The 56,369-nt window shown below is 66.8% G+C and carries 56 protein-coding genes, 1 tRNA gene and 1 pseudogene (2 of these 58 only partly in view); 44 read left to right on the plus strand and 14 right to left on the minus strand.

The genetic code is table 11. From position 1 onward, the window contains the following. The 3 genes in view from MJO54_RS16290 to prfB are tightly spaced (at most 4 nt apart) and all read right to left on the minus strand, a layout consistent with a single transcriptional unit that may run on beyond the window. Positions 1-180, minus strand: the 5' portion of a protein-coding gene (locus tag MJO54_RS16290; RefSeq protein WP_046284563.1) for an Rv3103c family proline-rich protein. 369 nt of this gene lie to the left of the window's left edge; the window shows 180 of its 549 coding nt (coding positions 1-180); the start codon lies at positions 178-180; the stop codon falls past the left edge of the window. Then, the gene (locus MJO54_RS16295; protein ID WP_046284562.1) at positions 177-1,079 is read right to left on the minus strand and encodes a mechanosensitive ion channel family protein; all 903 of its coding nucleotides are present in this window, start codon (positions 1,077-1,079) and stop codon (positions 177-179) included. Before MJO54_RS16295 ends, MJO54_RS16290 begins: the two co-directional genes overlap by 4 nt. Positions 1,080-1,083: 4 nt before the next feature. Continuing rightward, positions 1,084-2,199, minus strand: coding sequence for a peptide chain release factor 2 (gene prfB, locus MJO54_RS16300; RefSeq protein ID WP_046284561.1), 1,116 nt, complete (start codon positions 2,197-2,199; stop codon positions 1,084-1,086). Positions 2,200-2,296: 97 nt separating this feature from the next. Between prfB and MJO54_RS16305 the strand changes: the two are divergent. Then, positions 2,297-3,667: pseudogene (locus tag MJO54_RS16305) on the plus strand (FAD-dependent oxidoreductase); the annotation flags it as partial. A 96-nt stretch (positions 3,668-3,763) separates the two neighbouring features. On the opposite strand, the gene MJO54_RS16310 reads toward MJO54_RS16305, so the two are convergent. Continuing rightward, complete coding sequence (locus MJO54_RS16310; RefSeq protein WP_046284560.1) at positions 3,764-4,087, minus strand: hypothetical protein; 324 nt, start codon at positions 4,085-4,087, stop codon at positions 3,764-3,766. Positions 4,088-4,110: 23 nt separating this feature from the next. Between MJO54_RS16310 and hisN the strand changes: the two genes are divergently transcribed. From hisN to MJO54_RS16325, 3 genes are all read left to right on the plus strand, one after another. Then, positions 4,111-4,923 carry a histidinol-phosphatase gene (hisN, locus tag MJO54_RS16315; RefSeq protein WP_065152332.1) on the plus strand — a complete coding sequence of 271 codons (813 nt, stop codon included), beginning with the start codon at positions 4,111-4,113 and terminating at the stop codon, positions 4,921-4,923. A gap of 110 nt (positions 4,924-5,033) precedes the next feature. After that, on the plus strand, positions 5,034-6,437 hold the full coding sequence (locus tag MJO54_RS16320; protein ID WP_046284558.1) for an acyl-CoA dehydrogenase family protein: 1,404 nt from the start codon (positions 5,034-5,036) through the stop codon (positions 6,435-6,437). Positions 6,438-6,486: 49 nt separating this feature from the next. Then, positions 6,487-7,695, plus strand: a complete 1,209-nt coding sequence (locus MJO54_RS16325) for an acyl-CoA dehydrogenase family protein (RefSeq protein WP_046284557.1) — start codon at positions 6,487-6,489, stop codon at positions 7,693-7,695. Positions 7,696-7,768: 73 nt separating this feature from the next. Here the strand turns inward: MJO54_RS16325 and MJO54_RS16330 are convergent, their stop codons facing one another. Continuing rightward, positions 7,769-8,368 (minus strand): TetR/AcrR family transcriptional regulator, encoded by a 600-nt coding sequence (locus tag MJO54_RS16330; protein WP_064888125.1) that lies wholly within the window; start codon positions 8,366-8,368, stop codon positions 7,769-7,771. A 77-nt stretch (positions 8,369-8,445) separates the two neighbouring features. On the opposite strand from MJO54_RS16330, the gene MJO54_RS16335 reads away from it, so the two are divergent. The 25 genes from MJO54_RS16335 to MJO54_RS16455 all read left to right on the plus strand — a co-directional run bounded on the left by MJO54_RS16335 (position 8,446) and on the right by MJO54_RS16455 (position 33,836). Continuing rightward, positions 8,446-9,228, plus strand: a complete 783-nt coding sequence (locus MJO54_RS16335) for a crotonase/enoyl-CoA hydratase family protein (protein ID WP_065152333.1) — start codon at positions 8,446-8,448, stop codon at positions 9,226-9,228. Positions 9,229-9,320: 92 nt separating this feature from the next. Further along, the gene (locus tag MJO54_RS16340; RefSeq protein ID WP_065152334.1) at positions 9,321-10,415 is read left to right on the plus strand and encodes a homogentisate 1,2-dioxygenase; all 1,095 of its coding nucleotides are present in this window, start codon (positions 9,321-9,323) and stop codon (positions 10,413-10,415) included. Continuing rightward, positions 10,412-11,596, plus strand: a complete 1,185-nt coding sequence (locus MJO54_RS16345; protein ID WP_065152335.1) for an alpha/beta hydrolase family protein — start codon at positions 10,412-10,414, stop codon at positions 11,594-11,596. Before MJO54_RS16340 ends, MJO54_RS16345 begins: the two co-directional genes overlap by 4 nt. Then, positions 11,593-12,804, plus strand: coding sequence for a CaiB/BaiF CoA transferase family protein (locus tag MJO54_RS16350; RefSeq protein WP_240175182.1), 1,212 nt, complete (start codon positions 11,593-11,595; stop codon positions 12,802-12,804). The genes MJO54_RS16345 and MJO54_RS16350 overlap by 4 nt, the downstream gene beginning before the upstream one ends. Continuing rightward, a complete protein-coding gene (locus MJO54_RS16355; protein WP_064888073.1) occupies positions 12,801-13,706 on the plus strand; it encodes a hydroxymethylglutaryl-CoA lyase in 906 nt (301 codons plus the stop codon). Before MJO54_RS16350 ends, MJO54_RS16355 begins: the two co-directional genes overlap by 4 nt. Before the next feature lie 8 nt (positions 13,707-13,714). Next, the gene (locus tag MJO54_RS16360; protein WP_174549736.1) at positions 13,715-14,329 is read left to right on the plus strand and encodes a TetR/AcrR family transcriptional regulator; all 615 of its coding nucleotides are present in this window, start codon (positions 13,715-13,717) and stop codon (positions 14,327-14,329) included. 24 nt (positions 14,330-14,353) lie between these two features. Then, positions 14,354-15,595, plus strand: coding sequence for an acyl-CoA dehydrogenase family protein (locus MJO54_RS16365; protein WP_065152336.1), 1,242 nt, complete (start codon positions 14,354-14,356; stop codon positions 15,593-15,595). Further along, complete coding sequence (locus MJO54_RS16370) at positions 15,592-16,569, plus strand: phosphotransferase family protein (RefSeq protein WP_046284549.1); 978 nt, start codon at positions 15,592-15,594, stop codon at positions 16,567-16,569. The genes MJO54_RS16365 and MJO54_RS16370 overlap by 4 nt, the downstream gene beginning before the upstream one ends. Further along, positions 16,566-16,913, plus strand: a complete 348-nt coding sequence (locus MJO54_RS16375; RefSeq protein ID WP_046284548.1) for a DUF6285 domain-containing protein — start codon at positions 16,566-16,568, stop codon at positions 16,911-16,913. Before MJO54_RS16370 ends, MJO54_RS16375 begins: the two co-directional genes overlap by 4 nt. 87 nt (positions 16,914-17,000) lie before the next feature. Next, positions 17,001-17,405 carry an Rv3143 family two-component system response regulator gene (locus tag MJO54_RS16380; protein WP_064888129.1) on the plus strand — a complete coding sequence of 135 codons (405 nt, stop codon included), beginning with the start codon at positions 17,001-17,003 and terminating at the stop codon, positions 17,403-17,405. Between the two features lie 329 nt (positions 17,406-17,734). Continuing rightward, the gene (locus MJO54_RS16385) at positions 17,735-18,112 is read left to right on the plus strand and encodes an NADH-quinone oxidoreductase subunit A (RefSeq protein WP_024442467.1); all 378 of its coding nucleotides are present in this window, start codon (positions 17,735-17,737) and stop codon (positions 18,110-18,112) included. A gap of 22 nt (positions 18,113-18,134) precedes the next feature. After that, entirely contained in the window at positions 18,135-18,689 is a 555-nt protein-coding gene (locus MJO54_RS16390; RefSeq protein WP_024442466.1) for a NuoB/complex I 20 kDa subunit family protein, read from the plus strand. Continuing rightward, positions 18,686-19,381 (plus strand): NADH-quinone oxidoreductase subunit C, encoded by a 696-nt coding sequence (locus tag MJO54_RS16395; protein ID WP_064888082.1) that lies wholly within the window; start codon positions 18,686-18,688, stop codon positions 19,379-19,381. The genes MJO54_RS16390 and MJO54_RS16395 overlap by 4 nt, the downstream gene beginning before the upstream one ends. Next, a complete protein-coding gene (locus MJO54_RS16400) occupies positions 19,381-20,694 on the plus strand; it encodes an NADH-quinone oxidoreductase subunit D (protein ID WP_046284300.1) in 1,314 nt (437 codons plus the stop codon). Before MJO54_RS16395 ends, MJO54_RS16400 begins: the two co-directional genes overlap by 1 nt. 59 nt (positions 20,695-20,753) lie before the next feature. Then, on the plus strand, positions 20,754-21,533 hold the full coding sequence (nuoE, locus tag MJO54_RS16405; protein WP_046284305.1) for an NADH-quinone oxidoreductase subunit NuoE: 780 nt from the start codon (positions 20,754-20,756) through the stop codon (positions 21,531-21,533). Beyond that, complete coding sequence (gene nuoF / locus MJO54_RS16410) at positions 21,530-22,882, plus strand: NADH-quinone oxidoreductase subunit NuoF (protein WP_065152339.1); 1,353 nt, start codon at positions 21,530-21,532, stop codon at positions 22,880-22,882. Before nuoE ends, nuoF begins: the two co-directional genes overlap by 4 nt. Then, positions 22,879-25,278, plus strand: a complete 2,400-nt coding sequence (locus MJO54_RS16415) for an NADH-quinone oxidoreductase subunit G (protein WP_240175183.1) — start codon at positions 22,879-22,881, stop codon at positions 25,276-25,278. Before nuoF ends, MJO54_RS16415 begins: the two co-directional genes overlap by 4 nt. Beyond that, complete coding sequence (gene nuoH / locus MJO54_RS16420) at positions 25,275-26,513, plus strand: NADH-quinone oxidoreductase subunit NuoH (RefSeq protein WP_240175184.1); 1,239 nt, start codon at positions 25,275-25,277, stop codon at positions 26,511-26,513. Before MJO54_RS16415 ends, nuoH begins: the two co-directional genes overlap by 4 nt. Then, entirely contained in the window at positions 26,506-27,075 is a 570-nt protein-coding gene (gene nuoI / locus MJO54_RS16425) for an NADH-quinone oxidoreductase subunit NuoI (RefSeq protein ID WP_046284296.1), read from the plus strand. The genes nuoH and nuoI overlap by 8 nt, the downstream gene beginning before the upstream one ends. Beyond that, entirely contained in the window at positions 27,075-27,881 is an 807-nt protein-coding gene (locus tag MJO54_RS16430) for an NADH-quinone oxidoreductase subunit J (RefSeq protein ID WP_046284295.1), read from the plus strand. Before nuoI ends, MJO54_RS16430 begins: the two co-directional genes overlap by 1 nt. Continuing rightward, positions 27,878-28,177: an NADH-quinone oxidoreductase subunit NuoK gene (gene nuoK, locus MJO54_RS16435; RefSeq protein WP_024442457.1), complete on the plus strand. Its 300-nt coding sequence runs from the start codon at positions 27,878-27,880 to the stop codon at positions 28,175-28,177. The genes MJO54_RS16430 and nuoK overlap by 4 nt, the downstream gene beginning before the upstream one ends. A 15-nt stretch (positions 28,178-28,192) precedes the next feature. Beyond that, on the plus strand, positions 28,193-30,127 hold the full coding sequence (nuoL, locus tag MJO54_RS16440; RefSeq protein WP_240175185.1) for an NADH-quinone oxidoreductase subunit L: 1,935 nt from the start codon (positions 28,193-28,195) through the stop codon (positions 30,125-30,127). Then, complete coding sequence (locus MJO54_RS16445) at positions 30,124-31,704, plus strand: NADH-quinone oxidoreductase subunit M (RefSeq protein WP_240175186.1); 1,581 nt, start codon at positions 30,124-30,126, stop codon at positions 31,702-31,704. The genes nuoL and MJO54_RS16445 overlap by 4 nt, the downstream gene beginning before the upstream one ends. Positions 31,705-31,706: 2 nt before the next feature. Next, positions 31,707-33,308, plus strand: coding sequence for an NADH-quinone oxidoreductase subunit NuoN (gene nuoN / locus MJO54_RS16450; RefSeq protein ID WP_064888093.1), 1,602 nt, complete (start codon positions 31,707-31,709; stop codon positions 33,306-33,308). A gap of 39 nt (positions 33,309-33,347) precedes the next feature. Then, on the plus strand, positions 33,348-33,836 hold the full coding sequence (locus MJO54_RS16455) for a flavin reductase family protein (protein ID WP_064888095.1): 489 nt from the start codon (positions 33,348-33,350) through the stop codon (positions 33,834-33,836). Between the two features lie 20 nt (positions 33,837-33,856). Here MJO54_RS16455 and MJO54_RS16460 read toward each other — a convergent pair whose 3' ends face one another. The 3 genes from MJO54_RS16460 to MJO54_RS16470 are packed head-to-tail and all read right to left on the minus strand — an operon-like array spanning position 33,857 to position 36,154. Continuing rightward, a complete protein-coding gene (locus MJO54_RS16460; protein WP_064888097.1) occupies positions 33,857-34,855 on the minus strand; it encodes a Gfo/Idh/MocA family protein in 999 nt (332 codons plus the stop codon). Then, positions 34,852-35,547: a PIG-L deacetylase family protein gene (locus MJO54_RS16465; protein ID WP_240175187.1), complete on the minus strand. Its 696-nt coding sequence runs from the start codon at positions 35,545-35,547 to the stop codon at positions 34,852-34,854. The genes MJO54_RS16460 and MJO54_RS16465 overlap by 4 nt, the downstream gene beginning before the upstream one ends. A 4-nt stretch (positions 35,548-35,551) precedes the next feature. Then, a complete protein-coding gene (locus tag MJO54_RS16470) occupies positions 35,552-36,154 on the minus strand; it encodes a TetR/AcrR family transcriptional regulator (RefSeq protein WP_046284288.1) in 603 nt (200 codons plus the stop codon). Between the two features lie 45 nt (positions 36,155-36,199). On the opposite strand from MJO54_RS16470, the gene MJO54_RS16475 reads away from it, so the two are divergent. Both MJO54_RS16475 and MJO54_RS16480 read left to right on the plus strand, forming a co-directional pair. After that, positions 36,200-37,339 carry a phosphotransferase family protein gene (locus tag MJO54_RS16475; RefSeq protein ID WP_240175188.1) on the plus strand — a complete coding sequence of 380 codons (1,140 nt, stop codon included), beginning with the start codon at positions 36,200-36,202 and terminating at the stop codon, positions 37,337-37,339. Beyond that, on the plus strand, positions 37,339-38,454 hold the full coding sequence (locus MJO54_RS16480) for an Rv3169 family protein (protein WP_064888102.1): 1,116 nt from the start codon (positions 37,339-37,341) through the stop codon (positions 38,452-38,454). The genes MJO54_RS16475 and MJO54_RS16480 overlap by 1 nt, the downstream gene beginning before the upstream one ends. 2 nt (positions 38,455-38,456) lie before the next feature. Here MJO54_RS16480 and MJO54_RS16485 read toward each other — a convergent pair whose 3' ends face one another. After that, positions 38,457-39,455 (minus strand): TIGR03617 family F420-dependent LLM class oxidoreductase, encoded by a 999-nt coding sequence (locus MJO54_RS16485; RefSeq protein ID WP_240175189.1) that lies wholly within the window; start codon positions 39,453-39,455, stop codon positions 38,457-38,459. 15 nt (positions 39,456-39,470) lie between these two features. Beyond that, positions 39,471-40,457, minus strand: a complete 987-nt coding sequence (locus tag MJO54_RS16490; RefSeq protein ID WP_046284304.1) for an alpha/beta fold hydrolase — start codon at positions 40,455-40,457, stop codon at positions 39,471-39,473. 98 nt (positions 40,458-40,555) lie between these two features. Here MJO54_RS16490 and MJO54_RS16495 point away from each other — a divergent pair, with 98 nt between their 5' ends. The 4 genes from MJO54_RS16495 to MJO54_RS16510 all read left to right on the plus strand — a co-directional run bounded on the left by MJO54_RS16495 (position 40,556) and on the right by MJO54_RS16510 (position 43,285). Further along, positions 40,556-41,530 (plus strand): NADPH:quinone oxidoreductase family protein, encoded by a 975-nt coding sequence (locus MJO54_RS16495; protein WP_046284284.1) that lies wholly within the window; start codon positions 40,556-40,558, stop codon positions 41,528-41,530. A gap of 266 nt (positions 41,531-41,796) precedes the next feature. Beyond that, positions 41,797-42,018, plus strand: coding sequence for a type II toxin-antitoxin system Phd/YefM family antitoxin (locus MJO54_RS16500; RefSeq protein WP_046284283.1), 222 nt, complete (start codon positions 41,797-41,799; stop codon positions 42,016-42,018). Then, the gene (locus MJO54_RS16505; protein WP_046284282.1) at positions 42,009-42,410 is read left to right on the plus strand and encodes a type II toxin-antitoxin system VapC family toxin; all 402 of its coding nucleotides are present in this window, start codon (positions 42,009-42,011) and stop codon (positions 42,408-42,410) included. Before MJO54_RS16500 ends, MJO54_RS16505 begins: the two co-directional genes overlap by 10 nt. Before the next feature lie 53 nt (positions 42,411-42,463). Next, positions 42,464-43,285: a nuclear transport factor 2 family protein gene (locus MJO54_RS16510; protein ID WP_240175190.1), complete on the plus strand. Its 822-nt coding sequence runs from the start codon at positions 42,464-42,466 to the stop codon at positions 43,283-43,285. A 9-nt stretch (positions 43,286-43,294) separates the two neighbouring features. On the opposite strand, the gene MJO54_RS16515 is transcribed toward MJO54_RS16510, so the two are convergent. The 3 genes from MJO54_RS16515 to MJO54_RS16525 all read right to left on the minus strand — a co-directional run bounded on the left by MJO54_RS16515 (position 43,295) and on the right by MJO54_RS16525 (position 45,076). Next, positions 43,295-44,050, minus strand: a complete 756-nt coding sequence (locus MJO54_RS16515; protein WP_046284280.1) for a DUF1295 domain-containing protein — start codon at positions 44,048-44,050, stop codon at positions 43,295-43,297. Between the two features lie 74 nt (positions 44,051-44,124). Beyond that, a complete protein-coding gene (locus MJO54_RS16520) occupies positions 44,125-44,628 on the minus strand; it encodes an STM3941 family protein (protein ID WP_064888107.1) in 504 nt (167 codons plus the stop codon). A 70-nt stretch (positions 44,629-44,698) separates the two neighbouring features. Next, positions 44,699-45,076, minus strand: coding sequence for a MerR family transcriptional regulator (locus tag MJO54_RS16525; RefSeq protein WP_240175191.1), 378 nt, complete (start codon positions 45,074-45,076; stop codon positions 44,699-44,701). A 79-nt stretch (positions 45,077-45,155) separates the two neighbouring features. Between MJO54_RS16525 and lipP1 the strand changes: the two genes are divergently transcribed. From lipP1 to MJO54_RS16560, 7 genes are all read left to right on the plus strand, one after another. Next, positions 45,156-46,088 carry a LipP1 family hormone-sensitive lipase gene (lipP1, locus tag MJO54_RS16530; protein ID WP_240175192.1) on the plus strand — a complete coding sequence of 311 codons (933 nt, stop codon included), beginning with the start codon at positions 45,156-45,158 and terminating at the stop codon, positions 46,086-46,088. 98 nt (positions 46,089-46,186) lie between these two features. Further along, positions 46,187-48,013 (plus strand): flavin-containing monooxygenase, encoded by a 1,827-nt coding sequence (locus MJO54_RS16535; protein WP_240175193.1) that lies wholly within the window; start codon positions 46,187-46,189, stop codon positions 48,011-48,013. Beyond that, positions 48,010-48,597, plus strand: coding sequence for a TetR/AcrR family transcriptional regulator (locus tag MJO54_RS16540; protein ID WP_240175194.1), 588 nt, complete (start codon positions 48,010-48,012; stop codon positions 48,595-48,597). Before MJO54_RS16535 ends, MJO54_RS16540 begins: the two co-directional genes overlap by 4 nt. A gap of 88 nt (positions 48,598-48,685) precedes the next feature. Further along, the gene (locus tag MJO54_RS16545) at positions 48,686-50,110 is read left to right on the plus strand and encodes a TIGR00366 family protein (protein WP_234783287.1); all 1,425 of its coding nucleotides are present in this window, start codon (positions 48,686-48,688) and stop codon (positions 50,108-50,110) included. A 94-nt stretch (positions 50,111-50,204) separates the two neighbouring features. After that, on the plus strand, positions 50,205-51,005 hold the full coding sequence (locus tag MJO54_RS16550; RefSeq protein WP_064888119.1) for a maleylpyruvate isomerase family mycothiol-dependent enzyme: 801 nt from the start codon (positions 50,205-50,207) through the stop codon (positions 51,003-51,005). Next, positions 51,002-51,727: a mycothiol-dependent nitroreductase Rv2466c family protein gene (locus MJO54_RS16555; protein ID WP_064888121.1), complete on the plus strand. Its 726-nt coding sequence runs from the start codon at positions 51,002-51,004 to the stop codon at positions 51,725-51,727. The genes MJO54_RS16550 and MJO54_RS16555 overlap by 4 nt, the downstream gene beginning before the upstream one ends. A gap of 56 nt (positions 51,728-51,783) precedes the next feature. After that, positions 51,784-54,942, plus strand: a complete 3,159-nt coding sequence (locus MJO54_RS16560) for a bifunctional cytochrome P450/NADPH--P450 reductase (RefSeq protein ID WP_240175195.1) — start codon at positions 51,784-51,786, stop codon at positions 54,940-54,942. Positions 54,943-55,019: 77 nt separating this feature from the next. Here MJO54_RS16560 and MJO54_RS16565 read toward each other — a convergent pair. After that, positions 55,020-55,093: transfer RNA gene (locus MJO54_RS16565), tRNA-Met, on the minus strand. Positions 55,094-55,254: 161 nt separating this feature from the next. Between MJO54_RS16565 and MJO54_RS16570 the strand changes: the two genes are divergently transcribed. Continuing rightward, entirely contained in the window at positions 55,255-55,488 is a 234-nt protein-coding gene (locus MJO54_RS16570) for a hypothetical protein (protein ID WP_046285737.1), read from the plus strand. Positions 55,489-55,565: 77 nt separating this feature from the next. Next, on the plus strand, positions 55,566-56,369 hold the 5' portion of the coding sequence (locus MJO54_RS16575) for an oxygenase MpaB family protein (RefSeq protein WP_046285741.1). It continues 96 nt past the right edge of the window; the window shows 804 of its 900 coding nt (coding positions 1-804); its start codon is at positions 55,566-55,568; its stop codon lies off the right edge, out of view.

A 56,369-nucleotide genomic window follows, 5' to 3' on the forward strand; every position in this document is an offset into this window, starting at 1 on the left:
CGTCGGCTCCTGCCGGTAGGTGTCGTAGACCCACCACACCGCGATGAAGGCGATGATCAGCGCCACCGTCGAGGTGCGGACCCGGCCGCCGAACAGGTGCGCCGGCAGTTTCCATCGCTTGCCGTCTGCCGGCTCTGGCTTCGCCGGGGTGTCATCGGGCTTTCTGATGCTGAGTTTCACAGCGTCTCCACCGGCTTCACGTCGCCGGCGGTAACCACGCCGGCCGACGCCAGTGCCCGCACCACCTGGATGCGCAGTCGGCGTCCCACCTCGAATTGCTTGCCGGGCAGGGTGCGGGCCACCATCCGCAGGTTGACGACACCGAGCTCGATGCTCTCCACCCCCATGATCGACGGCTGGTCCAGCAGCAGATCCCGCAGCGGCGCGTCGGCCTCGCGGGCGTTCTCACACACCTGGTGCAGCACTTCGTTGACCCGTGTCAGGTCGGCGCTGGTGGGCACCGGGATGTCGACGACGGCGCGCGCCCAATCCTTGGACAGGTTCAGCGACCGGACGATGTTGCCGTTCGGCACGTTGTAGACCTCGCCGTTGGGGGTGCGCAGCTTCGTCACCCGCAGCGTGACCTCCTCGACGGTCCCGAGCGCTTCGGTCGGCGCGCCTGCCATCGACAGCTGCACCAGATCACCGAAGCCGTACTGCTTTTCGGTGATGATGAAGAACCCGCTCAGCAGGTCCTGCACCAGCTTCTGGGCGCCGAAACCGATCGCGCCACCGAGCACCGCGGCCGGCCCCACCAGCGAGCCGACCGGAATATCGAGGATGCTGGTGATCTGGACGGCGACCATCACGCACAGCAGCACCACCGAGACCCATGAGATGACCGAGGCGACGGCCTGGCGGTGCTTGGAGGCTTCCGAACGCACCAGCGCGTCACTGGCTTGGAAGCCGCGTTCCAGCCGCCGGGTGACGCGGCGTGCCGCCCAGGTGATGAACCGCGATGCCAGTGCCGCTCCGATCAGCAGCAGAACGATCCGCAAGCCCTTGGTGATGACCCACTCGCCGATCTGACCGCGCCACAAGTCATGCCAGCGCTGCCCCGGGGAGAAGGCCAAGACCATGCGCTCAGTCGCCTTCGGGCCTGTTGCGCCACCGGATTCCGGCCTCCAGGAATCCGTCGATGTCACCGTCGAGCACCGCGGCCGGGTTGCCGACTTCGTACTCGGTGCGCAGGTCCTTGACCATCTGGTACGGATGCAGCACGTAGGAGCGCATCTGGTTGCCCCACGAGCTGCCGCCGTCGCCCTTGAGCGCGTCCATCTCGGCTCGCTCCTCGGATCGCTTGCGTTCCATCAGCTTGGCCTGCAACACCCGCATCGCTGAAACCTTGTTCTGCAGCTGCGACTTTTCGTTCTGGCAGGTGACGACGATCCCGGTAGGAATGTGGGTGAGTCGCACCGCTGAGTCGGTGGTGTTCACCGACTGCCCGCCCGGCCCGCTCGAGCGGTACACGTCGACGCGGACATCGCCCTCGGGGATGTCGATGTGGTCGGTGGTCTCCACCACCGGCAGCACCTCGACCTCGGCGAACGACGTCTGCCGGCGCCCCTGGTTGTCGAACGGGCTGATCCGCACCAACCGGTGAGTGCCTTGCTCCACCGAGAGGGTGCCGTAGGCGAAGGGCGCGTGCACCGCGAACGTGGCGCTCTTGATCCCGGCCTCTTCGGCGTAGGAGGTGTCGAACACCTCGACGCCGTACTTGTGCTGCTCGGCCCAGCGGATGTACATCCGCATCAGCATCTCGGCCCAGTCCGCGGCGTCCACACCGCCCGCACCGGAGCGGATCGTGACCAGCGCCTCGCGCTCGTCGTACTCACCCGAGAGCAGGGTGCGGACTTCCATGGCGTCGATGTCCTCGCGCAGCTTGGCCAGTTCAGCGTCGGCATCGGCGACCGCTTCAGTCTGGCTGGCGCCGGTTTCTTCAGCCGCCAACTCGTAGAGCACCGGGAGGTCGTCGACGCGTTGGCGCAGCTCCTCTACCCGGCGCAGCTCGGCCTGGGCGTGTGACAGCTCGCTGGTGACCTTCTGGGCGCGCGTCTGGTCATCCCACAGATTCGGGTCGGACGCGTCGCGTTCGAGATCGGTGATACGGCTGCGCAGTCCGTCGACATCCAGCACCCGCTCCACCGTGGTCAAGGTGGTGTTGAGGGCGTCGATGTCGGGCTGGCGGTCTGGTTCCACGTTTATCGAGGTTACCGGCGGCCGTCGGCGAGCTACCTCTAGCATCGGGGTTACGCGGGTGCATGAACGACTTCCGACTCCGAAAGAAGGTTCGAGGATGCGGCCCTACCACGTCGCGATCGTCGGCTCCGGTCCCTCCGGCTACTTCGCGGCGGCATCGCTGCTCAAGCTGGCCGCCGGCGGTGAGGTCGACGTGCGCGTCGACATGCTGGAGATGCTGCCGACACCGTGGGGCCTGGTGCGCTCGGGAGTGGCGCCGGATCACCCGAAGATCAAGTCGATCAGTGCGCAGTTCGAGAAGACCGCCGCCGATCCTCGGTTCCGGTTCTACGGCAACGTCACCGTCGGCGAGCACGTCATGCCCGAGGAACTGGCCGAGCGCTACGACGCGGTGATCTACGCGATCGGCGCGCAGTCGAATCGGCAGTTGGGCATTCCCGGGGAGGACCTGCCCGGCAGCGTCGCCGCGGTGGACTTCGTCGGCTGGTACAACGCCCACCCGCACTTCACCGACCATGCACCGGATCTGACCTGCAAGCGCGCCATCGTGGTCGGCAACGGCAACGTGGCCCTGGATGTGGCCCGCATCCTGGTCAGTCAGCCCGATGAGCTGCGCCGCACCGACATCGCCGACCACGCGCTGGACCTGCTCGGCCCGCGCGGCATCGAGGAGGTGGTGATCATCGGTCGCCGCGGCCCGCTGCAGGCCACGTTCACCAGCCCCGAGCTACGCGAACTCGGGGATCTCAAGGGACTCGACGATGTCGACGTGGTGATCGACGCCGCTGAGTTCGCCGGCATCACCGACGAGGACATCGAGGCGGCCGCCAAACATCCCAAGCAGAACGTCAAGGTGCTGCGCACCTATGTCGGACGCGCTTTGCGCCCGGGCCATCGCCGGATTGTGTTCCGGTTCTGCACATCTCCGATCGAGATTCGCGGCGACGGCCGGGTCGAGGAAATCGTATTGGGACGCAACGAGCTGACGACCGATGAGAACGGTCGGGTCAGCGCCAACGACACCGGTGAGCGTGAGGTGCTGCCGGCCCAGTTGGTGGTGCGCTCGGTCGGGTATCGCGGCGTGCCGATGCCGGGCTTGCCGTTCGACGAACGCAGCTGCACCATTCCGCACACCGACGGCCGCATCGAAGGCACCAGCAATCAGTACGTGGTCGGATGGATCAAGCGTGGGCCATCCGGGGTGATCGGTTCCAACAAGAGCGATTCGCAGGCCACCGTCGACACCCTTGCCGCCGATCTGGCCGCCCGGGCAGCGCAAACCGGGCTTCCCGACGTCGACGACTACGAAGCGCAACTGCACCGGTGGTTGCTGTCTCGCCAACCGGAACTGGTCACCGCCGAGCACTGGCAGCTGATCGACGCCCATGAGCGCTCCACCGGTGAGCCGCACGGCCGGCCCCGGGTCAAGCTGGCCAACGTCGCCGAGATGCTGCGGATCGGGCATGGGCCAGGCACGAACGACTCCTGCCCTGACTGTGATGACGCGGGCCTGACGTCCTACCCGGTGCCGTTGCCGGAGTCGCAGTCGCACTGACCGGGATCGTCAGTCCCCTATCGGCCCGGTCAGATTCCAGTTGTCCGGATTGCGCGGTGAATACCGCACCGGCAGCAGGTCGCCCACGCTCGGCCATTTGCTGACGTCGACTGCGTAGCGCTGGTAGACCTCGTGCTCATCGACCGTGGGTCCATGCAGGACACCGGTGATGGTGACGTATTGCGCGCCGGTCGCCTCGGGCCGCGGGCTGACGCCGGTGACCAGCACGGTGCCGTCCTGGGCACCCGCACCCGGCCCCGAGCGCAGGAACCGCGGTGCGAGGAACACCGCCAGAACCGCCAGCAGCAACAGCAGTGCCCCAAACTCCCACATGCGGCCATGGTAGGACTTTCGCCATGGCGCAGATCAACGACAATCTCGACTCGCAGCTTCACCAAGACCTCACCCTGGCCCTGGGCCTGGCCGACCGGGCGGACGAAATCACCTTGGCGCGGTTCGGAGCGCTCGACCTGCGGGTCGACACCAAGCCCGACCTGACCCCGGTGACCGACGCCGACCAGGCGGTCGAAACCGCCCTGCGCGAGGTGCTGGTCGCCGAGCGTGCCGACGACCAGATCCTCGGTGAGGAATTCGGCGGCACCGCCACTTTCACTGGGCGCCAATGGATCATCGACCCGATCGACGGCACGAAGAACTTCGTGCGAGGGGTGCCGGTGTGGGCCACCCTGATCGCGTTGCTTTCCGACGGTGTGCCGATCCTCGGGGTGGTCAGCGCCCCGGCGTTGCACCGCCGCTGGTGGGCGACGCGCGGCCAGGGTGCGTTCGGGTCCGTCGCCGGCGCCCCGGCCCGACCGCTGTCGGTGTCCTCGGTGGCCGATGTGGGCTCCTCCAGCCTGACCTTCGCCGGGCTGAACTACTGGGCGGCGCGCGGCCTGCGGGAGCAGTTCCTCGGGCTGACCGAGGCGGTGTGGCGGGCACGCTCCTACGGCGACTTCTGGGCATACTGCTTGGTCGCCGAGGGCGCTGTGGACGCCGCCATCGAGCCGGCGGTGTCGGTCTGGGATCTGGCCGCCGTCGACATCCTGGTGCGCGAATCAGGCGGGGTGTTCACCGACCTGTCCGGTAACCCGGGCCCGCACGGCAACTGCGCCGTGGCCGCCAACCCCGCCCTGCACCGGCAGGTGCTGACGGCGTTGACCCCGGAGTAAGCGAGCGTCCGGCGGGGGCCGCTGACGACTTGGTCACACCTTACTTCTGAGTCATCTTACTTCGGAGTAAGGTGGCCTCATCGATACCTTCCATCGAGTGAGGCTCTGACATGACTGATATCGCCCCCGCCACCAACGGCTCAAAGGTCCGGCTCAACAGCCGCGCCAGCGGCGTCGGGTCGGTTCCGCACAAGCGCAGCCCGATCGCGGCCGCACTGTCGTTCGTCACGCCCCTGGTCAGCCAGGACTTTCTGGACCGCTACGGTTTGCGGCAACCGCTCAACCGAGGGCTGAATTACGGCGTCAAGACGGTGTTCTCCGTCGCCGGAGCCTCCACTCGACAGTTCAAGAAGGTCCAGGGCCTGGGCAAGGCCCCGGCGCGGCTCAGCGCCCCCGCCCGCAGCAAAGGTGGCGACTACTTCGACCTGACCCCCGATGATGACCAGCAGATGATCATCGACACGGTCGAGGAGTTCGCGGCCGAGTTGCTGCGCCCGGCCGCCCACGACGCCGACGAAGCCCTCGACTACCCGCGCGAGCTGCTCGGCAAGGCCGCCGAGTTGGGCATCACGGCGATCAACATCCCCGAGGACTTCGACGGGATCGCCGCACACCGTTCCGCGGTCACCAACGTGCTGGTCGCCGAGGCGCTGGGCTACGGCGACATGGGCCTGGCGCTGCCGATCCTGGCCCCCGGCGGGGTGGCCTCGGCGTTGACCCATTGGGGCAGCGCGGACCAGCAGGCCACCTACCTGCCCGAGTTCGCCGGCGAGAAGGTCCCCCAAGCCTGTGTCGCGATCGTCGAGCCGCAGCCGTTGTTCGACCCGACCAACCTCAAGACGACCGCGGTGCGCACGCCCAGCGGCTACCGGCTCGACGGCGTGAAGTCGTTGGTGGTGGCTGCCGCCGACGCTGAGCTGTTCATCGTGGCCGCCCAGCTCAACGGCAAGCCCGCGCTGTTTATCGTCGAGTCTTCGACGCCGGGCCTGACGGTGAAGGCCGACCCCAGCATGGGTCTGCGCGCCGCCGCCCTGGGCCAGCTCGAGCTGAACCAGGTGTCGGTGCCGCTGAGCGCCCGCCTCGGCGAGGAAGCTGCGACCGATTCCGACTACTCGCAGGCCATCGCGCTGTCCCGGCTGGGCTGGGCCGCGCTGGCGGTCGGCACCAGCCACGCGGTGCTCGACCACGTGATGCCCTACATCAAGGAGCGCGAGGCGTTCGGAGAGCCGATCGCCAACCGCCAGTCGGTGGCGTTCATGTGCGCCAACATCGCCATCGAGCTCGACGGCCTGCGGCTGCTGACCTGGCGCGGCGCCTCGCGCTGCGAGCAGGGCCTGCCCTTCATCCGGGAAGCCGCGCTGGCCAAGCGGATCGCAACCGACAAGGGCATGCAGATCGGTCTGGACGGGGTGCAGCTGCTCGGCGGCCACGGCTACACCAAGGAACACCCGGTCGAGCGCTGGTACCGCGATCTGCGGGCACTCGGTGTCGCCGAGGGCGTCCTGGTTATCTGAGTCATCCAAGACATCAAGCAAACTCCGCTGCGAACACGAAAGTCTGATCATGGCAATCAATTTGGAACTGCCCCGCAAACTGCAGGAAGTCATTGAGATGACTCATGCCGGGGCCGCCGAGATGCTGCGCCCCATCTCGCGCAAGTACGACGCGCGCGAGCACGCCTACCCGGTCGAGCTGGACACCCTGGAAACCCTGTTCGACGGGGTCTCCGGGGCCGGCGGTAACGCGATGGCCGGCGCCGAGGCCTTCCGCGATGCCGGCGAGCAGACCGGTAACCGCAACGCGGCCAACATGGCGGCAATGTTGCAGGTGCTCGAGATGAGCTGGGGCGATGTCGCTTTGATGCTGTCGGTGCCCTACCAGGGCCTCGGCAACGCGGCGATCTCCGGTGTGGCCACCGATGAACAGCTCGCCCGGCTGGGCAAGGTGTGGGCCGCAATGGCCATCACCGAGCCGAGCTTCGGCTCCGACTCGGCCGCGGTGACCACGACGGCGACCCTTGACGGCGACGAGTACGTGATCAACGGCGAGAAGATCTTCGTCACCGCCGGATCACGCTGCACCCACATCGTGGTGTGGGCGACGCTGGACAAGGCGCTGGGTCGGGCGGCGATCAAATCGTTCATCGTGCCGCGCGAGCACCCGGGTGTCATCGTCGAGCGCCTGGAGCACAAGCTCGGCATCAAGGCCTCCGACACCGCGGTGATCCGGTTCGACAATGCCCGCATCCCCAAGGACAACCTGCTGGGCAGTCCGGAGATCAACACCGAGAAGAGCTTCTCCGGGGTCATGGAGACCTTCGACAACACCCGCCCGATCGTGGCCGCCATGGCGGTCGGGGTCGCGCGGGCCGCGCTCGAAGAGCTGCGCAAGATGCTCACCGCCGCCGGCATCGAGATCTCCTACGACAAGCCGGCACACGCCCAGAGCGCGCCGGCCGCGGAGTTCCTGCGGATGGAGGCTGACTGGGAGTCGGCGAATCTGCTGACGCTGCGCTCGGCGTGGCAGGCCGACAACAGCATCCCCAACTCCAAAGAGGCGTCGATGGGCAAGGCGAAAGCCGGCCGGGTCGCCAGCGACATCACCCTCAAGGCCGTCGAAATGGCCGGCACCCTGGGCTACTCCGAGCAGATGCTGCTGGAGAAGTGGAGCCGCGACTCGAAGATCCTCGACATCTTCGAGGGCACCCAGCAGATCCAGCTGCTGGTGGTGGCCCGCCGGCTGCTGGGCCTGTCGTCGGCCGAGCTGAAGTAGCGCTTCTCCGCCGAGCAGTCGCGAAAGCCCCCATTTCCGCGCTGAAATGGGGGCTTTCATGTCTGCTCGCGGCCTACACCCGCGGTTGAATCAATGGACCGAAGCTGGCACCGACGGCCTCGAGCGCCCGGGTGTCGCGCGCGGATAGCGCGATGACGAACGCACCCTGGATCAGCGCCAGCACGCTGTGCGCAAGCTCGTCGGCAGACCGATCGTCGCGCACGTCGCCGCGTTCCTGGCCGGCCCGCATCAGCGCACTCAGGGCGCCATGCCAACCGTCCAGCGCGGCACCGAGGGAGGCCCGGAACGGCTCGGAGTCGGCCGCCAGCTCGGTGGAGAACTTGCCGGCCAGACACGCCCGCTGAAAGCCCGACCGTACGAACGCCTGGGTGAGCGCATCGAAGTAGCCAGTGAGTTTCTCAGTGGTACTGAGGGTTTCATCGTCGGACCAGGTGGCCAGCGCATCCAGCTGCATTTGCATGTAGCGGGCCAGCACCGCCAGGCCGAACGCATCCTTGGAACCGAAGTGGTGGTAGAAGGAGCCCTTCGGCACCCCGGAGGCGGCCAAGATGGCGTCGACGGTGGTGCCGTGGAACCCGGACGCATAAAACGACCTCATGCCCTGACGAAGCAGTCGCTCCTTGTGCGTCAGCGCTTTTCCCGGAGCCGCCATCGAATCCTCCACTCTTGACGATCTGGTCTAGACGATTTAGTCTAGCCCACGTACCCCGGCATACAGGGAGGACACGAGTGAGCTACGAAAACCTGACCGTCCGCCGCGACGGGCATGTACTGATCATCGGCCTCAACCGGCCCGACAAGCGCAACGCATTCAACGCCGCAATGCTGCGCGAGCTGGCCTGCGCCTACGGGGAATTCGAGGCCGACGCCAGCCTGCGCGCCGCCGTGCTCTACGGCGAGGGGCCGATGTTCACCGCCGGCCTGGACCTGGCCAGTGTCGCCGGCGACATCGCCAACAACGTCTCGCAAGTTCCCGACGGCGGCATCAACCCGTGGCAGGTCGACGGCCGGCAACTGTCCAAACCGGTCGTCACCGCCGTGCACGGCAAGGTGCTGACACTGGGAATCGAGCTGATGCTGGCCGGCGACATCGCCGTCGCCGCCGAGTCGGCCACCTTCGCGCAACTGGAAATCGCCCGTGGCATATACCCCTTCGGCGGGGCCACCATCCGATTCCCCCGGGCGGCCGGCTGGGGTAACGCCATGCGGTGGATCCTGACTGCCGACACCTTCGATGCCCGCGAGGCCCATCGCATCGGCATCGTGCAGGAGGTAGTAGCCGACGGCGAGCAGTTGGCCCGCGCCGTCGAGATCGCCCACACCATCGCCCGGCAGGCGCCGCTGGGCGTGCAGGCCACCCTGCGCAGCGCCCGGCAGGCGGTGCGCGACGGGGACGCCGCGGCCGAGGCCGCCCTGGTCCCAGGCGTGCAGAAGCTGTTCGCCAGTGAGGACGCCGCCATCGGGGTGCAGGCATTCCTGACCCGCGGCACCGCGGAGTTCGTCGGCCGCTGAGTTCACGGGGGCTCTTGCCCGGGACCAAAACAAAAAGTAACGTTACTTTTAGTTCTGGCCCGATATCCGCATGACCTCCCCGGGAGTCGCCGATGGAATCCTTCGTCCACCTGCGCAAAGGCACCACGCCCCATCGCCTGCACGCCGACCTCGACGGCCTCAAGGACGACGAGCTGGGCCGTGGCGGCTTCACCGGCCGCACCGCCAACATGTACCGGCGCAATGACCCGACCGCCTACCGCGCCGAAGGGCCGCTGCGGCCCGTCGATGTGCTGGCCGCACTCCTGCAACCGACCGATGCCTCCGACGCCGGCGGTGACCCACTGTTGCTGTTCAGCAACGCCGAATGCCGCATCCGGCTGTCCCGGCGCTCGGCCGCAATGCCGTTTCACATCCGCTACGTCGACGGCGACCTGCTCTGCTTCGTGCACGCCGGGTCGGGGCGACTGGAGACCGAATTCGGCCCGCTGGACTACCGCGAGGGCGACTGGCTGTATCTGCCCAAGGCGACCACCTGGCGACAGCTACCCGCGGCCGAAACGACGCTGCTGATGATCGAGGCCACCGACGAGTTCCGGGTTCCACCGCCCGGTCCGCTGGGTCGGCACTTCCCGTTCGACCCTTCCCTGATCGTCATCCCGGAACCAGTACCCATCGACGACGATAGGCGCGACAGCTACGAGGTCCGGCTGATCCATGACGGCGGGCCGACAACGCTGCACTACCAACACAATCCGATCGACGTCGAGGGCTGGCGCGGCGACAACTTCGCGTTCTCGTTCAACATCGCCGACTACAACGTGGTGACGTCCGACAGCGTGCACCTACCCCCGACGGTGCACTTGTTCATGCAGGCCACCGGGGTGTACGTGATGAACTTCCTACCCAAGCCCGCCGAAGGGGTGGCGGGCACCGAACGCACACCGTGGTACCACCGCAACGTCGACTACGACGAGATCGCGTTCTTCCACGGCGGTTCGCTTTACGGGATTCCGATGCCGCCCGGCCTGATCAGCCACGCCCCGCAAGGCGTGCATCACGGCGCACCCGAGAAGGCCCGCGAGCGGGCGCGCCGCAAGTTCGACGACTACCAGCGGGTGGACTGGCAGGTCATCGCCATCGACACCCGACGCCGCCTCATCCCCTCCCCCGAAGTTCTCGCCGCCGACCTAGGACAGCACGCATGAGCGCCAAGCACGATTACGACCGAATCCCCTACCTGATTGCCTACCAGAACAATTCGGGCGTACGGGACGTCTACGGCGGGGTCGCCGAACTGGTGGTGCTGGAGAGCTACCTGCTGCGGCCCAAGGACACGCCGAGCGACACCGTGCTGGTGTTCATGCACCCGATCGGCGGCGGTGCCTACCTTCCGATGGTCAATGCCCTGGCGCGCGCCGGGCACCACGTCATCTACTGCAACAGTCGATTCCGCGGCACCGACTCGGCGCTGCTGATGGAGAAGGTGGTCGAAGACCTCGGCCAGTGCATCTCCGACGCCAAGAATCGGCTCGGCTACGCCAAGGTGGTGCTGGCCGGATGGAGCGGTGGAGGCTCGCTGTCGCTGTTCTACCAACAGCAGGCACAGCACCCGACGGTCACCGCCAGCCCGTCCGGTGACGGACCCGACCTGACCAAGCTGAACCTGATCCCCGCCGACGGCGTGATGCTGCTGGCCGCACACATCAGCCGCCACGGCACGCTCACTGAATGGCTGGACGCCTCGATTCTCGACGAGTCCGACCCAACCAAGCGCGACCCGGAACTGGATCTCTACAACCCGGACAACCCCAACCAACCGCCCTACAGCGCGGAGTTCCTGGACCGCTACCGGGCCGCCCAGATCGACCGCAATCGCCGGATCACCAGCTGGGTCAAGGCGAAACTCGCCGAGTTCACGGAGGCCGGGCTACCCGATCAGGAGTTCGGATTCGTCGTGCACGGCACCATGGCCGACCCGCGCTGGCTGGATCCCACGGTCGACCCCAACGACCGCGCCCCCGGCAGCTGCTACCTGGGCGAGCCCGCGGTGGTGAACATGAGCCCGGTCGGGTTGGCACGGTTCTGCACGCTGCGCAGCTGGCTGTCGCAGTGGAGCTACGACGACGCCCACGGCGACGGGGTGGACTGCGGCCGCGATATCGCAGTGCCCACCCTGGTGATCGGCAACATGGCCGACGACGCCTGCACGCCCAGCCACACCCGCCGACTCTTCGAGGCGATCGGCACCAGCGACAAGGCGATGCACGAAATCCCCGGCGCCAACCACTATTACGCCGGCGCGGATCAGCGTGACGCGCTGCGACAGGCCGTAACGATCGTCAGTGATTGGCTGACCCAGCATGATTTCGTAGGCTCGTCGGCATGACGCCAACTCCCGCGGGTGCGCTCGACGGAATCCGGGTTCTGGAGCTCGGCACGCTGATCTCCGGGCCGTTCGCCGGGCGACTGCTCGGCGACATGGGCGCCGAGGTCATCAAGATCGAACTGCCCGGCAAACCCGACCCGCTGCGCACCTGGGGACAGGCCGAACTCGACGGGCACCACTTCTTCTGGACCGTGCACGCCCGCAACAAAAAGGCCGTCACCCTCGACCTGCGGACCGAACGCGGCCGCGAGCTGTTCCTTGAGCTCGTCGACAAGTCCGACATCGTCGTGGAGAACTTCCGCCCCGGCACACTGGAGCGCTGGGGTCTGGGCTTTGACACCCTGCGTCAGCGCAATCGGGGAATCATCCTGGTGCGGGTGTCCGGCTACGGACAGACCGGACCGGACGCCCACAAGGCCGGCTACGCCTCGGTCGCCGAGGCAGCCAGCGGGCTGCGGCACATGAACGGCTTTCCCGGCGGACCGCCGCCACGGCTGGCCCTCTCCCTTGGCGACAGCCTCGCGGGCATGTTCGCCGCCCAAGGTGCCCTAGCCGCCCTCTACCGTCGCACGGTCACCGGTGAGGGCCAGGTGGTCGATGTCGCCCTCACCGAATCCTGTTTGGCCATCCAGGAATCCACCATCCCCGACTACGACGTCGGCGGCGTGGTGCGCGGACCGTCAGGCACCCGGCTGGAAGGCATCGCCCCGTCGAACATCTACCAGTCGGCCGACGGCAGCTGGGTGGTGATCGCCGCCAACCAGGACACTGTGTTCGCCCGGCTCTGCCAGGCCATGGGACGGCCCGAGCTGATATCCGATCCACGGTTCGCCGACCACGGTGCACGCGGCCGCAATCAGGATGAATTGGACGCGATCATCGGCGACTGGGCTGCGCAACGGGCGCCCGATGCCATCATCGCGACGCTCAGCGATGCCGGGGTGATCTCCGGGCCCATCAACACCGTCGCCGAGGTCGTCAAAGACCCGCAGCTGTGGGCGCGCGGCATGCTCGCCGAGCACTGGGACGAAGGCGCCGAGCGCACCGTGCTGGGACCCGGTGTCATGCCCGTGCTCTCGGAGAGCCCGGGCACCATCCGCAACGCCGGTTCGGCGCGGCCCGGCCAGCACAACGACGAGGTCTACGCCGGCCTGCTCGGCAAGTCCAGCGCACAGATCGACGCCCTACGCACCGAGGGGGTGCTGTGAGCACACTGCCCAGACAGGTCGCGATCCGTGAGGTCGCGCTGCGCGACGGACTGCAGATCGAAGCGCCGATCCCGTTAAGCGCCAAGCTCGAACTGCTGGCCGCGATCGCCGCCACCGGCGTGCGCGAGGTCGAGGTGACCTCCTTCGTCTCCCCGACCAAAGTCCCGGCCCTCGCCGATGCGGCAGAGCTGGCCGCCGAGCTGTGGCGCTACCCCGAACTGGAGTTCTCCGCCCTGGTCGCCAGCCCCGGTGGCGCAGTCCGGGCGGTAGCCGCCGGCCTGAAGTCCCTCGAGTACGTGGTGTGCGCCTCGGATGCCTTCAGCACCGCCAATGTCGGGCGTCCCACGGCCCAGGCCGTCGCGGCGATCGCCGACATCGCCGGTATCGCCCATGACGCCGGCGCCTCGGTCGAGGTCATCATCGCCACCGCCTGGGACTGTCCATTCGAAGGCCCAACCGAGCCCGGCCGCGTCACCGACATCGTCGCCTCGGCAAGCGCTTTCGGCATCGACCGGCTGGCCATCGCCGACACCATCGGCACCGCCACTCCCCGGCGCGTCACCGATCTGATCGCAGCGGTGCAGCCGATCATCGGCGACATCCCGCTGGGAGCGCACTTCCACAACACCCGCGGCTCGGGGCTGGCCTGCGCCTACGCGGCGGTTCAGGCGGGAATCACCCGGCTCGACGCCTCGGCCGGCGGCCTGGGCGGCTGCCCGTTCGCCCCTGGCGCCACCGGCAATATCGCCACCGAGGACCTGGTCTACCTGCTCGGTGACAGCGGCATCGACACCGGTATCGATCTGGATGCCGCGATCGCCGCGGCCGGCGTGGCCAGCACGGTGGTCGGCCACGGGCTGCCCAGCGCCCTGCTGGCCGCCGGAGACCGGAAGCGGGTCTGAGCGCCTCGATGTCCACCCAGCGTGAGCTCAGTTCGAAGGGACGCCTGACGCGCGGTGCGATCGAGCAGGCCGCCCGAGAACTGTTTGCCGAACGCGGATTCCACGGCACCACACTGGCCGACATCACGTCTGCCGCCGGAAAGTCCACGGCGGTGCTCTACCGGTACTTCCGCGACAAGGAAGATCTGCTGGCCGCGCTGGCCGAGTCGTTTCTCACCCAGGTGGTCGAGCCGTCCGGATTCAAGATGCGACTGCCGGAGTCCCCGGAGGACACTGAGTTCTTCTCGTCGGTGGTCAGCGCCTACTGGTCCATGTTCAAGCCGAACATCGGCGTCATGATCGCGGTCGCGCAGCTGGCAGCGACCAGCGAGCGATTCGCCGCACTGCAGAACGAGTTCCGCCGGTTCGGTATGGAGATCGTCGCCGCCTCGGTGCGGCGCGCACAGCAGCAGGGCTACGGCGTCGAACTCGACCCCGACCACATCGCGGCCGCCATCGCGCTGCTGTTCGAGAATTTCACCGTCGTGTTCGTCGGCCCGTCGGGGCCGGGATGGCGGATCAGTGACAGCGACGCCATCGAGACGCTGTCGACGATCTGGAGAAAGACCCTGTACGGCCGTTGACCGCTGACAACTGAAGGAATCGCCATGGATTTCACACTGCCCCAACATCTTCCCGGTGTGCTCGCCGAGATGGACGACTTCATCGAGCGCGAGATCGCACCGCTGCAGGCCGAGCACATGCAGTATTTCGACCACCGGCGCGAGTTCGCCCGCACCGACGTGGAACGTGGCGGCGTCCCGCGACGCGAGTGGGAAGAGCTGCTCGATGAGATGCGCCGGCGCGCGGATGCGGCCGGCTGGCTGCGGTACGGGTTGCCGGCCTCCCTGGGCGGCCGAGACGGAACCAACGTCGACATGGCGGTGATCCGGGAACACCTGGCCCACAAGGGCCTCGGCCTGCACAACGACCTGCAGGACGAGTCGTCGATCGTCGGGAACTTCCCGCAGGTGATCATGATGGAGCGGTTCGGCACCGACGAGCAGCGCCGCGAATTCTCCCAAGCCATGATCACCGGCGAGCGGTCGATGGCCTTCGGCTTGACCGAACCCGAGCACGGTTCGGACGCGACCTGGCTGGAAACCCGCGCCGAACTCGACGGTGACACGTGGGTGATCAACGGCGCCAAGCGGTTCAACACCGGAGTGCATCGAGCCACCCACGACCTGGTGTTCGCCCGCACCTCCGGCGACGCGGGCTCGGCGCGCGGCATCACCGCGTTCCTGGTGCCCACCGACACTCCGGGATTCACCATCCCGTTCTACTGGTGGACCTTCAACATGCCCACCGACCACGGCGAGGTCGAACTCCGCAATGTACGGGTGCCCGCCGAAGCGGTGCTCGGCGAAGTCGACGGCGGGTTGGACGTGGCCCAGACCTTCCTGCACGAAAACCGGATCCGCCAAGCCGCCTCCAGCCTGGGCGCCGCGCAGTACTGCATCGACCGCGCCGCCGAATACGCCCGGCAACGCATCGTGTTCGGCAAGCCGCTGTCGGTCAACCAGGCGGTGCAGTGGCCGTTGGCCGAATTGCAGACCGAGGCCCAGATGGTGCGACTGCTGGTGAACTACGCGGCCTGGCACCTGGACCGCGACCACCACCTGGAGGTCTCCGACAAGGTGTCGATGGCCAACTACCGCGCCAACCGGCTGGTGTGCGAAGCCGCCGACCGCGCCATTCAGATCCACGGCGGAATCGGCTACACCCGCCACGAGCAGTTCGAGCACATCTATCGACACCACCGCCGCTACCGAATCACCGAAGGCGCCGAGGAGATCCAGATCCGCCGGGTCGCGCAGCGACTGTTCGGATTCGACCGCCGGCGATGACCGCCGACCAGCTCGCCGACCGGCTGGCCGATGTGCTGAGGCCGGTGTTGGGCCCCGTCACGGTCGAGGGCCTGCGCGCCCTGACCGGCGGTGCCAGCCGGATCACCTGGGCTTTCGATGTGCTTGCTGACAACCAGGAACGCCGGGCACTGATTCTGCGCACCGGGCCGCTCGAGGAGCTCTACGCCAGCATGGAACTCGAAGCGCAGGCGCAGCGCGCCGCAGGCCAGGCCGGTGCGCCGGTGCCGAATGTGCTGGTCGCCGATAATTCTCCTGCAGCACTGGGGAATCCGTACCTCATCTGCGACCTGATCGGCGGCGAGACGGTGGTTCGCCGTATCGAGCGCCAGCTCGATGACGCCGGACGCGAACAACTGCTGCTCCAGTGCGCGCAGGCGCTCGGTGCGATCCACCGGGCCGACCCGGGGGGCGTCGCGCTGAGCGCCGAAGACCAGCTGTCCGCGTGCCGCGCTCAGCTCGATGCCATGCCCGATACCACCGCTGCCTTCGAGTGGGCGTTTCGGCGGCTGGCCGCCGATCGTCCACCGCCGGTGCCAACACAGCTGGTCCACGGCGATTTCCGGATGGGCAACCTGATGGTCTCCAGCGACGGTGACCTGGCCGCCGTGCTGGACTGGGAGCTGGTGCACCTCGGCGACGGTTGTGAGGACTTGGCCTGGTTCTGCCTGCGAGCCTGGCGGTTCGGTGCACCGCTGGAGCGCGCCGCCGGTGGCCTGGGCGATATCGACGCCTTTCTGGCCGCCTATGCGCAGGCCAGCGGGCACCGCGTCGAGCCGGAAAGGTTCGACTGGTGGCTACTGTTGGGCACACTGCGATGGGGCATCATCTGCCGCTACCAGGCACAGCGTCACCTCAGCGGACAAACCCGTTCGGTGGAACTGGCGACCATCGGTCGGCGGGTCTCCGAATCCGAATGGGACGTGCTGCGCCTGCTCGATGGAGTCCGGCCATGAGCACCGGGCGCCGCCCCACCGCGGCCGAACTCGTCGCCGCGGTCACCGAATTCCTCGACACTTCGCTGGTCAATCCCGACGAACACGGCGCCACCGACAGCCAGGTCAGGTTTCACGCGCGGGTGGCGGCCAACGCACTGCGTATCGTCGAACGGGAGTTACGCGACACCAGCGGTGGTGTCGTGTCCGAGGCCCTGGCCGGGCTGGGATTCGCCGACGAGGCAGAGCTGGCCGCCGCCATCCGGGCCGGTGACCTCGACAACCGGCCCGAGGCGCTGACCGCGTGCCTGTACACGCTGGTGGAGCATCGACTGGCGATCGACCATCCGGGATACGCCCAATAGCCCCTAGAGTTACTGCGCGACAATCACTTCGACGGTGCTGCTCCAAACCCGGTGTATCGGAAGGACCTGCGCAGTAGCATCTGGACCGTGTCCGACACCAATGCCGCGCTGCGAATCCTTGTCTACAGTGACGACGCCGCGACCCGTGCACGGGTTACGACCGCGTTGGGCAAGCAGCTGCACCCGGACCTACCGCAGCTGACTTATGTCGAGGTAGCAACAGAGCCGGTGGTGATCCGGCAGATGGATGCCGGTGGCGTCGACCTGGCCATCCTGGACGGCGAGGCCGCCCCGGCCGGCGGGATGGGCATCTGCAAACAGCTCAAAGACGAGATCACGCCGTGCCCGCCGATCGTGGTGCTCACCGGCCGCGCCGACGACGTCTGGCTGGCCAAGTGGTCGCATGCCGACGCCGCGGTAGCCCACCCGATTGACCCGATGGAATTGAGCCGGGCGGTGCTGGGTCTGCTCCGCACGCCGACACCGGGCTAACCCGGCGCCTAGCTTCGGCTCTCCTCCGTCGAGCCTCGCTGAACCGCTCAGTCCATACGGCGCCCCCAGCTTCGGCTCTCCTCCGCCGAGCCTCGCTGAACCGCTCAGTCCATACGGCGCCCCCAGCTTCGGCTCTCCTCCGTCGAGCCTCGCTGAACCGCCGAGGTTAGGGCAGCCTCAGGGGCGAATTCGCCTGTCGCCGTTACCGCTACAGGTGATGCCCGTCACAGTTGTCGGCAATTTCGGATTCTTCCCAACCGCCTCGTGGCAGCGGACTAGGCTGTGCCTGAAGTCACATCGGCGCCCGGAAGGGAACTACGTCACTGAGCATGAACCTCTACCTGCCGATCCTGGTCCTCGCCGCGCTCGCCGCCGGTTTCGCCGTATTTTCCGTGGTCGCCACCGCTCTGGTGGGACCTTCGCGCTACAACCGGTCGAAGCTAGAAGCTTACGAGTGCGGCATCGAACCCACAGACCAGCCGGTCAGCGGGCCGCACGCCCCGTCCGGGCAGCGCTTCCCGGTGAAGTACTACCTGACCGCGATGCTGTTCATCGTCTTCGACATCGAGATCGTTTTTCTCTACCCCTGGGCAGTTGCCTTCGACGGGCTCGGAATGTTCGCCCTCATCGAAATGGTGCTGTTCGCCGTCATCGTGTTCGTCGCCTACGCCTACGTCTGGCGGCGCGGCGGTCTGAATTGGGATTGAGTGGGAGTAGGCGGGCTTAGACATGGGATTAGAAGAGCAACTGCCGAGCGGACTCCTGCTGTCCACCGTGGAAGACCTGGCCGGGTACTTCCGCACCGGGTCGCTGTGGCCGGCAACCTTCGGCCTGGCCTGTTGCGCGATCGAGATGATGTCGACGATGGCGCCCGACTACGACCTGTCCCGGTTCGGGATGGAGGTTTTCCGGGCCTCACCCCGCCAGGCCGACCTGATGATCGTGGCGGGCCGGGTCAGCCAGAAGATGGCACCGGTGCTGCGCCAGATCTACGACCAGATGGTGGAGCCCAAATGGGTGCTGTCGATGGGCGTCTGCGCGTCGTCGGGCGGAATGTTCAACAACTACGCGATCGTGCAAGGCGTGGACCATGTCGTCCCGGTCGATATCTACCTGCCCGGGTGTCCGCCCCGCCCGGAGATGCTGATGTACGCAATCCTCAAGCTGCACGAGAAGATTCGCTCGATGCCGCTGGGCGCCAACCGGGAACAGGTGATCACCGCGACCGAGGAGGCCGCCTTGTCGGCCCCGTCTACCTGGCAGATGAGGGGGTTGTTGCGGTGAGCGAGACAGGCGGTGGGGACCGCAACGGACCCGAAGACGTAATCAAGGTCCGCCGCGGCCTGTTCGGTGCGACCGGCACCGGCGACACGTCCGGATACGGGCGCCTCGTGACCGAGGCCGCGCTCCCCGGCGCGACCCCACGGCCCTACGGCGGATACTTCGACGAACTTGTCGACACCCTGACCGCCGCGCTGCAGCGCAACGGGATCGAATTCGCCGACGCCATCGAGAAAGTCGTGGTGTACCGCGACGAGCTGACCCTCTACGTCCCTCGCGCGCAGCTACCGGCGGTGGCCCAGCTGCTACGGGACGAGCCGGCACTGCGCTTCGAACTGAGCCTCGGGGTCTCCGGTGTGCACTACCCCGGCGACACCGACCGCGAGTTGCACGCGGTATATCCGCTGCGATCGATCACCCACAACCGCCGCGTCCGCCTGGAAGTCGCTGCCCCCGATGCGGATCCGCACATTCCGTCGCTCTTTGCCATCTACCCCACCACCGACTGGCATGAGCGGGAGACCTACGACTTCTTCGGGATCATCTTCGACGGCCACCCCTCGCTGACCCGGATCGAGATGCCCGACGACTGGCACGGTCACCCGCAGCGCAAGGACTACCCATTGGGCGGCATCCCGGTCGAGTACAAGGGCGCACAGATACCGCCGCCGGACCAGCGGAGGGCCTACAAGTAATGAGCACCGACACACCGCACACCGTCCTCAACGTCGGTGGGCAGGAATGGGATCAGGTAGTCGAGGCCGCCAAGGCCGCCGACCCCGGCGAACGCATCGTCGTCAACATGGGCCCCCAGCACCCGTCGACGCACGGCGTGCTGCGGTTGATCTTGGAACTCGAGGGCGAGACGGTGACCGAAGCCCGTTGCGGCATCGGTTATCTGCACACCGGCATCGAAAAAAACCTGGAAAGCCGCTACTGGACCCAGGGCGTCACGTTCGTGACCCGGATGGACTACCTGTCGCCGTTCTACAACGAGACCGCCTACTGCCTCGGTGTGGAGAAGCTACTGGACATCACCGATGACATCCCCGAGCGCGCCAGCGTCATCCGGGTTCTGATGATGGAGCTCAACCGGGTGTCCTCACACCTGGTCGCACTCGCGACCGGTGGCATGGAGCTCGGTGCGCTCTCGGTGATGCTGTTCGGTTTCCGCGAACGCGAGCTGGTGCTCGACATCTTCGAGGCGATCACCGGTCTGCGAATGAACCACCAGTACGTTCGGCCCGGCGGGGTATCGGTGGACCTGCCCGATGACGCGATTCCGATGATTCGCGACTTCCTCAAGCTGATGCCCAAGCGGCTCAAGGACATCGAGGACCTGCTGACCGAGAACTACATCTGGAAGGCCCGCACCAAGGGCGTGGGCTACCTGGACCTGACCGGGTGCATGGCGCTGGGCATCACCGGCCCGGTGCTGCGCTCGACCGGCCTGCCCTATGACGTGCGACGTGCCGAACCCTACTGCGGCTACCAGGACTACGAGTTCGACGTGATCACCGATGACGGCTGTGATGCCTACGGCCGCTACCTGATCCGCATCGCAGAGATCAAGGAGTCCCTGAAAATCGTCGAACAGTGTGTAGAAAGGCTGGCCAAGCTGCAGGGAGCGCCGGTGATGGTCTCCGACCGCAAGATCGCCTGGCCGGCCGACCTGACCATCGGCCCGGACGGGCAGGGTAACTCTCGCGAGCACATCGGCTGGATCATGGGCCACTCGATGGAAGGCCTGATCCACCACTTCAAACGAGTCACCGAGGATCTGTGGGTGCCGCCGGGACAGGTGTTCGTCTCGGTCGAGTCGCCCCGCGGCGAACTGGGGGTGCACATGGTCTCCGACGGCGGTACCCGCCCCTACCGGGTGCACTACCGGGATCCGTCGTTCACCAACCTGCAGGCGGTGGCCGCCATGAGCGAGGGCGGGCTGATCGCCGACGTGATCGCCGCGGTCGCCAGCATCGACCCGGTCATGGGCGGGGTGGACCGATGAGCGCGCCGGGCGGCGAGATCGACAAGGTCGGCGTCAACAAGACCGGGCGTGGCCGGTTGATGCCGCCGACCGCCGGGACCGACGGCAACCGAGTCTTCCTGCAGCTGGGCCGGCAGCCCGAAGAACCCAATCAGTTCAACCACCCCGGCGCGCCGACCACCTACTCCCCCGATGTGCGAGCCCAGCTGGAGGCCGACGCCAAGGAGATCATCGGCCGTTACCCCCAGCCCCGCTCGGCGATCTTGCCGCTGCTGCATCTGGTGCAGTCGCAGGACACCTACGTCACCCCGGCCGGCCTGTCATTCGTCGCGGAGCTGCTCGGTCTGACCAGCGCCGACGTCGCCGGGGTCGCGTCGTTCTATTCGATGTACCGGCGTGATCCCACCGGCAAGTACCTGGTCGGCGTCTGCACCAACACACTGTGCGCGGTGATGGGCGGCGACGCCATCTATGAGGGCCTCAAGGAGCACCTGGGCGTCGGTAACGATCAGACCACTGCGGACGGGTCGGTCACCTTGCAGCACATCGAGTGCAACGCCGCCTGCGATTACGCGCCGGTGATGATGGTCAACTGGGAGTTCTTCGATAACCAGACCCCAGAATCGGCACGCGAGCTGGTCGACAAGTTACGTGACGACGCCGACGTGCGGCCCACCCGCGGGATGCCGCTGTGCAGTTTCGCCGCCACCGAACGGATTCTCGCCGGCTTCCCCGACGAACGCTCCGACGACGGCCAAGGCGGTGCCGGCGCGGCGACACTGGCCGGCCTGCAGGTGGCCCGCGAGCGCGGAATGACGGCACCGGAGCCCGGTAGCAAGACCAGTGGGGGCGAGAAATGACCCTTACCAAAGGAACACCGCCCGAGGGCACACCGCTGACCCCGGTGCTCAGCAGCTACTGGGACGAGCCCGAGTCCTGGACGCTGGAGACCTACCGCCGCCACGACGGCTACGTCGGTATGAAGCGCGCGCTGGCGATGACGCCCGACGAGGTCATCGAACTGGTCAAGGACTCCGGGTTGCGCGGCCGAGGCGGCGCCGGATTCTCCACCGGCACCAAGTGGTCCTTTGTCCCCCAGGGCGATGAAGGTGCCGCGGCGAAGCCCCACTATCTACTGGTCAATGCCGACGAGTCCGAGCCCGGCACCTGCAAGGACATGCCGCTGCTGTTGGCGACACCGCATGTCCTGATCGAGGGCATGATCGTGTGCTGCTACGCGATCCGCGCCCGCCATGCCTTCATCTACATCCGCGGCGAAGTGCTGCCGGTGGTGCGCCGGCTGCAGGCCGCGGTCGCCGAGGCGTATGCGGCGGGGCTGCTGGGCACCGACATCGGCGGCAGCGGCTTCGACCTGGACATCACCGTGCATGCCGGAGCAGGCGCCTACATCTGCGGCGAGGAGACCGCGCTGATCGAGTCGCTGGAGGGCTATCGGGGCCAGCCGCGCCTGCGCCCGCCGTTCCCCGCGGTGGCCGGGTTGTACGCGTCGCCGACGGTGGTCAACAACGTCGAATCGATCGCCAGTGTGCCGTCGATCCTGCGCAACGGCCCGGAGTGGTTCCGGTCCATGGGCACCGAGAAGTCTCGCGGCTTCACCCTGTATTCGTTGTCCGGGCACGTCAACCGGCCCGGACAGTACGAGGCGCCGCTGGGCATCACGCTGCGCGAACTGCTCGGCTACGCCGGCGGGATACGCGACGGACACCGGTTGAAGTTCTGGACGCCGGGCGGATCGTCGACCCCAATCCTGACCGAGGAGCACCTCGACATCCCGTTGGACTACGAGGGCATGGCATCGGTTGGATCGATGCTGGGCACCAAGGCATTACAGATCTTCGACGAGACCACCTGCGTGGTGCGCGCCGCCGGGCGCTGGTCGGAGTTCTACAAGCATGAGTCCTGCGGGAAATGCACGCCGTGTCGTGAGGGGACCTACTGGCTGGTGCCGATCTACGAACGGCTGGAGTCCGGCCGCGGCACTCCCGAAGACCTCGACACCCTGCTGGACATTGCCGATGTCCTGTTCGGAAAGTCGTTCTGTGCCTTGGGTGATGGCGCGGCGATGCCGGTGAAGTCGTCGATCCAGTACTTCCGTGACGAATACATCGCCCACCTCGAGGGGGGCTGCCCGTTCGACCCGAAAGCGAGCATGTTCGTGCCAGGTGGAGCAGCAGGCGGTGTGGCGTGACTCAAACTTCTCAGCCGGAGGGCCAGGAGTCAGTAACCCTCACCATCGACGACCAACAGGTCACGGTCCCCAAGGGCACCTTGATCATTCGGGCCGCCGAGCAGTTGGGCATCGAGGTCCCGCGGTTTTGTGATCACCCGCTGCTGGACCCGGTGGCCTGGTGCCGGCAGTGCATGGTCGAGGTGGAGGGCCAGCGCAAGCCACAGCCGTCGTGCGCGGTGGCCGCCACCGACGGCATGGTGGTGCGCACTCAGCACACCTCCGCCGAGGCTGATCGGGCCCAGCACCTGGTGATGGAGCTGCTGCTGATCAACCACCCGCTGGACTGCCCGACCTGCGACAAGGGCGGTGAGTGCCCACTGCAGAACCAGGCGATGTCGCACGGCCGCACCGAGACTCGCTTCGAAGAGACCAAACGCCACTACCCCAAGCCGATCAACATCTCCTCGCAAGTGCTGCTGGACCGTGACCGCTGCATCCTGTGTGCACGCTGCACCCGGTTCGCCAACGAGATCGCCGGGGACAAACTCATCGAGATGATGGATCGCGGCGCCCTGCAGCAGGTCGGCATCTACACCGACACGCCGTTCGACTCCTACTTCTCGGGCAACACCGTGCAGATCTGCCCGGTGGGCGCTCTTACCGGTGCCTCCTACCGGTTCCGGGCCCGTCCCTTCGACCTGGTGTCCACGCCCACCGTCTGCGAGCATTGCGCCGGCGGCTGCGCCGAACGCACCGACCACCGTCGCGGCAAGGTGATGCGGCGGATGGCCGGCGAAGACCCGGACGTCAACGAGGAATGGAACTGCGACAAGGGCCGCTGGGCGTTCACCTACGCCACCCAAGGCGACCGGATCACCACACCGCTGGTCCGCGACGACGCCGGGAACCTGGTCCCCACCTCCTGGCCGCACGCGGCGGCGGTCGCGGCGCGCGGCCTGGCCGCCGCGCGTGGGAGCACCGGCGTGCTGGTCGGCGGCCGGGTATCGGCCGAGGACGCCTACGGCTACGCCAAGTTCGCCCGGGTGGCGCTGCACAGCGACGATATCGACTTCCGGGCGCGCGCCCAGTCCGCCGAAGAGGCCGAGTTCCTGGCCGCCCGAGTGGCAGGCCACGGGATCGAAATCAGCTACGCCGACCTGCAGGCCGCGCCGGCGGTGCTGCTGGCCGGCCTGGAGCCCGAAGAAGAGGCGCCGATGGTTTTCCTGCGGCTGCGCAAGGCCGCGCGCAAGAACGCCACCAAGGTGTTCAGTCTGGCGCCGTTCGCCGATCGCGGGCTGACCAAGATGTTCGGCACACTGCTGGCAGTCGTTCCCGGCGGCGAGGCGGCGGCGCTGGACGGTCTGCACACCGGAGACGTCGGACAATCGCTGCGCCAACCCGGCGCGGTGGTGCTGGTCGGCGAGCGGCTGGCGGCCTCACCGGGAGCCCTGTCGGCGGCGATCCGGCTGGCCGAAGCCACCGGAGCCAAGCTGGGCTGGGTGCCCCGCCGTGCCGGAGAACGCGGCGCACTGGACGCCGGTGCGCTGGCCGGCCTGCTCCCCGGCGGACGCCCCCTGGCTGATCCGGCGGCACGCGCCGAGGTCGCGCAAGCCTGGGGTCTCGACGGCCCCGACGATCTGCCGTCGCAGGCCGGGCGCGGCACCGACGCCATCCTGGCCGCCGCGGCCGACGGAACGTTGGGAGCTCTGGTGGTCGGCGGCGTGGAGCCGACCGATTTGGCCGGTCCGGCAGCGGCACTGGCCGCCCTGGACGAGGTCGGATTCCTGGTCAGCCTCGAGTTGCGGCACAGCGATGTCACCGAACGCGCCGATGTGGTGCTGCCGGTCGCTGCCGCGGCCGAGAAGTCCGGCACCTATGTCAACTGGGAGGGCCGCCACCGGCGGTTCGGTGTCGCGCTCGGCGACACCGGCGCGCTGCCCGACCGGCGGGTGCTCGACGTGATCGCCGAAGAGATGGGCGTCGCGCTGGGGCTGGCGACGCTGGAAGCGGCTCGCGACGAACTGGCGAGGCTGGGTGCCTGGTCCGGCGACCGCGTCGCCGCCCCCGACGTCGCAGCGGGCTCACCTCCGCAGCCCGGCAGCGGCGCAGCCGTGCTGGCTAGCTGGCGCATGCTGCTGGACGAGGGTCGCATGCAGGACGGTGAACCGAACCTGGCCGGCACCGCCCGCACGCCGGTGGCGCGCCTGTCGCCGTCGACTGCCGCCGATATCGGCGTGGCGGAAGGAGAGCCGGTCACGGTCACCACCGAACACGGCAGTATCACCTTGCCGCTGGTCATCACCGAGATGCCGGACAACGTGGTGTGGCTGCCGATGAATTCGCGCGCCTCGGCAGTGCACCGGGATCTGGGGGTCACCCCCGGCGCGACGGTACAGATTGGACGCAGACCATGACCGATCCCTGGTGGTTGATGCTGGCCAAGGCGCTGGGCGTCTTCGTGTTTCTGATCCTGACGGTGGTCCTGGCGATCGTCATCGAACGAAAAGTCGTGGGCCGCATGCAGATGCGCCCCGGCCCCAACCGGGTCGGACCCAAAGGTTGGCTGCAGAGCCTGGCCGATGCGATCAAACTGGCCCTCAAGGAGGACATCACCCCCTTCAACGTCGACCGGGCGATTTATGCGTTGGCGCCAATCATCTCGACGGTGCCAGCGATCACCGCGTTCGCCGTGATCCCGCTCGGGCCGGAGGTCAGCATTTTCGGTCACCGGACCGCTTTGCAGCTGGCGGACCTGCCGATCGCGGTGTTGTTCGTTCTGGCGATGTCCTCGATCGGGGTCTACGGGATCGTCTTGGCCGGCTGGTCGTCCGGGTCCGCCTATCCCCTGATCGGCGGAATCCGCTCCACCGCCCAGGTGATCTCCTACGAGGTCGCCATGGGTCTGGCGTTCGCGTCGGTGTTCCTCTACGCGGGGACGATGGCAACGTCGGGCATCGTGGCAGCCCAGGACCGGGTATGGTTCGCGTTCCTGCTGATGCCCTCGTTCATGGTGTATCTGACCGCGATGGTCGGTGAGACCAACCGGGCCCCGTTCGACCTGCCCGAGGCCGAAGGCGAGCTGGTCGGCGGTTTCCACACCGAGTACTCGTCACTGAAGTTCGCACTGTTCTTCCTCGCCGAATACATCAACATGACAACGGTTTCGGCCGTCGCCGTCACGTTGTTCCTCGGCGGCTGGCAGGCTCCGTTCCCGTTCAATATGTGGCCGGCCGCCAACACCGGCTGGTGGCCGCTGCTGTGGTTCACCGTCAAACTGTGGGGCTTCATCTTCGTCTACATCTGGCTGCGAGGCACCCTGCCCCGGCTGCGCTACGACCAGTTCATGGCGCTGGGCTGGAAGATCCTGATCCCGGTGGCGCTGGCCTGGGTGATGCTCGCCGCGGTGCTACGCAGCCTGCGCAACGACGGCTACGAGCACTGGCAGCTGGCCCTGGCCGGCATGAGCACGCTGACCACCGTGGTGCTGCTCCTGGCGCTGCATCGAAAATTCAGCGCGTTGAACAGCCGCCTCGACCAATCCGCGCCGGCGGCTCCCCCACAACAGCTCGTGACATCCGAAGGCTCATTCCCGACACCACCGCTGCCGCAACGCAGTTCATCGCGGATCAAGGAGGACGTCAATGGCTAGTCTGCGAGACGCCTTGGCCGGGTTCGGCGTCACCTGGAAGACGATGTTCAAACGGCCGATCAACGACGGCTACCCCGAACGCAAGAAGCCGACGGCACCGCGCTACCACGGCCGCCACCAACTCAACCGGCATCCGGACGGGCTGGAGAAGTGCATCGGCTGCGAGTTGTGTGCGTGGGCCTGCCCGGCCGACGCGATCTACGTGGAGGCCGCCGACAACACCGACGAGGAGCGCTTCTCCCCCGGTGAGCGCTACGGCCGCGTCTACCAGATCAACTACCTGCGCTGCATCGGGTGTGGCCTGTGCATCGAGGCCTGCCCCACCCGCGCGCTGACCATGACCAACGAGTACGAAATGGCCGCCGACAACCGGGCCGAACTGATCTGGGAACGCGACCAGCTGCTCGCGCCGCTACAACCCGGCATGGTCGCGCCGCCGCACGCGATGCCGCACGGCGCCACCGAAAAGGATTACTACTTGGGCCGAGTCAGCCCGGCCGGGCTCGATGCCGAGCCAGACCTGTTCGTGATGCTCGACCGAGTCAAGCAGGGCAAAGCCTGATGGGCACCACGCTGCTCGCCGCCGACATCGTCATCCGCACCTCGACCGGGGAAGCGGTGGCGTTCTGGGTCCTGGGCGCCATCGCCGTCATCGGCGCCATCGGCGTCGTCACCGCCGCCAAGGCGGTGTACTCGGCACTGTTCCTGGCGATGACGATGCTGATCCTGGCGGTGTTCTACTTCGTCCAGGACGCCATGTTCCTCGGCGTAGTGCAGATCGTCGTCTACACCGGCGCGGTGATGATGCTGTTCCTGTTCGTGATGATGCTGATCGGTGTCGACTCCGCAGAGTCCCTGGTGGAGACCCTGCGCGGTCAGCGGATCGCTGCCACGTTCGCCGGGATCGGTTTCGGGATGCTGCTGATCGCCGGAATCGGTAGCGCCACAATGCACCTGCGCAGCATCGGCACTCCCGCGGCGACCGGCACCGGCTCGGCGGACCTGAGCCAGCACAACGTTGAGGGTCTGGCGGCGCTGATATTCACCCGATACTTGTGGGCGTTCGAGCTCACCAGCGCGCTGCTGATCACCGCGGTGCTCGCCGCCATGGTGCTGACGCACCGTGAGCGGCTGCAGCCGCGAATGACGCAGCGGGAGCTGTCCATCCAGCGCTTCCAGACCGGCCGGCGGGCCACCCCGCTGCCCACCCCCGGCGTCTACGCCCGCCACAACGCCGTCGACATCGCCGCACGCCTACCCGACGGCACCTACTCCGAGCTATCGGTGTCAGACACCTTGACGCACCGCTGGGTCGGTGCCACCGGCAACGCCGAACATGCGCCCAACGGGGAGGAGTCGGACCAGTGAATCCGGAGAACTACCTGTACCTGTCGGCGATGCTGTTCACCATCGGCGCCACCGGAGTGCTGTTGCGGCGCAACGCACTGGTGATGTTCATGTGCGTCGAGCTGATGCTCAACGCCGCCAACCTGGCGTTCGTCACCTTCGCGCGGCTGCACTCCCAGCTCGACGGCCAGATGGTGGCCTTCTTCACCATGGTCGTCGCCGCCTGCGAGGTGGTGATCGGCCTGGCCATCATCATGACGATCTTCCGGGCCCGGCGATCCGCCTCGGTCGACGACGCGAATCTACTGCGTGGCTAGGAGTTGGGGAGCTCTATGACGAATCTGAGCCAGCTGAGCTGGCTGCTGGTGGCCCTACCGACGGCCGGTGCACTGATCCTGTTACTCGGCGGGCGCCGCACCGATCGGTGGGGACACCTGCTGGCCTGCGCCACGGTGCTCGGCTCGTTCGGGATCGGGCTGGCCCTGCTGGCCGACATGCTCGGCCGCGCCGGCGAGGACCGGGCGATCCACACGCACCTGTTCAGCTGGGTGCCAGTCGGTGCCCTGCACGTCGATTTCGGGATTCTGATCGACCAGCTGTCGATCTGCTTCGTCCTGCTGATCAGTGGTGTCGGCGCGCTGATCCACATCTACTCGACCGGCTACATGAAGCACGACCCCGACCGGCGACGCTTTTTCGCCTACCTGAACCTGTTCGTCGCGGCGATGCTGTTGTTGGTCGTCGCCGACAACTACCTGGGCCTTTACGTCGGCTGGGAAGGCGTCGGCCTGGCGTCCTATCTGCTGATCGGCTTCTGGTATGCCAAGCCGGTGGCGGCCGCGGCCGGCAAGAAGGCGTTCGTGTCCAACCGGGTCGGTGACATCGGGCTGTCGCTGGCCATGTTCGTGATGTTCGCCGGATTCGGCACGCTGTCCTATGACGGCTTGTTCGGCGCGGTTGGCGACGCCGGCCCCAGCGGTCTGACCACCGCGATCGGTCTGCTGCTGTTGGTGGGCGCCTGCGCCAAGTCCGCGCAGGTTCCGTTGCAGGCCTGGTTGTTCGACGCCATGGAAGGCCCCACCCCGGTGTCGGCACTGATCCACGCCGCGACCATGGTGACCGCCGGCGTCTATCTGATCGTGCGGTCCGGCCCGGTGTTCGACCTGTCCCCCGACGCCCGGCTGGCGGTGGTCGTGGTCGGTGCCCTCACGCTGCTGTTCGGCGCGATCATCGGCTGCGCCAACGACGACATCAAGCGGGCACTGGCCGCCTCCACGGTGAGCCAGATCGGCTACATGGTGCTGGCCGCGGGCCTGGGCCCGGCCGGCTACGCGGTGGCGATCATGCACCTGCTCACCCACGGCTTCTTCAAGGCCGGGCTGTTCCTGGGCTCCGGGTCGGTGATGCACGGGATGAACGACGAACAGGACATGCGCCGCTACGGCGCCCTGCGCAGCTTCATGCCGGTGACGTTCGCGACGTTCGGGCTGTGTTATCTCGCGATCATCGGGGTGCCGCCGTTCGCCGGCTACTGGTCCAAGGACGCCATCATCGAGGCCGCGCTGGCCTCCGGCGGCACGCGCGGCTGGGTGCTGGGGGCCGTCACCATCCTCGGCGCCGGCATCACCGCCTTCTACATGACCCGGGTGATGCTGATGACGTTCGGCGGCGAGCGCCGCTGGGCCGCCGACGAGAGCGAGGTGAGCGCAGAGCGCGCGCTGCAACACCCGCACGAATCCCCACGGGTGATGACCTGGCCGATGATCGTGCTGGCTCTGGGCGCCGTGTTCGCCGGCGCCGCGCTGGCTATCGGCGGGCGCCTGGAGCACTGGCTGGAGCCGGTCGTCACCCGAGTAGCGCCGGTTGCCGAGCATGCGCACGCCATCCCGGCCTGGATCACCGGGGCGATCACCCTGGGAGTTGTCATGCTCGGTATTGCGGTGGCCTACAACATGTACGGCCGCAAGCCGATACCGATCACCGCGCCCACCGACGTGTCGGCGCTGACGGTGGCGGCCCGCAAGTATCTCTACGGCGATGCCTTCAACGAGGAGGTGCTCATGCGTCCGGGTAACCGACTGGCACAAGGCCTGGTCGCCGTCGACGACCGGGTGGTGGACGGCTCGGTCAACATGACGGCCGGGCTGGTGGCGATCGCGTCATACCTGGTGCGGCGCCTGCAGACCGGGTTCGTGCGTTCCTACGCGCTGACGATGCTGGCCGGCACGGTCCTGGTCATCGCACTCGTGATGGCGGTGCAGCTGTGAACACCAACAACGTGCCCTGGCTGAGCCTGCTGTGGCTCCTACCGCTGGTCGGTGCCGGGTTGGTCATCGTGCTGCCCGCCCGCGCGGCAGGACTGGCGAAGTGGACCGGCCTGCTGGTGAGCCTCGCGACGCTGGCAATCGCGATCGTGGTCACCGTCGGCTTCGACACCACTCCGGTGGCCGCCCCTTACCAGTTCGTCGAATCGCACTCCTGGATACCGGCATTCGGGGCGAGCTACACGCTCGGGGTGGACGGCATCGCGGTGATCCTGGCGTTGTTGACCGCCGGGCTGGTGCCGTTGCTGATGCTGGCCGGTTGGAACGACGGGGACTCTGCCATCGGCGGACTGCGTAGCCGCGGCCCACACGCGTTCGCGGCGCTGACACTGACCGTCGAGGCGATGGTACTGATCTCGCTGGTCTCGCTGGATGTGCTGCTGTTCTACGTGTTCTTCGAAGCGATGCTCATCCCGATGTACTTCATGATCGGCGGATTCGGACACGGCGCCAAGCGTTCCCAAGCGGCCCTGAAGTTCCTGCTGTACAACCTGTTCGGCGGTCTGATCATGCTGGCCGCGGTGATCGGCGTGTACGTGGTGAGCTCCGGCGAAAGCGCCTCCGGCGGCACTTTCGATTTCCGCGAATTGGTCTCGATCTTCTCCCCGGCGACCACCACGGTGGATCCGGGCGTGCTCAAACTGTTGTTCGCCGGCTTCATGTTCGCCTTCGCGGTCAAGGCCCCGCTGTGGCCGCTGCACCGGTGGCTGCCCGACGCGGCGGTCGAGTCCACCCCGGCGACCGCGGTGCTGATGATGGCGGTGATGGACAAGGTGGGGACGTTCGGGATGCTGCGGTACTGCCTGCAGCTGTTCCCTGACGCGTCAACGTATTTCCGTCCGGCCATCATCGTGCTGGCGGTCATCGGCGTGGTCTACGGCGCCATGGTGGCGATCGGCCAACGCGATATGATGCGGTTGATCGCCTACACCTCGATCTCGCACTTCGGGTTCATCATTCTGGGCATCTTCGTGATGACCACCCAGGGGCAGAGCGGCTCGACGCTGTACATGCTCAACCACGGGCTGTCCACGGCGGCGCTGTTCCTGATCGCCGGGTTCCTGGTGGCCCGGCGCGACGGCGCCCGGGCGATTTCGGACTACGGCGGCGTGCAGAAGGTGGCGCCGGTGATGGCCGGCACGTTCATGGTCGCCGCGATGGCCACCCTGTCGCTGCCCGGTCTGGCACCGTTCATCAGTGAGTTCCTGGTCTTGGTAGGCACGTTCAACCGGTATTGGGTGGCGGCGGCGGTCGGTTCCACGGCGCTGGTGCTGTCGTCGATCTACATGTTGTGGCTGTATCAGCGGGTGATGACCGGCCCGGTAACGCAGGGCAATGAACGCATCCGCGATCTGGTGCCGCGGGAGTTGCTGGTCGTCACACCGTTGATCGCGCTGCTGCTGTTCCTCGGCTTCTACCCCAAACCCGCGCTGGACATCATCAATCCGGGGGTCGAGCACACCTTGACCACGATCGGTCAGACCGATCCGGCACCGCTGACCGCTGAGGGGGCGCACTGACCATGGCGGGCATGCCAGTTCCATCCGTCGAATACAGCCTTATCCTGCCCCTGCTGATCGTTTTCGGCACTGCGGTGACCGGTGTGCTCTTCGAGGCGTTCATTGCGCGCCGGGCGCGCTACCTGATGCAGGTCCTGCTCGCTGTCGGCGGTTTGGCCGCGGCGTTCGCCTCCATCGTCGCGGTGGGCCGTGGCCTGCCGACCGGTGGCCGCATCGCGCTGCTGGGCGCACTGGCCGTCGACGGGCCGGCATTGGTGTTGCAGGGCACCATCGTGCTGGTCGGGATCATGGCCGTGCTGTTCATCGCCGAGCGCAACATCGGTGCGGGCGTTCCCGAGGGTCCAGGCGCGGCGACCGCGCCCGCAGCCCCACCACGTGCGGGCCTGGACGCGTTCACTCCACAGGCTTCGGCCGTGCCGGACAGCGTCGCCGAACTCGACGCGGCGCGCGCCGGGGTGACCCAAACCGAGGTGTTCCCGCTGACCGTGCTGGCGGTCGGCGGCATGATGGTCTTCCCCGCCGCCAACGACCTGGTCACCATGTTCGTGGCGCTCGAAGTGCTCTCACTTCCCCTGTATCTGCTGTGCGGGCTGGCCCGCTACCGCCGTCTGCTCTCGCAGGAAGCGGCGCTGAAGTACTTTCTGCTGGGCGCCTTCTCCTCGGCGCTGTTCCTGTTCGGCGCCGCATTGCTCTACGGCGCCACGGGGACGCTGACGCTGCCGGACATCGGCGAGCAGTTGTTCTCGCACAGCAGCGATCCGCTGGCGCTGATCGGCGCCGGGCTGCTGCTGGTGGGCTTGTTCTTCAAAGTCGGCGCGGTGCCGTTCCATTCGTGGGTTCCCGACGTCTACGTCGGGGCGCCAACACCGATCACCGGTTTCATGGCGGCCGCCACCAAGGTCGCCGCATTCGGCGCGATGCTGCGGATCCTCTACGTCGCACTGCCTGCGCTGCATGACCACTGGCGCCCACTGCTGTGGTTGATCGCGGTGCTGACCATGGTGGTCGCCACCATCGCGGCGATCACCCAGACCGAGGTCAAGCGGATGCTGGCCTACTCCTCGATCGCGCATGCGGGCTTTGTGCTGACCGGCGTGCTGTCGGCGATCCCAGCCGGTATCTCCGCGACGCTGTTCTATCTGGTCGCCTACAGCTTCTCCACGGTGGGCGCCTTCGCGGTAGTGAACCTGATCCGCAGCTCCAGCGGCGAAGAGGAACTCGATATGTCCCGGTGGGCCGGGTTGGGCCGGCGTTACCCCGTTGTGGGCCTACTGTTTTCGATGTTCCTGCTGGCGTTCGCCGGCATCCCGCTGACCAGTGGTTTCATCAGCAAGTTTGCGGTGTTCAAGGCCGCTGCCGAGGGCGGCGCGGCACCACTGGTGGTGGTCGGCGTGATCGCCAGCGGTGTCGCCGCCTACTTCTACGTCCGGGTGATCGTGTTGATGTTCTTCACCGACTCCCCCACCGACCCACCGCACTTGGTGCTGCCCAGCGTGTGGAGCAAGGCGGCCATCGCACTGTGTGCCGCGATCACCGTGCTGTTAGGGGTGCTGCCGCAGCCGCTGCTCGACCTGGTGGACGCCGCAACCCAATTCGCGCAGTAATCGCAGCGTGCCCGTCGCGTGGCGGGTACACATGGAGAGATGCACGACGAGTCATTTCAGCAGCTGGTCACCATGCTGGACTACACGATGTTCGTGGTGACCACGGCGACCGATCAGCGCGCCTCGGGGTGTCTGGTCGGCTTCGCCACCCAGACCAGCATCGAACCGCCGAGGTTTCTGGTGGGAATGTCCAAGCGCAACCACACCTTCGAGGTGGCTGCCGAATCCGAGCACTTGGCCGTTCACGTCCTGGCTCGCCACGATATCGAGCTGGCCCGGCTGTTCGGCGGTCAGACCGGCGACGTCATCGACAAGTTCGAGCGCTGCGCCTGGCACAGGGGTCCCGCGGGCATGCCGATCCTCGACGATGCGCCAGCCTGGTTCGTCGGCAAGACGCTGCGCCGGATCGACCTCGGCGACCATATGGGCTACCTGTTGGAACCCGTGGCCGGATATGCCGCCCAGCGCGACGAGGACCTGCTGTCGCTTTCGGACGTCGAGGATCTCGAACCGGGCCACAAGGCCTGACGAGACGACCCGGGCAGCGCCTAACCCGGCTCTCGCAGCGGAAGTCCGGCAGCCTGGTAGATCGCGTCGATGACGGTCATGTTCTCGATCGCGTCCTCGGGGGTGGTGCGCACCGGCACACCACGAAGCACCGCGTCGGCGAACGCGTCGAGCTGGTAGGCATAGGACGCCCGGTGGGTGAACCGCTCGACGCGCTTGCCCTTGGGCGAGCTGACCCGCAAGCGGTGGAAGTACTGGGGCATCAGCGGGTTGAGCGCTCGCAGCTCGCCGTGCTCGCCGATCACCCGGGCGCTGATCTGCAGCAGGTTCGATGACCACAGCGAGCAGCGGATGGTCCCGGTGTGCCCGGCGGGAAACCGCAGCTGCGCCGTCATGGCTCGGTCGACGAGCGGATCGCGCAACTTCGCCTGCGCGGAAACAACTTCCGGGGTAGCTCCGCCGAAGGTGCGGGCCATGTGCACGGCGTAACAGCCGGCGTCCATCAGCGCCCCGCCGGCCAGCGCATAGTGATAGCGGATGTCGGAGAACCGGGGCAGCGGAAAGCTCAGTGCGGTATCCACCTGCCGCAGCTCCCCCAGTTCGCCCGAAGCGATGATCTCTTCGATGCGTGCCGTCATCGGGTGGTAGCGGTAGTGGAAGGCCTCCATCACCACCCGGTCGGAGGCTGCGGCCGCCGCGGCCATCTCGCGGGCTTCCTCGGCGTTGGCGGTGAACGGCTTCTCGCACAGCACATGCTTGCCGGCGTCGAGTGCGGCGCGCGTCCACCGGCCGTGCAGGTGGTTCGGCAGCGGGTTGTAGATGGCGTCGACCTCGGGATCGGCGAGCAGCGCGTTGTAGCTGTCATGCACCCGGCCGATGCCGTGTTTCGCGGCGAACGCCCGCGCCCGGCCGATGTCGCGCGCGGCCACCGCGCTCACTACGACTTCAGGGTTGGCGGCAGCGGGTTTGAGCAGCGCCTCCGGGGTGATCCGCGCCGCTCCGAGCACGCCGATCCGGAGCGCAGCCGCGGTGCCGGTCACGCGTCGGTGCTCCGCTGCAGCCGGAACCCCGCCACCCGGCGGCCGGCGTGGGCCGGATTGGTCATGTCGAGCACCCGGCGCGCCTGCTCGTGCACCGGCGTGGCGGGGTCGAGCACCGACAGGTAGACCTCGTGGGCGGCCAGGGATTCCACCGCCACGTCGAGGTAGTCGTCCACGTCCTCGACGTGGGTGGGCTCCGGGCCGCCTTGGAACAGCCAGCGCGGCGGGTCCGCCATGGTGTCCCAGGCCTCGGTGACGGCGGCGGCGAATTCAATGTGGTCGCGCTGGTTGGGCCTTCCGGGCGCGAACTCGGGACCGCCGTATATCGCGATCACCACATCGGGGCGGGCCTCGCCGATCACCGAGGCGATCTTGGCGCGCAACTCCGGCGTGTTGCGGATGCTGCTGTCCGGGAAGCCCCAGAAGTCAACGTCCACGACCCCCACGAGGGCCGCCGCTCGCCGTTGCTCCTCCTCGCGCAGCGGCCCGGCCTGCGCCGGTTCCATGCCGGCGATGCCCGCTTCCCCGCTACTGGCCAGCGCGTAACGGACGGTCTTGCCGGCGGCGGTCCATTTGGCCACCGCAGCGGCGGTGCCGTACTCGGGATCGTCGGGGTGTGGCACCAACACCAGCAGCGACGCCCAGTCTTGCGGGAAAGGCTGCGGCCCGGTGGGCCCGAACGGCTGAGCCATGGGTCTATGCCATCACACCGTGGGCGATGATGTCAGCGATCCGTTGCACCCAGTCATCGCCGAGATCGTCGTCGGGGCGCAACATCATGGCCAGCAGCGCCGCGCCGCCGATGATTTCGACCAGCCGGTCGGGGTCCACGCCTGGTCGTGCGTCGCCGCGGCTCACCGAGTCGGCCACCCAGTGGCGCATCACCTCGAATAGGCCCTGGAAACGTTCCAGGATGCGCGCGGTCAACTCCGCGTTGGTCGCCATGTCGGCGATCAGGCCGGGCAGCGCCGCCCGCACCACCGGGTTGGTGAACGCGTCGCGGGCACCGGCCATCATCGCCCGGAGGTCGCCGGCCGCGTCACCAGGCGCCGCGGATACCGCACTCGGCGGCACCGAGAACACGGCCTCGTGCACCAGCTCGGCCTTGCTGGGCCACCGGCGGTACAGCGCGGTCTTGGTCGTCCCGGCACGCTCCGCGACGGCCGCCAGGCTCAGATTCGTATATCCAACTTCGACAACCAGTTCCACGGCGGCCTGCAATATGGCAGCGTCGATGCGGGGGTCACGAGGTCGTCCAGCACCGGACCCCTTGTCAACCGCTGAAGGTTCTGCTTTCATAACGCTACCTGTCGTATCGTAATTACCCTAACGGAGGATACAACCGTGGTCGAGCAACCGACTGTGGAGACGGACGTCGGCCGGATCCAACGTTCAAGCCGCGATGTCACCACCCTGCCCACGGTAATGTCTCGCTGGCTTGCCACCCAGTTGCCGGGGGCGGCCACGCCGGAGATCACCGTGGAAAGCGGCGTCGACACCAACGGGATGTCGTCGGAAACAATCATGCTCACTGGCCGCTGGACGGCCGACGGTGCCCCGGTCGAACAGCGCTGGGTGATGCGGGTGGGGCCGGCTGCCGAGGACGTACCGGTGTTTCCGACCTACCGACTTGACCACCAGTTCGAGGTGATGCGACTGGTGGGTGAACTCACCGACGTCCCCGTGCCGAAGGTCCGCTGGCTCGAACCGACCGGAGACGTGCTGGACCGGCCGTTCTTCTTGATGGACCGGGTCGATGGCGAGGTGCCACCCGACGTCATGCCCTATACCTTTGGCGGCAACTGGTTCGCCGATGCGACAGCCGAGCAGCAGCGGACCCTGCAGGACTCCACCGTCGAAGTGCTCGCCAAGCTGCACGCCATCCCGAATGCCGAGCAGACCTTCGCCTTCCTCGACGAGGGGACGCACGGGGCGACCGCGCTGCGCCGTCACTTCGAGGGAGTGCGGCAGTGGTACGAGTTCGCGGTGCCCGACATGGGGCGCTCGCCGCTGTTGGACCGCGCCTTCGCCTGGCTGGAGCAGAACTGGCCGGACGACGTGGCTGCCGGCGAGACGGTGTTGTGCTGGGGCGACTCGCGGGTCGGCAACGTGCTCTACCGCGACTTCCAGCCGGTCGCCGTGCTGGACTGGGAGATGGTGACACTGGGGCCGCGCGAGCTGGACGTCTCGTGGGTTATCTTCGCGCACTTGGTGTTCGAGGAACTGGCTGGACTGGCCGGACTCCCCGGGCTCCCGCAGGTGCTGCGCGAGGACGACGTGCGGGCCAGCTACCACAAGCTCAGTGGCGTCGAACTCGGTGACCTGCACTGGTTCTACGTCTACGCCGGCGTGATGTGGGCGATCGTGTTCATGCGCACCGGGGCCCGTCGGGTGCACTTCGGGGAGATGGAGAAGCCCGAGAATCCCGAATCGTTGTTCTATCACGCCGGATTGCTCAAGAAGTTGATCGGAGAACAGAGCTGATGCTGGGCCCACTCGACGAATTCCCGGTTCACCAACTGCCGCAGCCGATCGCCTGGCCAGGCTCCTCGGATCGCAACTTCTACGACCGCTGCTATCTGAACGCCCATGACCGCACCGGCGATATCTTCCTGATCACCGGCTGCGGCTACTACCCCAACCTGGGCGTCAAGGACGCCTACGTGCTGGTACGCCGCGGCGACACTCAGACCGCGGTGCACCTGTCGGACGCCATCGACCAAGACCGGCTCAATCAGCGCATCGGCGCTTACCGCATCGAGGTCACCGATCCGCTGCGCTCCCTGCGGGTGGTCATGGATGAGACCGAGGGCATCGCGCTGGATCTGCGCTGGGAGGGCCTGTTCGACCCGGTGCAGGAGCAGCGGCACATCCTGCGGACCGGCAACCGGGTGACCCTGGACGCGCAACGCTTCGCCCAAATGGGCTCCTGGAGTGGGCAGATCGTGATCGATGGTGAGGAGATCGCCGTCGATCCCGAGGTCTGGATCGGCTCCCGCGACCGCTCCTGGGGCATCCGCCCGGTCGGTGAACGCGAGCCGGCGGGCCGACCCGCCGACCCACCGTTCGACGGCATGTGGTGGCTGTATCTGCCGATGGCGTTCGAGGACTTCGCTGTGGTGATGATCATCCAGGAGGAGCCCAACGGTTTCCGTTCGCTCAACGACTGCAGCCGGGTCTGGCGCGACGGCCGTGTCGAACAGCTGGGCTGGCCACGGATCTCCACCCGCTACCGCTCTGGCACCCGCATCGCCACCGGAGCCACCATCGAGGCCACCCGCCCGGATGGCACCCCGGTGGTGTTCGAGGTGGAATCCAAACTGCCGGTGCCCATTCACGTCGGCGGCGGCTACGGCGGCGACATCGACTGGCTGCACGGCGAGTGGAAGGGCGAGAAGTTCACCGAACGCCTGACCTATGACATGACCGATCCGGGCATCCTCGGGCGCACCAGCTTCGGGATGATCGACCACGTGGGGCGCGCGGTGTGCCGCGAGGGCGACGCCGCCCCGGTCGAGGGTTGGGGACTCTACGAGCACGGTGTGCTGGGCCGCCATGACCCGACGGGATTCCCCGACTGGGTCACCATGGCGCCCTAGCTCTAAGCCAATTCGCTGACGATCGCCCCGACGACCGCCGGGGCGATCGGCGCAGCCTGGTAGACGCAGACGGTGTCGGCGATTCCGTCGACCCGGTCACGGATGCGCGCGGCCACCTGTGCCGGCGTACCGCATGCGGCGATGGTGTGCAGGATCTCGTCGGTGATCCGGGCACCCATCTGCGCCCATTGGCCCTGCTTGGACAGCGCGTTGAGTTCGGGCTGCAGATCCTGCCAGCCGTGCGCGGCCAGCACCGGCGCATACGCCGGAGTCGACGCATAGAAGCCGAGCAACATCCGGGCAGCGGCTTCGGCGGCCTCCCGCTCGGCGTCGGTGGCGCCGGTGGCCACGATGATCTCCGGCACGACTCTGAAATCCTCGGCGCGGCGTCCGGCTTGGGCAAGCCCCGCACGCACCGCGGACATGGTGCTCTCATGCAGGAATCGCTTGGTGGAGAACGGCATCACCAACAGGCCGTCGGCGTGCGCGGCGGCCGCGCGGGTCAGGCGCGGCCCCAGCGCCCCGACATAGATGGGCGGTGGGCCGTACGGGTTCGGGCCCGGGCTGAACGTCGGCGTCATGAGGGTGTGCCGGTAATAGTCGCCCCGAAAATCCAAGCGGGCGCCGGTGTTCCAGGATTCGAAGATCGCCCGCAGCGCCGCAACAAGTTCGACCATGCGGTCCACCGGGCGATCGAAGGCGGCGCCGAATCGCTTCTCGATCTGGGCACGCACTTGGGTGCCCAGCCCCAGGGCGAATCGCCCGCCACTGAGCAACTGGTGATCGTTGGCCTGGTGCGCCAAATGGATCGGGTTGCGGGGGAACGCGATCGCGACGTTGGTCATCAGGTCCAGGCCGCCCACCCCGGCGGCCAGCGTCAGCGGCGCGAACACATCGTGCGGGCCTTCGAAGGTGAAGACCCCGCTGACCCCGGCGTCACGCAGCTCGCGCGCCTGATCGACGACACCGGTCAGTCCGCTGAGGGCAGTGAGTACTTTCAACGCGATTCCGCAGCCTTACGAACTGATCTCGGAACCGACTGCCAAGCCGCCCGCGGATCCGGTGGCCAGATCCACCAGGTCGCGAAGCTCCCGGTTCACCACTGCAGGGTGTTCGAGGATCGAGCAGTGTCCCCCGCTGACCTCGACGAACCGGGCGAGATTGGGTGCGGTGTCGGCGATCCGCTGTGATGCCCGCAGCGGCAACAGCCGGTCCCGGGTGCTGCCGATGACCAAGGTGGGCACGGTCAGACCATCGAGGTTGATGAAGGATGCCGGGCCGAGCGCGTCGATAAGCGCCCGCACCCAGTGGCCGCGGCTGGCGGCCGGCGTCTTGGCGAACAGGTCGCAGATCAACGAGGTGACCCACGGATCGGCCGCACCGCCGACAGCGAGCATGTGCACGAATCGCCGCACCGCCAGGTTCGCCGGGCCGACGATCGGCACGTTGCCAAACGCCAGCAACCCGCGACGCGCTGCCTGCACCCGGGCCCGCTGTAGGGGCGGTGGCACCTGGAACAGTTCGACCTCGGCCAGCAGGTTGCCGATGGTGGTGTTGATCAGCGCTACCGCATCGGCACGCTCATGCACCTGGTGCCGGTAGCGGTCCGACCAGGAACTGATCGCAATGCCGCCCATCGAGTGTCCGGCGATGACCGCACGCTCCCCCGGCGCCAGGGTGGCCTCAAGGACCGAGTCCAGGTCGGATGCCAGGTGCGTCAGGCTGTATCCACCACGCTTGGGGACGCCACTACGGCCGTGGCCGCGGTGGTCGTAGGCGATCACCCGGTGATCGGCGCTCAGGTCGGCAATCTGCTGTCCCCACACCCCGATGGCGCAGGTGATGCCGTGCGCCAGCACGATCGGATAGCCGTCGGCCGGCCCGAAGACCTGGGTGTGCAGCTTTGTTCCGTCGGCCGCCCGGACCGCTATGGTGCGGGCCGGCGGCAGCTCCGCCGGGAATTTGCCGACACTTCGCCGCCGACTGGACCGTTGAGCACTCATCGCCACCTCATCGGAAATGCGGCAACGCTGCCGCATCGCGAGCATACGCCTGCGTGGACTAGGTTTTCGGGAAGGCACTATTGACGAAGGGTTCGCCCATGCGCGCGGTACAGATTTCCCAACTCGACGGACCGGCAGCTGCCCAGGTAGTCGATCTCGACGAGCCGGCCGGTGCGGGTCTGGTGGTCATCGACGTACACGCCGCCGGGGTGGCGTTTCCCGATGTGTTGCAGTCTCGTGGGCTCTATCAGCACAAACCGGAGCTGCCGTTCGTGCCGGGCGGCGAGGCAGCCGGTGTGGTGCGCAGCGCCCCGGACGGCGCGCATGTGCGCCCCGGTGACCGCGTGGCGGTTTTGACCATGCTCAACGGCGGGATGGCGCAGGTGATCGCGGTGCCCGCCGCCCAGGTGTTCAAGCTGCCGGACACGGTGTCGTTCGAGGCCGGTGCCGGGCTGCTGTTCAACGACCTGACGGTGTTGTTCGCGCTGACCACGCGCGGCCAGCTGGCCGAAGGCGCCACGGTGCTGGTGCACGGCGCCGCCGGTGGGATCGGTACCTCAACGCTGCGGCTGGCCGGGCCGCTGGGGGCATCCCGGGTGATCGCGGTGGTCTCGACCGAGGCTAAAGCCGAGGTGGCCAGGGCTGCCGGCGCCACCGACACGGTGCTCGCCGATGGGTTCCGCGAGGCGGTGGCCGAGTTGACCGGCGGGCGCGGCGTGGACCTGGTGCTCGACCCGGTGGGCGGTGACCGCGTCACCGACTCGCTGCGCTCCCTGGCCCCCGGCGGAAAGCTGTTGGTGGTGGGCTTCACCGGTGGCGACATCCCGACGGTCAAGGTGAACCGGCTGCTGCTCAACAACATCGACGTGGTAGGCGTTGGCTGGGGTGCGTGGGTGATGTCGCACCCGGGCGAGCTGGAGCGCCAATGGGACGCGTTGGAGCCGCTGCTGGCCTCCGGGAAGGTGGCCGCGCCGCAACCGGATGTGTTCGGCCTCGATCGGGCCGCCGATGCGTTGGCCGCGTTGGAGAATCGCACCGCGGCCGGCAAGGTCGTGCTGCGGATGCGCGATTAAGCCCCGCAGGGAGCCGATCCAGCTCCTCAACCGCACAGAGCCGGCCTCCACCGTTGTCGTGCGCTCGAAGGCATTCCCCTGATTCCTCTTGTGCCGCTGCGTCGTCCGTAGACGCCTTCGGCGTTGCTCGGCCGTTCGCGTACCCGGCTGGAACAGTCCTTGACGCGAATTCGACAAGTACCGGGCATGACCCGCCCAGCGGCTATCACGCACATAGTTGACCAACCACGTTGACCAACCCTGGTCAACTACTTAGCATCGATACGATGAAGCAGGTCAAGGTCCAGTACGCCAAGACGCACCTGTCTGCGCTGATCGCCGCCGTCGAGGGCGGCGAAGAGTTTGTCATTGCCCGCGGTGACAGCCCAGCCGCCCGTTTGGTCCCGCTCGCCAGCCAAGATGATCGCGAACTCGGCTTCGTCGCCTATGCGGTGCCCGACGAATTCTTCGACCCACTTCCCGAAGAAGAACTCACCGCATGGCAGTGACAGTGACGTACCTGCTGGACACCCATGCTCTGCTGTGGGCACTCACGGCCCCTTCCCGCCTGGGACGGAATGCCCGCGAGGTCCTCACCGATCGGTCCGTCGCCATCGTCGTGTCGTCGGTGTCAGCATGGGAACTGTCCACCAAGCAGCGACTAGGCAAGCTTCCCCAAGCAGATGCAATCCTTGGCGCCTATTCCAGGCATCTCGATCGCTTGGGTGCCACCAGATTGCCGATCACCGACGAACACGCACTACTGGCCGGACGACTCGACTGGGATCATCGGGACCCGTTTGATCGGATGCTGGCCGCCCAGGCGATCATCCAGTCGATGACTCTCATCACCGGTGATGCCGCATTCGCCGGCCTTGCCGGCGTCCCTATGGTGTGGTGACTGTCCACGGATCGCCAGACCAACGCCGAGTTCTTCAAACCGAGAGGAATCCGATGCCGGACCAGCGTTCTCCGCACAGTGACAGTGCCCTGCTCGACGCCGTCGAGCAGTCACCGAAAGCTGTGGCGGTACACGATAAATCGGCGTGGGTCGGAATCTTCGCCGCCGACGGGCAGGTGAACGATCCGGTCGGGTCGACTCCCCACGTCGGCACGGCCGCCATCGGGCGGTTCTTCGATACCTTCATCGCACCGAACACCATCGCTTTTGACGTGCAGAACGACGTAGTCGCGGGGATGTCGGTGCTACGAGACCTCACGGTGCACACCACCATGTCAACGGGCGTCACCATGCATATCCCGATGCACCTGCGCTATGACCTGGCCTCGCATGGGCCAGACGGCTCGCTGAAGATCCAAAGGTTGTTCGCGCACTGGGAGCTACAGAAGATGGTCGGCCAGTTGCTGACCTCCGGGGGCCGCGGCCTGCTGGCCTCGGTGATCCTGGGCCCCCAGCTGCTTCGGCACCAGGGGCTTTCCGGCTGCGCAGGATTCCTGCGCGGCCTTTCCGGGGTGCGCAAGCGTGGGAAGCGTCGGGTCGAGAACCTTGTCGCGGCGCTGGCGCAGCGTGACGCGGCCGCGGTTTCGGCGCTGCTGACTCCCGATGCCACGCTGAGCCTGGACGGTGTTTCGGAGACCACGGTGGCCGAGTTCGTCTCAACGGCACAGCACCTGACGGTCGAAAAACTCTTGGCCGCAGGGCATACCGTCACTGCGACGGTGCACCTGGATGGCCGACGCGGGGTGGGGTTGTTCGAGTTCTCCAAAGAGGGCGCGGACCGGGGCGCGATTTCCGCTGTCCGCCTCTATATCTGAGGCGGACAGCTACAGCACGCCGGGAATGATCGCCTTGCGGTTGGGCGGGTAATCGGGGAACTTCTGCTGGTACCACTTGTGGGTGGCCATCGCCCTGGGCCCCAGGTTCGCGATGGAGAAGAGCAGGAAGATCAGGCCCGGAAGCGTCCAGGCCATGATCGCCCAGCCCGCCCACAAGACGAGTTCACCGAAGTAGTTGCCCGAAGACACCCAGCGATACACCCCGCCGTACGGGATGCTGTACCCGCTGCTGCCATCGGCGCGCAGACCGATCAGGATGCGATCGGCCTGGAAGTTGATCCCCCAGCCGATCACTGCCACGGCCAGGCCCAGGATGAAGCGGGGGTCGACAAACCAACGCTCCTGCTGCAGGTGCGGGGCCAACGCCACGGCGTAGCCGTTGGCGAACCCGTTGACGGCGTTGAAGACGAAGCCGAAGGCGATACCGGAGATCGGGAAACGTTTGTCATCGCCCTTGCGGCTCAGCGGATAGATCAACCCGCGATAGAGATAGTGGCACTGCCACAGTGCGTACAACACGATCGCCGGTGCCCCATGCGAGTGCGCCACCAGCCAGAACGTCACGGTAAAAGCCCACCATTGGGGGCATTCGAACGTCAGCCAGCTGATCTTTCCCGGCAGCGTGAAGCGGTCGTCCGGACTGGCGAAGCGGCCATAAGGGTTGGTGAACCAGAAGCTGCTGGCGAAGGTGACGATCGTCAAGACGACTAGAAAGACGACAGCGGCGTGATACAGACCGGCCATGGGGAACCTCTCATCGAAGGATGCTAGGCAGTAGTAGCACATGTGGCCGCTGCGATCGCGCTGCGGATGCGTGACTAACCTGCGGAGTCGTCCCGCCTGCCGGGTGCGAAGTAGTCGAACGCGGCCCGCATGTCGCTGAGTTTGCCGTCGGTGCCCTGCAGCGAGAGTGTTACGTGGCCAAAGGATTTGGCGCCCAGCCGCTCAGGTCTCGGGAACGCTGACGCGTTGTCGAGGAACAAGTGGGCCAGCTGCACCCGGCCGGTATCCGCGGTGGTGATGCGCTCGATGGCACTCCACGGGATCACCCGGTTGCCGCTGCGCCGCCCGTAGACACCTTCGGCGTCGATGCGGACCTCGGCTCCGGAGGAGAACAACCGCGATATCAGCACCGCCACAGCGAAACCGAAGAAGACGATCGCGATCCACCCGAAGACGTGCAGGGCCTGCGGCGACCAGCCGCGGATCGGCCCCACCGGCCCGAACCCACCGGCCAACCGCACCCCGATCAGGACGAACGCGACTGCGATGGCGAGCAGCGAGGCGATTTTGCGACGGTCCGGATGCGCTTCAAACGGCATGTGCCCTCCCCTGTCGACGGGGATGACTCTAGTGCGCGACGGCGGCGGCGCCTCTACAACTGACGAGCGGCTAGGGCTCGCTGATGCGCGCCTTGAACTCCGGACACTCGACCAGAGGCGTGTGGGTGCAGGTGACGGCGTGGGTGAGGCTGTCACGCATGCGGGTGAGGCGGGCGATTTCGTCATCGACTTGGCGAGCCTTCTCCGCCATTCGTGCACGTAGTTCGGTGTCGCTGGGGGTGGCCCGCAGAAAGCGCTCGATCTGAGCAAGCGTGAATCCGGCCGCTTTGGCACAGCTGATCAAGGCGAGCCGGTCAAGCACCGCCGGTTCGTAGGTGCGACGCAGGCCGTTGCGCTCACCGGAGCTGATCAACCCGCGCCGCTCATAGAACCGCAGCGCCGATGACGCCAGACCGGATCGACTCGCCACCTCAGCAATGTCCAGCATCACCATCCCCTTGACTTGAAGCGTGGTTCAAGTCAGACACTAGCGACGAAGCGCCGCCAAGGAAAGGACACCGAGCGCCATGCCACTACATCCGCAGGTCCAAGCCCATTTGGAACGACTGGCCGGCAGCAACTTCGCCGACCTGCACACGTTCGCCCCGGAGCAGGTCCGCCAGGCCATGCGTCTGATGACCCAAAGCCTGGGCACCGGCGAAGCCGTCGCACGCGTTTGCGACCGCGCCATCTCCACCCGAGCCGGCGAGCTGCCGGTTCGGATCTACCATCCGCAGCCAGACGAACGGCGCCCGGTGATCGTGTTCTTCCACGGCGGCGGTTTCGTGCTGGGCGACCTCGACACCCACGACGGGCTGGCCCGGGCGCTGGCGAACCGCACCGGCCGCGTCGTCGTCTCGGTCGACTATCCCCTAGCCCCGGAGCACAAGTACCCGGCAGCGATCAACGCCGGCTTCGCTGCCACGCAGTGGGTTGCCCTGCACGGCGGCGAAATCGGCGCCGACGGCACAGACATCGCTGTCGCCGGTGACAGTGCCGGCGGGAATCTCGCTGCTGTGGTCGCGCTGATGGCTCGCGACGCCGGCGCCCCGGCCATCACGCACCAGGTACTGATCTACCCGGACTTGGATTTTCGGCGATCGAATGTCTCCATCCAAGAATTCGCGGGACAGTACGGCAACATCAGTCGAGCAACCCAGCAGTGGTTCATGAACCACTACCTCAACGATGCTCACGAGAAGCTCGATGCTCACGTCTCGCCGCTGCTGGCACCCAGCCTCAAGCAGCTTCCTCCGGCGCTCATCGTCACCGCGGAATTCGACGCCCTGCGCGACGAGGGCGGACAGTACGGCGCCCGACTCCAGCAAGCGGGTGTCCCCACCACCGTCAATCGCTATGACGGGATGATCCACGAGTTCATGCGCTGGCCCTTCGACGACGCGGCCCGGGCGCTCGAGGACATCGCCGCCGCTCTGCCAGCCGTGCCCCCGCCGAATTGAGCCCAGGGAATATACGTTGCGTCTGGCCAGCCATCGCCTAGTCTATTCACTGGACACTATGTCCAGCGAGCTATCGATGACGCAAGGAGCACGAGGCGATGCCACCCACGGCCAGCTCCCTGGGACCGCAGCCGGCGGACTACGACCCCGAGTGGGTGCGGGCGAAGTACGCACTCGAACGCGACAAACGGATGCGTCCCGACGCCGTGGGCCAGTTCATCGAGGTCACCGCCGATTTCTCGCACTACGCCGACGACCCGTGGACCGAGCGCGTCGAGCGCGACCCAGTGCACGACCACGTCCAGGTGGCGATCATCGGCGCCGGTCTGGGCAGCCTGGTCGCCGCCGCGCGGCTCCAGGAATCCGGGATCGACGACATCAGGATGATCGACACCGCCGGTGACTTCGGCGGCACCTGGTACTGGAACCGCTACCCCGGCGTGCAGTGCGATGTCGAGTCCTACATCTATCTGCCACTGCTCGAAGAGCTGAATTACGTACCCACCGAGCGCTATGCGCACGGCCCGGAGATCCGCGAGCACCTGCAGAACATCGCCAAGCACTACCGCCTCTACGACAACGCCTTGCTGGGCACCACGGTCACCGGCCTGCACTGGGACGACGCCGCCAAGCACTGGCAGATCACCACCGATCGCGGAGACGCGTTCACCGCCACGCTGGTCGCGGTCTCGCCCGGATCGCTCACCCGGCCGAAACTGCCGGGCATTGCCGGCATCAACGAATTCCGCGGACACACCTTCCACACCAGCCGCTGGGACTTCGGCTACACCGGCGGCGACGAATCCGGTGGGCTGACCAAACTGTCCGACAAGCGCGTCGGCGTCATCGGCACCGGTTCCACTGGACTGCAGTGCATCCCGCACCTCGGAGAGTGGGCGCGGCAGCTCTACGTCTTCCAGCGCACCCCGAGCACCGTTTCGGTGCGGGGCAACCGACCCACCGACCCGGCGTGGGCGGCGAGCCTGCAGCCGGGCTGGCAACGCGAACGCATGGAGAACTTCACCCGGGTCACCTGCGGGGTGGAGATGGACCTCGACCTCACCGACGACGGCTGGACGCAGAAAGCCCTGGAACTCAGTGAGCCCGCGGTGATCCGCGAGACTCAGCGCCTCGGCCGACAGATGACCCCCGAGGAGATCGCCGACTTCCTGTTCCACGCCGACTACGTGGCGATGCAACGGCTGCGGGCCCGAATCGACGACACCGTCCGCGATCGCAAGACCGCCGAAGCGCTCAAGCCCTGGTACCGGCTGAACTGCAAGCGGCCCGGCTACCATGACCAGTACCTCGATACGTTCAACCGGGACAACGTCACGTTGGTCGACACCGATGGGCGCGGCGTCGATCGGTTCACCGAGACCGCCGTCGTCGTCGACGGCATCGAATACGAACTCGACGCACTGGTGTTCGCGACCGGCTTCGAGGTGGGTACCGAGTTCACCCGCCGGCTCGGCTTCGAGATTGTGGGCCGCGACGCCGTGCGGCTCAGCGACAAGTGGGCGAAAGGCATGCGGACCCTGCACGGCCTACAGACCCACGGCTTTCCCAACTGCTTCTTCCTGGGTTACACCCAATCCGGGGTCTCCCCCAACTACACCCACACCGCCGAGGAGCGAGCCCGCCATTTCGCCTACCTGGTCAGCACATTCGTGCAACGGGGCGCGAACACCATCGAAGCCACCGCGGCCGCCGAGGACCAGTGGCTGGCCGCGATGGACCAAGCGTCGGAAAAACCCAAGGCCTTCTACGCCGAGTGCACGCCGAGTTACCTCAGTTCCGAGGGCGACCGGGAGAATCCGCACGGCATGCTGTCGACCAATTTCGGCGGCAAGCCTGTCGAGTTCTTCGAAATGCTGAACGCGTGGCGATCCACCGGCCGGCTGGAGGGGGTGATCCTGAAATGACTTCCACTGCACCGAAACTCACGATGCGTGACCGGCACCGCGCCATGACCCGCGACCAGATCATGGCCGCCGCGTTGGAGGCGTTTGCCGACCGGGGCTATGTCGCAGTGACCATCGACGACGTCGTTCGCCGGGCCGGGATCGGGCGGGCGACGTTCTATCTGCACTTCGACTCCAAAGCTGCGGTGCTGCGCGAACTGCGCAATACCCGCATGACCGTCTGGTCCCAGCAGGACGCCCCGCGTGGCGGCAGATCGGGACGGCCCTCGATCAGAGCGTTCTTCGAGAAGGTGGTCGACTTCTACACCTCCGCGCCGCAGCTCTATATGGCACTGCATCAGGCGCGGGCGGCCGACCCGGAGTTCGCCGCGGCGCATCGAGCCACCATGGAGGACAACGTCACCGAGTGGATCGAGGCCGATGCCATGCCCGGTGCCACCGAGGCCCAGCTGCGGCTAGCCATCGCGATGATGTACACCATGGTCGATTCCTTCATGCACCTGTGGCTGGTCGACGGCTGGCCACTGGAGCGCGAGGCTGCCATTGAGGCGATGACCGACGCGCTGCACGCCACCATGCGCTGAAAACCCCGGCCCGAGCGCCGGCCGGATTTATCGTGGCACACGCACGAGCGACCGCGGTGCGAGCGGTTTTCCGACGAGAGGCTGCGCAATGACCGAGCTACGGGCAGACGGCGCGATGACTGAGCAGCCGACGCAACGCCGAGGCGTCATGCAATCGCTCACCGGGCTCAGTGTCCGTTACGTCGAGCGCCTGATGCCCGACCCGTACCTGTTCGCCGTGATCCTCACGCTGATCGTCGCCGGGATGGTCGCCGCTCTGGTGCGCGGCGCATCGGCCAGCGGCATGCTGACGGCCTGGTACGCCGGGGTCTGGGGGCCGCAGAACATCTTCACGTTCGCCTTCCAGATGGCCCTGATCCTGGTGACCGGCTACACGCTGGCCGAAGCCCCCGTGCTGAAGCGGGCGATCGTCCGCGTCGCGGCTGTGCCGCGCAACCAGGTGCAGGGGGCGCTGCTGTGCTTTACCGTCAGTGCCGCTGCATCCCTATTGAACTGGGGCCTGGGCCTGGTGGCCGGTGCGCTGGTGGCCCGGCAGGTCGCGCGACGTTTCCCCGACTCGCATTTCGGCTACCTGATCGCCGCGGCGTTCATGGGCTTCATCGTCTGGACGCAGGGACTCTCGTCGTCGATCGCGCTGGCGAACACCGACGCCGGCAGCCCCATCAACGTGATCCACAAGATCGCCGGATTCACTGTGCCGTTGAGCCAGACCATTTTCCAGCCGTACAGCTGGCTCTCGGCGCTCATCGTGTTGGGGGTGCTCGCGCTCGCGGTGTGGCGGATGGAGCCGTCGGAAAGCCTGCCCCCCGATTCCGCGGTGTTCGAAGACGACAAAGCAGCCGTTGAGATCCCGGCCGGCAAGACATTTGCCGAATGGCTGGAGAATCAGTGGATCCTCAACGTGCTGCTGTTCGCGGCGGGGATCACGTATTTCGTGACCAGTGGTTTCGCGCTGAACATCTCGTCGATGATCATGCTGTTCACGATCACCGCCGCCCTGCTGCACCGCACGCCGATTCGCTTCATCCGGGCATTCACCGGTGCCGCGAAGGTCTCTGGCCCGCTGCTGCTGCAATATCCGCTCTACGGGGGCCTGGTCGGACTGCTGGCGTACCAGGGCGCCGAGGGGTCCAAGCCGCTGCAGACGCTACTGGCCCAGACGCTGGTCAACGGCGCGACGGAGTACACGTTGCCGTTCCTGACCTTCATCGGCTCGGTGATCATCAGCCTGTTCGTGCCGTCCGGCGGCGGGCACTGGGCCGTGCAGGGCCCGATCGCCGTCGACTCTGCGCTGGCGATCGGCCAGCAGTCACCGGCCTATCTCGGCCTGGTATCCATGGCCGTTGCCGTCGGCGAGGGCGTGGCGAACATGATCCAGCCGTTCTGGCTGCTGCCACTGCTGGCGATCGCGAAGCTCAATGTCCGTCAGGTGATGGGCTTTACGATCGTGGCGTTCGTAATCGGGTTGGCGGTCCTGGGGGCGATGACGTTGATCGCACCGTGGGTGATCTGAGGGCTACCAGCGTTCGCGATTCCTTGATATCTGCTCGTGCTTGTCGGATGCTCGTGACAGACGCACTGTGCCCTGGTCGCGAAGGAGAACGGCGTTGAACACACCGGAAGTCGGCAGCGTGGGCAGGATCTCCGCCGCCCTGCGGGACTGCTACGCCGCGATAGAAGCCCTCTGCACCGATCTCAGCGACACCGAGTGGGGCGCTCAGTCACTGTGCCCGGACTGGACGGTTCGCGATGTGATCAACCACGTCACCAGCATCGAGGCGGCAATGGCGGGATGGCTGCCCGACGACGATCGCACCCCGCCGCCGTTCGACAAGGCCGCGGACTTCCTGCGCGACGCCGACGCCGACGGCGCCGCTTACGCCGAAGTGGTACGCGCGGTTTTTGACCGTCGGCGACGCGACCTGGCCGCGTTGGCCGACGCGGATCTGCTGCGGCCGTCGTGGACGCCGGTCGGGCCCGCCACCTACGGCAGGTTCCTCGAGATCCGGGTCTTCGACTTCTGGGTGCACGAACGAGACATCACCACCCCACTGGGCCGCACCACCGATGACGCAAATCGCGGCGCCGAGATCGCACTGGCGGAGGTAGCCGGGTCCTTGGGCTACATCGTCGGCAAGAAGGTGGGCCTACCCGACGGAAAGAGCATCACCTTCGATCTCACCGGCCCCATTACCCGCCAGCTGCACGTCGCCGTGGATGGCCGAGCCAAAACTGTTGACCACCTGAATAACCCGGATGTCACGGTGGTCACCGGTTCCACGACCTTCATCCAACTGGCCTGCGGACGCATCGACCCGCAGGCCCAGATCGACTCCGGCGCCATCACCTGGAAGGGCGATGGCGACCTCGGCGACCGGGCCGCGCGTAACTTGAGGTTCACGATGTGACGGGTCGCCCGGATTTCATCGACTTCCACTTCGACGTCATGTGCCCGTATGCGTACCAGACGTCGCGGTGGATTCGGGAAGTACGCGACCGCACCGGCCTCGCAGTGAACTGGCGTTTCTTCAGCCTGGAGGAGATCAACCGCCAAGAAGGCAAGAAACATCCCTGGGAACGCGAGTGGTCCTATGGCTGGTCGATGATGCGCATCGGAGCACTGCTGCGTCGCCGATCGATGACCGACGTTGATACCTGGTACGAGCGCGCCGGCCGCGCTCTGCATGTCGAGGGCCGCAAGCCGCACGAGAAGGCGGTCGCCCGCCGGCTGCTCGAAGAGCTCGGATTCGATCCCGAACTCGCCGACCAGGCGATCGCTGACCCGACGACCAGCGACGAAGTACTGGCCGACCATCGACGGGTGGTCGCCGCCAGCGGCTACGGGGTACCCACACTGTTCTTTCCCGACGGGCAGTGCCTGTTCGGACCGGTGCTCATCGATCCGCCCACCGGCGATGCTGCCCTGCGGCTCTGGGACGCCGTGGTCGGCTGGACCGAGTTTCCGCAGTTGTACGAGCTGCAGCGACCCAAGACGCCGGCCGACGAGCAGCGCATCGCCGAAACCTTCCGCCCCTACCTGCAGGCGCGCGACTGGGTGTCGATCAACCGCGGACAGGTGGTCACCTTCCCCGACCGGGAGCAAAGGGCGGCCGCGGCAGATGAACCCTAGGTCAATGATCACCATTGCGCCGGAACAGAATCCGGTAGCGGCCTAGGCTGCCCGATATGGCCGACTTCACCGCGTCGCTGCCCCCGGAACTGGACAACGTTCCGTCCGCCCAGGGACCGCTGCCACCGTCGTCTGATCTCGTCGGCCGCCCCTATGCACTGCCCATCGACATCCTCGGCGAGCTGCACGGGCCGCTGTTCTACGCCGACTTCAGTGGGGTGCGAAAGCTGTACGCGTGCTCACGGGCGCTGGTCGAAGAACTGTGCGACGAGAACCGGTTCGCCAAGAACCCGATGCGCCCCTTGGAGCGAGTCCGCCAACTCGCCGGCGACGGCCTGTTCACCGCATACCACGGTGAACCGAATTGGCAGACAGCCCACGACGTCCTGATGCCCGGCTTCAGCTACGCCGGGCTGCGCAACTATCACGGCGCCATGCTCGACATCGGCACCCAGCTGATCCAGCGCTGGGATGGCTGCGTCGGGCATCAACCGGCGGACGCGTCGACCGACCTGCGGAAGCTCGCGATGGACACCGTCGGCCTTGCCGGCTTCGGAGCACGATTCGACTCGTTCAGCCACGAGGGCCTTGCCCCCATCCCGCAGAGTTTCACCGCGGCCCTGGCCAAGCTTGCCGAGACCGAGGGAACCGCCGACCTCGACCACGAACTGGAGCATCTGCATAGCAGCTTCGACGAGCTGATCGAGCAACACCGAGCAACTGCCACAGCCGAACTCGACGACCTGCTCTACGTCATGCTCGCAAGCGACTCCGACGGCGGCCCACGCCTCAGTACGGACAATATCCGCAACCAGATCATGACGTTTCTCATCGCCGGCCAGTTGACCACGTCGGAGCTGATGCCCACCGCGCTCTACAACCTGCTGCGTCATCCGGCAGTACTGTCGCGCGCAGTGGCCGAAGTCGATGCCGTGTTCGGGGTGGACGACGACTATCTGCCGAGCTACGACGACATCGGAAAGCTCGAGTATCTGCGGCAGGTGATCAACGAGACGCTGCGGTTGTCCCCGCCGGTAATTGGCTTCGACCGAACAGCCCTGGCGGACACAGTCATCGGCGAAAAATACCCGATCAGACAGGGCGAGGCCGTCAGCGTGCTCACCGGGGCGCTTCATCGTCAGCCGGAATGGGGTGACAACGTCGAACTGTTCGATCCGGACAGGTTCGACGCCGCCCGCTCTGCCGGCAGGCCCGGTGCGGTGTTCAAACCCTTCGGCACTGGAGCGCGATCCTGCATCGGACGCCAGTTCGCGCTGCACGAGGCCACCATGATGATCGCCCGGCTGATCCACCGTTATCGCCTGATCGACTCGCAACACTATGTGCTGCAGTTCGACAGCGAGCGCAGCCGGCGCCCGATGGGCTTTCACCTCGACCTGATCCGGCGAGCGCCTGAAGACCGCCGCACCGCAACAGCCTTGGCCACCCCGATACCCGAACGGAGCACGTCGGGAGCCAGCTCCGCGGTCAAAGCCGGCACCAAGTTGGCGGTGCTGCACGGCTCGAATCTTGGAACGTGTCGCGCACTGGCCAAGCAGCTTGCCGAAGAGGCCACCGACCTTGGCTGCATCGCCACGGTGGCGCCCCTGGACGACTTCGCCGGAAACTTGCCGGACACCGATGCGATCGTGATCGTCGCCGCGTCCTACAACGGTCAGCCGACCGACGACGCGCGCGCCTTCCTCGCCTGGCTGCTCGGCGGAGATACCGCACTCGACGGCGCTCCGTACGTCGCGGTACTCGGTGTCGGGGATCGCAACTGGGCCGACACGTATCAGGCGGTACCCAAGCGCATCGATGAACGCCTGACCGAACTGGGCGCCCGGCCGTTGATCCCGCTGACCTCCGCCGATACCTCAGGGGATCTCAACGGCACGGTCGAAGAATTCTCGGTGGCGTTGCACGCAGCGCTGTGCGAGCACTTCGGCGATCCGGACGCGGCGCCGGTCACCGACACCGATGAACCGCTCTACGACATGCATCCCATCATCGGCCCGGTCACCGCGGCGCTCGACGCCCGCTTCGCAGTAACACCGATGACCGTCCTGGACAACACCGCCTTGGTGGGCGACGACGCGATCCTGGGCGGAGCAAAACACTTTGTCCGCGTTGTCCTTCCCGAGGGAATTGAGTACCAGACGGGTGATCACCTGACAGTCCTCGCGGACAATCCGCCAGATCTCGTCGCCACGGTGCTCGAGCTTCTCGGCATCGAAGCCGAACGGCGGCTGTCGATCAATCCTCGGCGCACTTCGCGGCGGTTGATCGCACTCGATCGGGAGGTGAGCGCGCGCGAACTGCTCACCCACTTCGTGGAGCTGCGAAAGCCGGTTACGCCGAGCCAATTGCGGCGTCTGGCCGCATCCAACCCGTGCCCGCCGGAGCGTGAACGTCTCGAGCAGCTGGCCGCATCGGCCGATCCCTGCCCACTGAGTCCATTCGAGTGCCTGGTGGAGTTCCCGGCGTGCGAACTGACGGGCGCCGAGCTACTCGAACTGCTGGAGCCGATGACACCCCGCCACTACTCCATCGCGTCGTCCTCGCGCCTGACACCGGGGCTGGTCGGGCTGGTGGTCAGCGTGCTCGATGCGCCGGCCCGGTCCGGGCATGGACTGTTCCAGGGCGTGGCATCCAATCATCTGGCCGCCGCCGCACCTGGTGCACAGATTCGGGCACGGGTCGACCCGGCCCGCCAGGCGTTCCGTGCCGGTGCCGACCCGGCGAAGAATGTGATTCTGGTCAGCGCGGGTACAGGTGTCGCCCCGTTCCGGGGTTTCCTCGGCGATCGCTTGGCGGCCAAACAGGAAGGGGCGCCCTTTGCGCCGGCCCTGTGTTTCTTCGGCGTCCGAAATCCAGACGTGGACTACATCTTCCGCGAACAGTTCGAGGCCGCCGAAGCGGCGGGGGTAGTCCGGATGCGGCCCGCCTTCTCCCGCGCACCGCAGGACGGTGTGCGCTACGTGCAGGACCGGATCGCCGCCGACGCCGACGAAGTGTGGGAGCTGCTCGGCGATCCCACCAAGCACACTCACGTCTACGTGTGTGGTGACGGCGCCCAGATGGCGCCGGCGGTGCGGCAGGCCTTCATCGACATCTACCGCGTGCGTACCGGCAGCGACGAGAGCCAAGCCCGCGACTGGCTTATCGGACTGGTGGAGTCCGACCGCTACGTCGAGGACGTGTGGGCTGGGTGAGCGCGGGGCCGGACGAGCCAGAGACCCCATGAACGAAAACGGCCCCCAGGCTTGCGCCTGGGGGCCACTTTCTTTAGTAGCGGGGACAGGATTCGAACCTGCGACCTCTGGGTTATGAGCCCAGCGAGCTACCGAGCTGCTCCACCCCGCGTCGGTAAGTACGACACTACCCAACGGGTGCCCAAGCCGCCAAATCGCCTGGTCTGGCGTCGGCGCCGTCGCCCGACCGGTGCCGATTCATCTCGTCCTTGTCGGCCCAACCCCGCTATGCCATGCTGCATTCCGAGGCCACAACAGCGGGAGGGGCAACCGATGCCCGGATTTCTCGACAACGTCGGCCGCCTGCTCACCTACCGGATTCCCATCGGAGAGCTGATCGGCCTGGGCCTGATCCTCGGCACGCCGTATCTGACCATCGGATTGATCTGGACGCTGACCCACACCGCTGCGCTGCACGGCATGCGAGGCCTGGACCTCGTAGTGTCCATTCTTGGATCGATCGTGGCGTGGCCGGTGCTGCTGATCGCTAACGTCTGTATGCAGTGACCGCGAAGGGCAACGTCGCCCCGCAACAACGGAGGCCGCTCGAGATGATGTTTTTGGTACGGATCATCGATCTGGCCATGAGAATTCTCGGCGTCTCTCCCGAGTCACCATCCCCGCACGCGGCCGAGACCCGAATCCACATCGATCAGTACACGCCACGCTTCGACGATGGTCCCGTCGATCTCACTGAGGCGCTGGATTTTTGGTCTGCTGCCGCAGCAGCCGCCAACGTCGTCATGCAGTTGAGCCTGCCGGGAGTGGGCCACGGGGTCGTGGAGAGCCGGGTGGAATCCGGTGCCCTGATGGAACATCCATGGAAGAGGTTGCGCACCACCGCCCAGTACATGGCTGTCGCGGTGCTGGGCAACGCCGAGGAACGCGCTGCCTACCGTGACGCCGTCAACGTCGCACACCGGCAGGTTCGCTCCACCGCGGACAGCCCGGTCCAATACAACGCCTTCGATCCCAATCTGCAGTTATGGGTCGCCGCATGCCTATTCGTCTTCTACGAGGACACCTATCAGCTGCTGCGCGGCAAGATGACCCAGGCTCAGGCGGAGGGGTTCTATCACCACGCCTGGCCGCTCGGCACCACCTTGCAGGTCACCCCCGATCAGTGGCCGCCCACCCGCGCCGAATTCGACGCCTACTGGAACACCACCTGTCAGACATTGGAGATGGACGATATCGTCCGCGACTACCTCATGCGGCTGGTCGACCTGAAGATGATCAACCCGATCTTGCGGGCGCCCCTGGCGCCCCTGCTGCGGTTCCTGACTATCGGCTTTCTGGCACCGCTCTTTCGTGAGCGGCTCGGCGTGCCCTGGTCGCCGACCGAGCAACGCCAGTTCGAAAACCTCTTCCTGTTCGTATCATTCGTG

Origin of the sequence: Mycolicibacter virginiensis, assembly GCF_022374935.2 — a bacterium.
GTDB classification, from domain to species: Bacteria; Actinomycetota; Actinomycetes; order Mycobacteriales; family Mycobacteriaceae; genus Mycobacterium; species Mycobacterium virginiense.

Excerpts from the sequence above, each read along its gene's own strand:
- MJO54_RS16340 (WP_065152334.1), top strand. The coding sequence starts at position 9,321 with ATGGAATCCTTCGTCCACCTGCGCAAAGGCACCACGCCCCATCGCCTG.
- MJO54_RS16385 (WP_024442467.1), top strand. The coding sequence starts at position 17,735 with ATGAACCTCTACCTGCCGATCCTGGTCCTCGCCGCGCTCGCCGCCGGT.
- MJO54_RS16525 (WP_240175191.1), bottom strand. The coding sequence starts at position 45,076 with ATGCTGGACATTGCTGAGGTGGCGAGTCGATCCGGTCTGGCGTCATCG.
- MJO54_RS16365 (WP_065152336.1), top strand. The coding sequence starts at position 14,354 with ATGGATTTCACACTGCCCCAACATCTTCCCGGTGTGCTCGCCGAGATG.
- MJO54_RS16295 (WP_046284562.1), bottom strand. The coding sequence starts at position 1,079 with ATGGTCTTGGCCTTCTCCCCGGGGCAGCGCTGGCATGACTTGTGGCGC.
- MJO54_RS16330 (WP_064888125.1), bottom strand. The coding sequence starts at position 8,368 with ATGGCGGCTCCGGGAAAAGCGCTGACGCACAAGGAGCGACTGCTTCGT.
- MJO54_RS16375 (WP_046284548.1), top strand. The coding sequence starts at position 16,566 with ATGAGCACCGGGCGCCGCCCCACCGCGGCCGAACTCGTCGCCGCGGTC.
- MJO54_RS16520 (WP_064888107.1), bottom strand. The coding sequence starts at position 44,628 with ATGCCGTTTGAAGCGCATCCGGACCGTCGCAAAATCGCCTCGCTGCTC.
- MJO54_RS16510 (WP_240175190.1), top strand. The coding sequence starts at position 42,464 with ATGCCGGACCAGCGTTCTCCGCACAGTGACAGTGCCCTGCTCGACGCC.
- MJO54_RS16310 (WP_046284560.1), bottom strand. The coding sequence starts at position 4,087 with ATGTGGGAGTTTGGGGCACTGCTGTTGCTGCTGGCGGTTCTGGCGGTG.
- MJO54_RS16465 (WP_240175187.1), bottom strand. The coding sequence starts at position 35,547 with ATGGCTCAGCCGTTCGGGCCCACCGGGCCGCAGCCTTTCCCGCAAGAC.
- MJO54_RS16500 (WP_046284283.1), top strand. The coding sequence starts at position 41,797 with ATGAAGCAGGTCAAGGTCCAGTACGCCAAGACGCACCTGTCTGCGCTG.
- MJO54_RS16345 (WP_065152335.1), top strand. The coding sequence starts at position 10,412 with ATGAGCGCCAAGCACGATTACGACCGAATCCCCTACCTGATTGCCTAC.
- nuoH (WP_240175184.1), top strand. The coding sequence starts at position 25,275 with ATGACCGATCCCTGGTGGTTGATGCTGGCCAAGGCGCTGGGCGTCTTC.
- MJO54_RS16515 (WP_046284280.1), bottom strand. The coding sequence starts at position 44,050 with ATGGCCGGTCTGTATCACGCCGCTGTCGTCTTTCTAGTCGTCTTGACG.
- MJO54_RS16545 (WP_234783287.1), top strand. The coding sequence starts at position 48,686 with ATGACCGAGCTACGGGCAGACGGCGCGATGACTGAGCAGCCGACGCAA.
- MJO54_RS16350 (WP_240175182.1), top strand. The coding sequence starts at position 11,593 with ATGACGCCAACTCCCGCGGGTGCGCTCGACGGAATCCGGGTTCTGGAG.
- MJO54_RS16360 (WP_174549736.1), top strand. The coding sequence starts at position 13,715 with ATGTCCACCCAGCGTGAGCTCAGTTCGAAGGGACGCCTGACGCGCGGT.
- nuoI (WP_046284296.1), top strand. The coding sequence starts at position 26,506 with ATGGCTAGTCTGCGAGACGCCTTGGCCGGGTTCGGCGTCACCTGGAAG.
- MJO54_RS16370 (WP_046284549.1), top strand. The coding sequence starts at position 15,592 with ATGACCGCCGACCAGCTCGCCGACCGGCTGGCCGATGTGCTGAGGCCG.
- nuoE (WP_046284305.1), top strand. The coding sequence starts at position 20,754 with ATGCCGCCGACCGCCGGGACCGACGGCAACCGAGTCTTCCTGCAGCTG.
- lipP1 (WP_240175192.1), top strand. The coding sequence starts at position 45,156 with ATGCCACTACATCCGCAGGTCCAAGCCCATTTGGAACGACTGGCCGGC.
- MJO54_RS16570 (WP_046285737.1), top strand. The coding sequence starts at position 55,255 with ATGCCCGGATTTCTCGACAACGTCGGCCGCCTGCTCACCTACCGGATT.
- MJO54_RS16390 (WP_024442466.1), top strand. The coding sequence starts at position 18,135 with ATGGGATTAGAAGAGCAACTGCCGAGCGGACTCCTGCTGTCCACCGTG.
- MJO54_RS16480 (WP_064888102.1), top strand. The coding sequence starts at position 37,339 with ATGCTGGGCCCACTCGACGAATTCCCGGTTCACCAACTGCCGCAGCCG.
- MJO54_RS16535 (WP_240175193.1), top strand. The coding sequence starts at position 46,187 with ATGCCACCCACGGCCAGCTCCCTGGGACCGCAGCCGGCGGACTACGAC.
- nuoL (WP_240175185.1), top strand. The coding sequence starts at position 28,193 with ATGACGAATCTGAGCCAGCTGAGCTGGCTGCTGGTGGCCCTACCGACG.
- MJO54_RS16490 (WP_046284304.1), bottom strand. The coding sequence starts at position 40,457 with ATGAGTGCTCAACGGTCCAGTCGGCGGCGAAGTGTCGGCAAATTCCCG.
- nuoN (WP_064888093.1), top strand. The coding sequence starts at position 31,707 with ATGGCGGGCATGCCAGTTCCATCCGTCGAATACAGCCTTATCCTGCCC.
- MJO54_RS16540 (WP_240175194.1), top strand. The coding sequence starts at position 48,010 with ATGACTTCCACTGCACCGAAACTCACGATGCGTGACCGGCACCGCGCC.
- MJO54_RS16320 (WP_046284558.1), top strand. The coding sequence starts at position 5,034 with ATGACTGATATCGCCCCCGCCACCAACGGCTCAAAGGTCCGGCTCAAC.
- MJO54_RS16325 (WP_046284557.1), top strand. The coding sequence starts at position 6,487 with ATGGCAATCAATTTGGAACTGCCCCGCAAACTGCAGGAAGTCATTGAG.
- MJO54_RS16495 (WP_046284284.1), top strand. The coding sequence starts at position 40,556 with ATGCGCGCGGTACAGATTTCCCAACTCGACGGACCGGCAGCTGCCCAG.
- hisN (WP_065152332.1), top strand. The coding sequence starts at position 4,111 with ATGGCGCAGATCAACGACAATCTCGACTCGCAGCTTCACCAAGACCTC.
- MJO54_RS16455 (WP_064888095.1), top strand. The coding sequence starts at position 33,348 with ATGCACGACGAGTCATTTCAGCAGCTGGTCACCATGCTGGACTACACG.
- MJO54_RS16470 (WP_046284288.1), bottom strand. The coding sequence starts at position 36,154 with ATGAAAGCAGAACCTTCAGCGGTTGACAAGGGGTCCGGTGCTGGACGA.
- MJO54_RS16400 (WP_046284300.1), top strand. The coding sequence starts at position 19,381 with ATGAGCACCGACACACCGCACACCGTCCTCAACGTCGGTGGGCAGGAA.
- MJO54_RS16505 (WP_046284282.1), top strand. The coding sequence starts at position 42,009 with ATGGCAGTGACAGTGACGTACCTGCTGGACACCCATGCTCTGCTGTGG.
- MJO54_RS16430 (WP_046284295.1), top strand. The coding sequence starts at position 27,075 with ATGGGCACCACGCTGCTCGCCGCCGACATCGTCATCCGCACCTCGACC.
- MJO54_RS16560 (WP_240175195.1), top strand. The coding sequence starts at position 51,784 with ATGGCCGACTTCACCGCGTCGCTGCCCCCGGAACTGGACAACGTTCCG.
- nuoF (WP_065152339.1), top strand. The coding sequence starts at position 21,530 with ATGACCCTTACCAAAGGAACACCGCCCGAGGGCACACCGCTGACCCCG.